The following is a 57,671-nucleotide window of genomic DNA, read 5'->3' as shown; positions in this document are numbered from 1 at the left end:
CTACGGATCAGAAGGTCAGGGGTTCGAGTCGCTGCGGGCGCACAAGATCGTAAAAGGCTTGACCTGCGGAACGCGGATCCGTCCCTTTTGTGTGGTCCGGCCACCTGGGTGCGATGGGGGTGCCGCCGTCTGGGCTTGTCGTCATCACCGCGATCACCTGGTGGATGACGCGGAAGTCGGGTCCCGCACGCACGCCTTCAGCGTGACGGAGTCAGGCGCGCCACGTAGTGATGCCGCTCGAGACCGGTGTCCGACGGCCACCGTCTTCCTTGACAGGAGCGCCCGATCCACCGGTAGGTTCATCACGATGAGTTGGATCATGCGGTCGCTGGTGCAGAATGCCCAACGGTATCCCCAGCGTGCCGCGCTGGTGACGGAGGATGGGACGCTGACCTACAGCGCGCTCGTCCGGCGCGTCGCATCGGCAGCGGGCGAGATGCAACGTTGCGGAGTGCTCGACGGTGACATCACAGCCATCGCACTCCGGCGTGGAACTTCACAGATCGTCACGGCGCTCGCGGCGATGTGGCTCGGGGCACCGTTCGCAGTCATCGATGTTGACGAGGCGTCTGAACGTCGCCGGGCACAGATTCGTGCTTCCCTCGCGACGTGGCTCGTCGTCGAGGCGGACGCGGCGGCGGCCTACGCTGCCGAAGGCGTCCCGACGTTGCAGATCCCGGCGCTCGAGGACGTGACCCCCGGCCCCGGGATGGCCTCGCCCGATGCCGATGATGTCGCGTACATCGTCTTCACCTCAGGGACGACAGGTGCGCCCAAGTCAGTGGCTGTTCCTCATCGCGGCCTCAACAACTACTCGCAGTTCCTCTCCTCGGTGCTTGACCAGGTCAGAGCGGTAGACGCTCCGTTGTCGTGCGCCAGCGTGACCAGTTTCGCGACCGATCTCGGTCACACGGCGATCTTTCCGGCACTGGTCTCGGGCGACACCGTCCACCTTGTCGACAAGCGCACCATGATGGACCCGCTGGCATTCGGAAGCTACATGCGCGCGCACTCGGTCGACGTGCTCAAGTCGACGGCGTCACACATTTCGGTGCACCTTGACCACGGTGCTCGCGACGTCCTCCCTCGGAAGCTCATGATCTTCGGTGGGGAGGCACTGAGCTGGGACCTCGTCGACCAGGTGGCGCAAGATGGCACCTGCAGGGTGCTGAACCACTACGGGCCGTCCGAAACAACGATCGGAGTGCTGACCTACGCTGTCGGTCCACGCCGGGAGGAGCATCGCTCGTGCGCTCACGTGCCGCTCGGCAAACCGATCGACGGGGTGTCGGTCGAAGTCGTGGGCGAGGATCTGCGTGCGGTGCGTCCAGGTGAGACAGGTGAGCTCCTGGTCTGGGGGGAGTGCGTGGCTCTGGGCTACCTCGGGGCACGTGACGCTACCCGGGCCCGTTTCGTTCCGCTCCCCTCGTGGCTCCGACCGTCCAGGGACGGTGCGCCACCCGCGGTCGCATACCGAACCGGTGACACGGTCCGCCGGCTCGCCAGTGGCGACATCGAGTTTCTCGGGCGCAACGATCGTCAGATCAAGATTCACGGTCAGCGAATCGAACTCGGCGAGGTGGAGGCCGCGCTGCGGCGATTCCCGGACGTGCGTAACGCCGTGGTGGTCCACGAAGACGCCACGGGTCTCCGCGCGTTCATCATCCCGGCAGATCCGGCCAACCCGCCGGACGCGAAGTCGTTGCGCAGCCGCCTTCGGGAGGAATTGCCGGTGGCGGCGATACCACGCGGCTTTGCCGTGCTCGAGAGCATCCCGCTGACGCTGAGTGGGAAGCTCGACGCGACCAGGCTCGCGAGTGACCGATCCAATCCGGCGATAACGACCGGGCGCGGCGCGTGAACCAGGGGCGACGTTCGGTGGTTTCCACGGTCGGCCCGGGGTGATGGCAGAGAGGGAAAACATGAACGTGCACGTCGTCGGAGCGTCGATGTTTCTTCCCGGGGGTGTGCGGAGCCGGGCGGATTTCGGCGCGGCATTGTTCGACGACGAATACCACGGCGACCGGGCCACGGTCTTCTCCGACGACGAACTCCGGACCGACTTCACCCGGTTCCGGATCGCTCCACGTCAGGCCCGGGTCATGGATCCGCAGCACCTGCTGATCCTGGACTGCGCCGAGCGCGCCCTGGAGGACGCCGGCATCCGCCCGACGGACCTTGCCGGCAGCCAGACCGGCGTGTTCGTCGGGATGAGCGAATCCGACTTCGTGCACACGCTCGACGTGGACAAGGTCGCCGATAGAAATCGGTCGTATCTCGGCATCGGCAATGTCCGTGGAGCGGCTGCGGGCCGCGTCTCCTACACGTTCGACCTGCGTGGTCCGAGTTGGCAGGTCGACACGACGTGCTCCTCCGGGCTGGTCGCCCTCCGGCACGGCATCATGGCGCTGGTCGGCGGCGATGCCGATCTCGCACTCGTCATCGCGAGTCACCTGGTGCGAAGCGATTTCGGAAAGATGATCCGGGCGGTGACAGGGGCGCTCTCGGAGTCCGACAGGTGTCGGGCGTTCGACGCGAGGGCAGACGGATTCACCATCGGTGAGGGTGTCGTGGCTGTGGTTCTCGCGGCCGATGGGTTCGGGGCGCGTTCGCTCGGGCGGGTGCATTGCGCGGTGAACCACGACGGCCGCACCGCGGGCCTTACCGTCCCCAATCCCAAAGCACAGCGCGACGTGATCGAGCGCGCCCTGCGCATGAGCGGGCTCGACGCCACCGAGATCGACTACGTCGAAGCGCACGGAACGGGGACCCCGCTCGGGGATCCCCTCGAGGTTGCCGCCCTCGCGGCGGCCTATCGCACTGCGGACCGCAAACATCCTCTGCTCATCGGATCCAACAAGCCTCGATTCGGGCACCTTGAGTCGGCATCAGGGTTGCTGTCCCTGATGGTCGCGATCCAGGTCCTGGAGAGTCAGCGTCCACCCGGCAGTACGGGCGCGGGTCAACCCAGCGAGCTGATCCCCTGGGCAGAGCACAACATTCGACCGACGCTCGGCGACTTCGACCGTCCGGACGAGATGAACAACGTGGGCGTCAGCGCGTTCGGCCTTTCCGGAACGAATGCCCACGCGATCGTTTCCCGGCCCGGGTGAGCTCGGCCCGCGCCCCCAGGCGCGGGGGCCTGTCCCGTGCTGACCACTTACCGGGCAGCCCGCGGACGCACTGCTGGGATGAGAGTGCCCGAGCGGCCCGCTGAGAACGGCGTGCCGACTGGTGTTGCGGGCCGGCGGGGGAAGGGGTTGGCCGCGATGTCGCTGTGTCCCCAACTGCCCGAAACGCCGTGGTTGAAAGGGCGGCAGGCGCCCCTGCCGCGCCGAACCGGTGATTGCCGGACGCATGTCCGGCGCACGGATACCCGTCGCCGGCGGGATTGGTCGAGCCGATATTGTCCGGACATGCCCTGGGGTGTTGATTTTGCGCTTCAGCGCATCCACGGGGCGCGCTGCCGAATCCGCTTATCAGATCTCGCCCGTTGCGGTCAATGAGCACCCAGTAGCGGCAGTGGGCCATTGTGTGAGCGCGCTGGCGACTTCCGCCGGTCATTTCCGGCCGGCGACCAGCCCTTCTGCGAGGTAACTCGGGCGGCAGCAGCTGGCGCACCTTCACCGCCTTGCTCGGATAGTTGGACATCATTTCCGTCACCGTGTCCACACTGTACGTCGGGGCGCCTGGGAGGGCGCTGAGGGTTCGCTGACATCAGCGGGCGAAGTGTTCCGCAGTGTGGATGCGGGTGCTACCGTGAGCGCGATTCGCTGCGAGGGTGCACCGGGTGACTCAACAATCTCTGCGTGAGGCGGCCCATTAAGGCGCCTTCGGCGGCTGACGCTTTCGTGCGTAGGCGACTGGAGGGGTTCGATTGCGGACTGAGGATGCCGTGGCTGGTCTTGTGGAGCAGCTGTTGGAGTTCGATCCGGGGTCGGTTGATCGTTCGGTGCCGTTGTTGGATCTGGGTGCTGATTCGTTGGTGTTGGTGGAGTTGTCGCGTGAGGTGAAGTCGCGGTTTGGGGTTGATGTTTCGGTTCAGCAGTTGCTTGAGGATGTGGTGACTGTTCGTGCTGTCGGGCGTTGGGTTTCGGAGTCGGTGGCTCGGGCCGGCGGTGGTGGTGCGGTGGCCCCGGATCCGGGTGCGGTGAGTGGTGGGTCGCTGGCGGCGCCTGTTTCGGGGGGCGGAGCCGGCGACGTCGAGAATGCGGTGGCTGGTCTTGTGGAGCAGCTGTTGGAGTTCGATCCGGGGTCGGTTGATCGTTCGGTGCCGTTGTTGGATCTGGGTGCTGATTCGTTGGTGTTGGTGGAGTTGTCGCGTGAGGTGAAGTCGCGGTTTGGGGTTGATGTTTCGGTTCAGCAGTTGCTTGAGGACGTGGTGACTGTTCGTGCTGTCGGGCGTTGGGTTTCGGAGTCGGTGGCGCGGGCCGGCGGTGGTGCGGTGGCCGCGGAGCCGGAGGCAGTGAGGGGTGGGCCGTCGTCGACGCCTGCGGCCGAGGGCGGCACCGGTGAGGTGCAGGAGGCGGTGGTGACACCGGCGGTGGAACGACCCGGGCACCAGCGGGACCGGGGCGCGACCTATACCGCGGCCACCGTCGCTTCGCGGGCGCTCAGCCAGCGGAGCCAGGGGCATCTGTGCAACAACCGGAAGATCGCCCAGCGTGAGCACGAGGAGCGCGCGGCGTCCTATCCGATCTGGATCGACCGGTCGAGCGGCGCCCACGTGTGGGATGTCGACGGGCGGAAGCTGATCGACCTCACGATGGGGTACGGCGCTCACCTCTTCGGCCACAATCCCGACTTCGTCCGTGAAGCCGTCGAGCGGCAGATCGAGCGCGGGCTTCACATCGGCGCCGAGATCGCGCAGACCGCAGAGGTGGCTGAGCTGCTCTGCGAGCTGACGCAGATGGACCGGGTGAACTTCTGCGTCACCGGAACCGAGGCGGTCTTCACCGCGATTCGCCTCGCCCGCGCCTACACGGGACGGGCGCTCGTCGTTCTCCTGCAGGGCGCCTACCACGGTCATTCCGACTCCACCCTCTTCAGCCCGCGTCCGGGGAAGCGCCGCGAGCACCTGGCGACCCCTTCCTTCCCCGGTGTGTCCCCGAGCGCCGCGGAAGATGTCCGGGTACTGCCCGTGAGCGAGCAGCACCTGGCCGACTTCATGGCCGCCCACGGCGAGGAGGTCGCCGCCGTGGTGATGGAGCCCCGGCTGAACCAGTCACCGGATGCCGACCTGGCGTCGCTGGCGCGATCGGCGCGGAGCCTCACCGAGAAGGCAGGCGCCCTTCTCGTGTTCGACGAGGTCCTCACCGGGTTCCGGTTCCACGTGCGAGGCTTCCAGGGGATCTATGGCGTCCGTGCGGACCTCGCGACCTACGGCAAGACGCTCGCCGCCGGTCTGCCGATGGCCGCCGTGGCAGGCCGGGCCGACATCATGGACCTGATCGACGGGGGGCCCTGGACCGACGAGGTTCGCGCCGACCCGGACCGCCTGTCGTTCACCGGGGGGACCTACGCGAAGCATCCGCTGTCCGTGGCCGCGGCAGGGGCGGTGCTGCGGCAGCTTGCCCGGGAGGGCGCCGGCGTACTCGCCGAACTCAACGCCGCGGGCGACGACCTGCGTGGGGCGATCGCGCGCGTCCTGGAGGACTCCGGCGTCGGCGTCCGCGTGCTGGGCACCGGGTCCTTCTTCCGCTTCGTGCCCGCGACCTCGACGAGCTTCGCGTACGGCGGGAAGGCGTTCCACGAGTTCCGACGAATGATGATCGCCGAAGGCGTACTCGTACCGGAGACGGGCAACTGCTTCCTGTCTCCCGCCCACACGGCCGATGTCCGCCGCGCCGTCCTCGATGCGGTCGCCGGCGCGACGCAACGGCTCGCCCGCGGCGGCGACGCGGAGGTCCGCCCCGGGACCGGCCGGTCCCCGTCGGTGAGCCTCGCGCTGTTCGGCTTCGCGGCCAACGGCGAGAACGACATCTACTCGCGCCTGCTCGACCTGGTCGAGGCTGCCGAGGCCGAGGGCCTGGAGAACGTCTGGCTGCCCGAGCGTCACTTCGACGACTTCGCGGGGTTCTCGCCGAACCCGGCGGTGCTCGGCGCCATGGTCGCGATGCGCACCTCGCGGATCGGCATTCGGGCGGGCAGCAGTGTGCTGCCGCTCCACTCGGCGATCTCCGTGGCGGAGGACTGGGCGATGGTCGACGTCGCCTCCGGCGGGCGGGTCGGGCTCGGTGTGGCGTCCGGCTGGATGAAGCGCGACTTCGTCCTCTCCGAGGGGACCCACGCCGAACGCCGTGCGCTCTTCCGGACCCGCGTCGCGCAGCTGGAGCGTCTCTGGCGCGGCGAAGCGCTCGCCATCGAGGGAGAGTCCGGCGAGCGCACGGAGGTCCGGCTGCACCCGCGCCCGCTGAGCGATCTCCGACTCTGGCAGGCGTGCGTGGGATCGCCCGACTCCTTCTACGAGGCGGGCCGGGCCGGGCGCGGAGTGCTCACCAACCTGATCCAGCAGGACCTGGCGCAGCTCACCGGCAACCTCGAACGCTATCGGCAGGGCCGGCGCGACGGTGGGCTCCCGCCGGACGGCGGAGACGTGACGGTCCTGCTCCACGCCGCGGTCTCCACGGATGAGGCGACAGAGCAGCGGAACCTGGAAGCGCTCGAGCGCTACATGTTCGCCACCTTCCGCAGCACGCACGACAACCCCGAACTCGTCTCGGTGGACACCTGGGCGCCGCGGATGAAGACGGCCGCGAATCGGCTACGCGACGGGCTGTCGCTCGTCGGCCCCGAAGAGGAGTGGGCGAAGCTGACCGTCGAGCTCGCCCGGCTCGGCGTGACCGACATCGCGTGTCTCGTCGACTTCCTGCCGCCGGGACAGGCGTGGAACGACACGATGCGAGCGCTCGGCCGGCTCAGCGAGCGGTTGGCGAGCACCCCCGCTGAAGCGGCGTCATCGGCGGACCGGCCGGCCGAGAAGGCGGACCGGCCGGCCGCACCGGCCGGGAGGATCGACGCGGCGCCGGGCGGGTCCGGCGGTGACCGTACGGACACCCGGCCGGTGCACCAGCCCGATGCCGGGGTGGCCCACCGCGCGGACGAGGTGAAGCCCGTCGGTTCGGCGGCGCAGGATCCCTTTCCCGTCTCGATCAGCCGAGCCGCCCGCGAGATCTGGGCCGCGTGTCAGATCAGCGCGGAGACGCGCGAGGCGTACGTCATCGACCGCACCTTCCTCATCTCCCCGGCAGTCGACCTCGACCGACTGCGGCGGGCCTACCTCGACACCATCGAGGCGCAGCCTGCCTATCGTCTACGCGTCAATACGGATGGCGTTGACGGGTGGGTGGAGCCGTTTGGTGAGGCGCATCGCCGGAGCTGGCAACTGATCGACGGCGTCGCGGAGTCCGTGGGGGAGTTCGCGGCCGCCATCAGGGTGAGGTCGTCCGCTGAACCACTCGACCCGGTCGCGCGCTGCGGCGTCCGGCTGACCTGCCAGCGGTCGACCAACGGGGTGTTCGTCAACCTCCGCGCGTCGCACGTCGTCCTCGACGGGATGCGATTCGCCGAACTGCTCGACTCCGTGGCGGCGCGCTATCAGGGCAGACCCCTCCAGGAGCTGGCGATCCCCCCGGTGGCGGAGTTCGACCGGGACTCCAGGCAACGGGACCGGGCGCACTGGACCCGGTGGGTGGACGCCCTGCCGGACGAGGCGTTCGAGACCGGGTTCGACGCGCGGACCCTCGACCGTCGTGGCTACCGAGTGTCGGGCCGCCTCGCCCAGGGCCTGCGCGCGGGCCTCGCGTCGTACGCCCGCTCCGAGCGGTCGACGTCGTTCGCCGAGGCTCTCCGGGCGGCGGCGGAGATCATCGATGAGACGCTCGGACGTCACCACCTCTACGCGTTCCCCGCCAAGCCGTCGGTGGTGGAGTACGGCAGCTGTGCCGTGCTGGCGCCGTTCTGGCTGGGGCCGGTGACCGGGAACGACCCGCGCCCCTCGGTCAAGGGCGCCGTCATGTCGGGGGTCGAACACGCTTCCCTCACCTTCCGCCAGGTGTTCCACGACGTCACCCGTCGCGTGCAGACGCCCACGGTGACGGTGTCGTGGGATAACCTCGAGGCGTTCGCGCTGGGCGGCCACCAGGTCGACGAGGTGTCGATGCCCACCGACGTGGTCCGGTTCCCGCTCGCCGTGACCTTCACCCAGCGGCCGGGTGGCGACGTCGAACTGTCGATCGACGCGGCGCAGGCGTTCCTCCCGAAGGACCGGGGCGAGCTGCTGCTCGCGCGGTTGGTTCGCGGTCTCGAGGAACGGTTCGTCCCGACGGCCGAAGCGGAAGCCGACCCGGCGGGCGACGCGCGTGCCCACGAGGACGGTGGCGCGGACCGCGCGGACCGGGTCGGGGAGCGGGTTCCGGCGCAGGCGCTCGCCCGGCTCGTCCGTGGCCTTGCCTCGCCGCTGGGGGACCCTGGCGCTGCGGAGGCGCGGCTCGACGGCCGCGTCCGCCCGCTCGACCTCGTCGTGACGAAGGCACGTGCGTCCGCGCGCGTCCTCGCCGAGGAGGAGCCGGGATCTCTCGACGCCGAGGCCGTGGTGATCGACGTCGACACCGCGTTCGACGCCACCGTGGCGCTGCTGGTGACCGGCATGGTGGGTCTCGCGGGCCGGGTCCGTGCGGCGGGCGGGTCCGGTGGGCTCGTCATCGTGGGCACGGGTCGGTCGGGCGGACGGTCCGATGGCGACGGAGCCGTCTTCGCGTTGAGCCGCTGGGCGATGGTGGGCGCGGAGGAGACGCTCGCACTCGGTGCGTCGTCGGCCGAGGAACTCGACGCGGCCCTGTCGCACGTGCTCCGCGCGGTGCGAGCCGACCAGGGGTCCGAGGTCGTGGCGGCGCTCCGCGCGCTGGTCGACGAGTACGTGGGCGAGGCGGATCCGGACCACGACGGTGACGGCCGCCGGCCGGCCGGTGCGGGAATCCACGGCTACGTTCCCGAGCTGGTGCGGGGGATCTGGAAGCGGGTGCTCGACGGGTCCGTCGATTTCGGCGACGAGGACGACTTCTTCGATCTGGGTGGCGATTCGGTCGACGCGATCCGGATCATGGCGATCCTGAACCAGGAGCTGCGCACCGAGCTGGACGTAGCGTTGATCTTCGACAACCCGACGGTCAGCGAGCTGAGCCGGGCGGTAACCGCGCGCATCTGAGACAAGTCAGGTTGCTTCGATCGAAGGGTGAGGGAATGGCTCTGGAAGTCAGGACGACGTTCGGGGAACTCCGCCAGTTCGCTGCGTGGGTGGAGCCAGACGCGCGCACCGCGGCGCAGTACGGTTTCCGGGACACGACGATTCCCGACAGCGCACAGGCGATCGTGGATTCCGATCTCGCCGTGTCCACGACGAACGGCCGCGGTCCCATCGTCGAGGACTCCCGTGCGGACTGGGCGTTGTTCTGCCAGGAACGGTTCGGGCTCCGGTCCTCGCGTTGGCCGTCGTTCCGCCGTCACCCGCTCAGCGACAGCTTTCTCTGGCGGTCGATCGGCAGCGGCAAGCGGGTGCTCAGCGACGCCGAGGCCGAGGCGTACGACCGCGACGGCTACGTCGTCGTCGAAGACGTGCTCAGCAAGGCGTTCCTGGAGGAGGTGGTCGCCGACCTCGACCGCTTCGAAGCGGAACGCGTGACGGCCGCGAACGTCGCCGGCGGCAAGAACAACATCACGCAGGCCGGCAAGGTGTCGTTCAACGTCCAGCTCGCGCGTCATTCGGCCCCGCTGCGCAAGCTCATCGCGTTGCCGCTGCTGCAGCACATGATGTACGACCTGATCGGGCCGAACGTCCGCCTGTACTGGGACCAGTCGGTCTACAAGAGCCCGAACTCCTGCCTGGCGTTCCCGTGGCACCAGGACACCGGCTACACGTACGTCGACCAGCCCGGCAAGATCGTCACCGCGTGGATCGCGCTCACCGACGCGGACGAGGAGTCGGGGTGCATGTGGGTGCTTCCCGGCGGTCACCGGGTGGGACCGCTCGTGCACGAGAAGGGCGAGTTCGGCAACCGGGTGTTCGCCGAGGACCCGTCCGGGATGATCCCGCTGCCGATGCGGGCCGGTTCCATCATGGTCTTCGCCGGCCTGCTGCCGCACATGACCGGCGGGAACTTCCGGAACTGGACGCGCAAGGCACTCGTCGTCGAGTACGCCCCGGACGGCATGAACCGGATCGCGATCGACCCGTGGGGCGACAGGGTCGTCAGCCCGGCGAACAACCCGCACACGCAGTTCGACGTCCTGCGCGACGGTCGTCCGGTGGTCAGTCGGTAAAGATGCAGAACGAGCAGCGCGTCATCGCCCAGCTTTCGGGTCAGCCGCTTTCCACGGTGCGAATCGAGGGGGCGCCGCAGAGCCTTTCGGAGGTCCTCGACCGGGCGGCGGAAGGCACGTCCACCGTCGGCACCATCGACTCCGACGGGACGCAGCGCGAGGAGACCTGGCGAGCCTTCCGGGACCGCGTACGGCTGATCGCCGGCGACGCCCGTCGCGGAGGCCTCGACCGCGGCCACATCGTGGTCGTAGCCGCGACCGAACCGTCGGAGATCCTCGCGCTCTTCTGGAGCAGCGTCGTGGCGGGGGCCGAGCCGTTGCTGGTGCCGGCCGAACTCCTCGACGATCGCGCAGGAGGCAGCGAGTGGTTGGCCGCGCTCGCCGAGCACGCGCCCGTTCGCGCGCTCGTCCACGCCGGGACCGCCCGTTTCCAGGTCGTCGCCGAGGCGCCGAGGTGGGGGATCGACCCGATCCCGCTGGACCTGGACGAGCCGGGCCGGCACGTCGGCGCCGGTCCCGCTGGCGCCGACGACGGTCCCCTGTCGCTGGTCCACTTCATGACCTCGGGCAGCACGGGCGCCCCGAAGGTGGTGCCGCAGCGTCACCGCGGCATCATCGACATGGCGCTCGGCGCCGTGGCCGTGAACGGGCTCGACTCCACGACGGTCGGCTTCAACTGGATGCCGCTGTCGCATGTCGGCGGCATGCTGATGGCCCACGTCCGGGACGCCGTGATCGCGGCCAGGCACCTTTCCGTCGCGACCCAACGCATCCTCACGAATCCCACGGAGTGGTTCCGGCTCGTGACCGAGCACCGCGTCAGCGCGGTGTGGTCGCCCAACTTCGCCTATCGGCTGCTGGCCAACGAGGCCGAGAACGTCCCGGCCGACGGGTCGGTCGACCTCACGAGCATCCGGTTCTGTCTGAACGGGGGCGAGGCCGTCTCCGCCAGGGACTGCGCGCGCTTCGAGGATTCACTGGGCCGCCTGGGCCTGCCCAAGGGCACGATCGCACCGGCCTGGGGCATGGCGGAGACCTGCTCCGGGGTCCTGTACTCCCCGCACTACGACCCACTCTCGGACTCCTCTCCGACGGTTTCCGTCGGCTTCCCGCTTCCCGGGGTCGAGGTCCGGATCGTGGCGACGGACGCCGCGGACGACGGCCTCGGCGTCGGGCACCTGGAAGTTCGTGGTTCACCGGTGCTGGAGCGCTACCTGGTCGGTGGCGACCTCGCCATGGGCGCCGACGGCTGGTTCCGGACCGGCGATCTCGCCCGGATCGACGACAGCGGCGTGCACTTCGTCGGCAGGGACGGCACCAGGATCGTCGCGAACGGCGTGACCTGGAACTCCGCTGATCTCGAGGGCGAGGTCGAGCAGGTCGACGGCGTCGTGCCGGGAACGTGCGCCATCACCTCCTTCCGGGCGCCGAATCTCGAGCGTGACCAGATCGCCGTGTTCTGTGCCGTCGACGGGGACGCGTCGACGGTGCGCGGAGAAGTCAGACGGTGCGTGGAGACGATCATCGGCGTGCCCGTCACGCACGTGATCGACATCCCGCCGGGTGCGATCGAACGGACCAGCATCGGCAAGGTCCGCAAGGGAAGGCTCGTGCAGAGGTTCGTCGACCCCGACCCGCTGCCACTGTGGGAGTTGCAGTGGGTGGCCCGTACCTCGCCTGCGGAGGTCACACCGGCGGGAGCGCGGGGTCAGGTGCGCAAGCCGGTCGTCCTGCGCGGGCGCGGGCTGGTCCACTCGGCCGTGGCCGGCTGGGCGCCGCGGCAACTGCACGAGGCGATCGAGCACTGGCGTGACGTGGCCGAGCCCGACCGGTTGCGGGGGCAGGACGTCGTGATCCTCGTCGAAGCGCGCGAGGGCGATGCCCGGCGGCTACCCCGGTCGCATCCCGTGGCGGCGTTCCTCCGCGCGGTCGCGCACGGGGCGGGTGCACGCTCCGTACGTACGGTCTGGGTGCATCCGCTCGTGCACGAGCAGATACTCGACGACGTCCTGGATCAGGAGCTGACGGGGGAGACGAGCGCGCGCTCGGCCGTCGCGGATCTGTTCCTGGGCCCCCGCGGTGACCTTTGGCGCCGTGTCCTCACGCCGGTTCCCATCGCAAGCGACGCCCCGCCCGCGGCCCATGCCGTGCTCCTCGGTGGGACGGGACGCCTCGGAGAAGCGCTCGGCGCCGAACTGTCCGCCCGTGGCCTGCGCGTCACGCTCGTCGGCCACCGCGCCCGGTCGCGGAGTGTCTCGGCGGACGGGATCGACCGGGTCTTCACCGACATCGGGTCGACCGCGGCGGTCAGCGACCTGCTGGAGAACATCGGGTGGGCTCCCGCGGAGCGGACCCTGGTCGTCCACCTGGCGGGGGAGCCACGGCCCGCCCCGCAGGACGCGCTCGAGCGTCTCCTCGGTCCGAAGACCGACGGGGTCCGCACCGCCGTGGAGCTGGCGCACGCCCTGGATGCCCCGCTCGCGGTCGTCTCCTCCGTCAACGCGCACGTCGCGGGGACGGGTGTCGAGACCTATTCGGCGGCGTGCGCCGCGGCCGAGGCGATCGCGGAGCAGGCGACCCGGATCCCGGTCACCGTCGTGTCGGTGACGTCGGTGCGCGAGGCGCGGCAGACCGACGAGGCGAACGTGGCCGTGGCCCAGGCCATGGGGCTCGACGAGATCAGCGTCCTGGACATCGCCTCCTGCCTACTGGCCCGGCCCTCCCGCTCCGTGCTGCTCGGGGTACGCGAGGACGTCGCGTTCCTCCCGCGGCGGGACGGCGCTGCGCCGCACTCGTCGGCTCCCGGCTCTTCGGGTGCCGGGACGGCGGACGAGACCGGGTGGTCGCCGACCGTCACCGCGCTCGCGCTCGCGCTGCGTCCGCTCGTCGGCGCGGAGACGGTACGCCCGGACGCCAGCTGGTTCGACATGGGGCTGACGTCAGTCGACCTGCCGAACCTCGCTCGCGCTCTCGCGGGCCGCACCGGGAAGAAGATCGGAGTGCTGGAGCTGATGCGGTTCCCGAGTCTCGCGGCACTCGCGGACCATGTGGACGACAGCGGGAAGAGGAATGTCGGGTGAGCGGCGAGATCGCCATCGTCGGGTACGACGCATGTCTGCCCGCCGGACGTGAACGTGTCGAGATCGACTCGTTCCTGAGGTCCGGGACGAGCGCCGTCGCGGATGTCTCCCGTGACGAGATGCTCGCCGCGGGAGTCCCGGAGTCGGACTTCGGCCGCGAAGGCTACGTCGCGCGGTCGGCCAGGGCGGCGTGGACGCCCGACACCGCCCGCCACCTGGCCGGCCTGACCCCACATGAGCTGGCGATCACCGATCCGCAGCACCTGCTCTTCCTCGACTGCTGCATCGGGGCACTCCACGACGCGGGCATGAGTCCCGACAGCGTTCGTGGCCGCGAGATCGGCGTGGTCGGTGGCATCGGCATGGGGCTGTACGCGGGCCAGGCGCTCGACTCGCACTTCACGACCCGGTTGCAGCGGGATCTCGCACTGCGCGACCAGCTCGCCTTCCCGGAGATCCTCATCGGCAACAGCAGTGACCACTGCGTCGGACGGGTCTCCTACCGGCTGGGCCTGATCGGTCCGAGCGTGAACGTCCAGACGGCCTGCTCGACGGCGCTCGCGGCGGTGGAGCACGCGGTGCTCCTGCTCCGCAGCGGTCGGACCGACACCGTCCTCGCGGGCGCCGCGGCGCTGTACTTCCCCGATCGCCGGGGATACCAGTGGGAACGCGGAGGGATCCTGTCGCCGACCGGGGAATGCCGGGCGTTCGATTCCCGGGCCGACGGCACCGTCGGTGGTAGCGGCGGGGGTGTCTTCGTGCTTCGGCGCTACGACGACGCCGTCGCCGACGGCGACACGATCCACGGTGTGATCGAGGGGATCTACTCCGCCAGCGACGGCGCGCAGCGCGCCAGCTATGCCGCACCCGCCTTCGACGGTCAGGTACGGGTCATCCGTCGGGCGATGGACGACGCGTGCGTCGGGCCGGACGACATAGCGTACGTCGAAGGGCACGGCACGGGCACGACGGTGGGCGACATCGTGGAACTGGGCGCTCTCCACGAGGTGTTCGGCACGCGCCGGAACCCCCTTCCCGTGGGGTCGGTGAAGCCGGCGCTGGGTCACCTCGACACGGCTGCGGGCGTCGCGTCCCTCGTGAACGTCCTGCTCGGGCTGAAGCGCGGCTGGATGCCGCCGACGGTGCACTTCGAGGAACTGAACCCGGACGCGCGCGACTGGGTCGCCCAGCCGTCGTTCCGTCCTGTTCCGCTCCGTCCGGACACCGCGCGAGTCGGCATCAGCGGCTTCGGGGCGAGCGGCACGAGCGTGCACATGGTGCTCTCCGGCGGGCGTGTCCGGCCGGACGGGCCCGGGGAAGGGCACGACGTGCCTGGCCGGGAGCGCCTTTCGATCGACGCCGGCGGCGTCGTGGGCCGTGCGTCCGCGCCTGCCCGGCAGCCCGCGGCGGACGAGGTCGAGGCGGTCGCGCGGCCGCAGGACGGGACGGGCTCCCGCCCCGGGCGGGAGGAGATCGTCAGCGGGCTCGTGGAGATGCTCCGGCAGCGTGGCGACTTCGCCCATCTCAGCGACGAGCAACTCCTGGTGGTCGGGCTGCTCGACTTCGGGATCGACTCGGTCGACCTGCTCGCCGTCGTCAACCTCATCGGCAAGCGGTGGGGAGTTGTCCTGGAGGTTCTGGACCTGCTCACGGCGGAGACCGTCGAGTCGATCGCGGACATGGTCGAGCAGGGACTGGACGAATGAGGTCTCCGGGACATCCGACGGTGCGGCAGCCGGCTGGTCGGCGGGCGGGAAGGCCGCCGACGACGGCCATCGCAGGTCACCGTCGAACGAGCAGGTGATGAGGCGACGGGTGTCACCGACACGTCCAGGCGTCGGCAGCAGGGTCGTCCGGCGGCTCCGGTTGAACCTCTTCGCCGTGGGGTGGCGGCTGCTCCCCGGGTTCACGGCGGGCATCGTCCTGCTCCTGCTGGTGACAGCGGCGGTGCCGGCCGCGTCGATCGTGGCGATCGGGTTCGTCGTGGGCGGCGCGGCCGGCGGCTCTTCAGCGGTCGTGCTGGCCGGTGCGGCGTTCGTGGTCCTCTTCGTCGTCGACCAGCTCTGCAACGTGGTGATCGACGTCCTCGCGGACCGCTACGGGGGCCGGATACAGGAAGAGTCGGAGCGCGCCCTGATCCGAGCCCGCCTGTCCGACCCCGGTGCGGGGTCGCGGGCTCTCCGGGAGGCGCTGGATGCCGTCAGCTCCGCGCCGCCGATGCGGCGGCTCGTGGTGTCGACGGTGCGGTACCTGCTGCTGCGTGCGCAGGCGGTGATCCCCGGACTGGTGCTCGTGTTCGTGGAGCCGCGCGCGGGCGTCCCGGTTCTGGTCGCGTTCGTCGTGCTGTCCGCGACGATGGAGAAGGACTACACGGCCGAGCAGTCGGCGGCGTATTCGGCGGACGAGGACAGTGCGCGCGCGGTGTACCTCGCGAGTCTGGCGTTCCACCGCCGCACGGCTCGCGAGGTGATCCTCTTCCGCGCGGCCGACTGGGTGATCGGCAGGTTCCGCGAGGCCGCGCACGGCGCCCGTCCGGCCACGCGCATCGGCCCGCCGCTGCTGGCGGCGTTGGCCCTCGCGGTGGTCGCGATGGCGTTCGCGCTGATCGTGTTGTCGCGGGCCGGCCTGGCGCCCGCCCAGGTGGTGATGGGCGTGTCCTCGCTGGTCGCGTTGATGCTCGTCTTCGGCGTCACCATGGACGTGGTCTACTCGTCGATGGGCGCGGAGGTCTTCGAACGGGTCCGGCTCGCGACGACGACGGCACACCCGCGGCCGGTCGTCACCGGCTGGAGTGCTCCCCGGGCGGGGCCGGGCAGCAGGATCCGGTTCGAGCGGGTCACGTTCCGTTATCCCGGTGCGGCCGAGCCGGTGTTCTCGCAGCTGAGTTTCGAGGTGGAACTCGGGCGCAGCCTGGCGATCGTCGGCGCGAACGGAGCGGGGAAGTCCACCCTGCTGAAGCTGCTCGTCGGGCTGCTCGCGCCCAGCTCGGGACGTATCCTCTGCGACGGGGTCGAGGTGTCCGCCGAGGCGCTCCGTGTCGCCTGGCGCGACTCGTTCGCGTTCCTCGGCCAGCAGTACGTCCGCTACCCGGCCTCGGCGTACGACAACGTGACGCTGGGCCGCGCGCGGAGTTCGGCCGTGCGCGAACCGCGGGTGCGGGCCCTGCTCGACGGTCTCGATCCGCAGCTGTTCGTTGCGGGAGCGCCACGCCTCACGGCGGCGATGGGCGCGGGGAGTGGTCTCTCCGGCGGGCAATGGCAACGCCTCGCGACAGCACGCGCGCTCGCGGGCATGGTGGACGACGACCGGCGCGTGCTGGTCCTGGACGAGCCGACGGCCGCGCTCGACGCGCAGGCCGAGGCACGGTTCTTCGCCGAGCTCGACGAACTCGCAGGCCCCGGCCGAACGACGGTGATGGTGTCGCACCGCTTCGCGGGGGTCCGGCGAGCAGCCGAGATCCTGGTGCTCCACGACGGCACGATCGCCGAACGCGGGACGCACGCGACGCTCATGGCCGACGACGGGACGTACGCGCGGATGTTCCGTTCGCAGGCAGACCGCTACCGGACGCCGAGCGAGGGAGGTGTGACCGGATGACCTTCCGGGCCGCGCTCCGCGAGCTTCTGGGCCTGTCCTTCCGGGCGGATCGGCGTGCCGCCTGGGTCACCGTCGTGGCGTTCACGGTGCGACCCGTCGCCACCGTCGCCGCGTCGGTCGCGATCGCGATCATGGTGGCCCTGTGGGCCGCGGGACAGCCCACCTCGGGGGTGCCGTTCCTGGTCCTGGCCTGTGTGGCCCTGGTGGTGCAGGTGCTGCTCGGCCGCTACTCGCTCGCCGTCTCGGCTGTGCTGATCGACCGGACGAACCGGCTCATCGACGAGGACGTGCAGCGCGCGCTCTACGACGCCAGGTCGACCGAGCACTTCTCGGAGCGGCCTTTCGTCGACGACCTGCAGATCGTGCGCTCCGAGCAGGCACGGCTCACCGAGGGCGCCGACGTCGTCGGTCTCATCCTCGGTACGACCGTCCGGTTGGCCATGACCGTGGTCATCACGGTGCTGGCGACTCCGTGGCTCCTTCTCATGCCGCTCGCGGCCGTGGGTGCGTACCTGTGTGTCCGGCGGCGCGACGCGGCCGTCGGGGCAGCCCAGCGAGCGGCCGCGGAGGACGCGCGGGTCAGCGGCGAACTTGCCAGCATCGGCACGGACGAGAAGCACACCGATGAGCTGATCCTGTCCCGGGGGAGCGAATACCTCCTGGAAGCGCACCGCGCCACGGCCACGGCGGCGGAGGCGACGCGGAGCGCGGGCCTGTGGCGGGGCGCCCTGTGGACGATGCTCGGGGCCGTCCTGACGAGTGCGGCGCTCGCCGTCGGAGTGGCGGGCCTCGTCCACACTCTCGCGGACGGCACCGTGGGCATGGCGACGACTCTCGCCTCGCTGCTGCTGCTCTCGACGACCACGTCGTTGGTCGGCGCCCTGGCGCGCTACCTGGCGTCCTGCGCGGACTCGATCCGCGTGGTCCGGTCCCTCGACCGGGTGCGCGAGCGACTGCGCCGCGACCCGGGCGTGCACCGCCCGGCGGGCGCGATCTCCGCGGTCGAGCTGCACGACGTCTCCTACCGCTATCCCGCAGCCGCCACCGCGGCGATCGAGGGCGTCTCTCTCCGGCTCGTCGGGGGCCGCATCTACGCCCTCGTGGGCGCGAACGGGAGTGGGAAGACGACCCTCGTGAACCTGCTGAGCGGATTGATCGCCCCCTCGTCCGGGGAGATCCGACTGGGCGGTACGGGGGCGGCCGAGCAGGGCCGGACGCGGGGCCGAACCCCCGACACCACCTACATCACCCAGGACTTCGCCGAGCTGGAGTTCGAGCTTCGCGACGCGGTGCGGCTCGGCGACGAACGTTTCACCGACACCGATGTCGAGAACGCGGTGGAGAGCGCGGGTCTGGGGCAACTCGTCAGGGAGAACGGTCTCGCGCTGCCGTTGGGCGCCACCATGACGAACGGGCGCCGCCTGTCGGGCGGACAATGGCAGCGCGTGGCACTGGCCAGAGGATTCCTGCGATCGGATGCCGCTCTGCTGCTCTTCGACGAGCCGACCGCCGCCATCGACCCGATCGCCGAAGAGATGCTGCTCGACCGGCTCATGTCCCGGGCCCGCGCCGTCGCGCGGGACAGGGCCGGAATCGTCGTCGTGGTCACTCATCGGATGTCGCTCGCGTCCGCGTCCGACGAGGTGGTCCTCCTGCACGAGGGCCGGGTGGCGGGCGTCGGCCCGCACGAGCAGTTGCTCGACGTGCCCCTGTACGCGAAGTTGTACGACGCGCAGCGCCAAGGCTACCTGGACGGGGACTAGCGGACGCGCGCCTCGGCGGGCTGGCCGCCGAGGCGCCACCTCTCCGGTCCCGCGCCGGCGCGGAACGGCCGGCGAGGTCGGCGGCTTCGCGTCTATTCCGCCTGAGCGTCGGCGGGGGCGGTCGATCCGTCGTCGGTGAGTTCGCCGACCGCGTCGCGCCACAGGGTCAGCAGTCGGTGGAGATCGTCCGCTCCGAGAACGTCTGCCGCGCCGATCAGCAGCGTGTTCGTGTCCGAGGGGGACTCGGTCATGAAGATGAGCAACTCGATGGACGCCTGCGGATGGTCGATCTCCACCGCCTTCACGTCGACACCGTCGAGCGCCCAGCGCAGGTCCACGTCCTCCCGCGCGTACGCCAGCACGACCTGGTAGAGCGGGCTCCGGCAGGGGCCTTTCCCGCGCTTCTCGGCGGCGTGGGCGATCAGCGACGCGATGGGGTAGTCACGCCGCCGCAGCGAGTCGCGGACCAGCGTCCGGCACTCCTCGAAAGTCCGCCGCAGGCCTGCGGAGCGGGGTGAGCGCGAGCGGAGGAGGATCAGGTTCTGGAAGAAGCCGACGGTGTCGAAGTCCTGTGGCCTCGTCCGGGTGTCCACGGCCGTGACGAGGCTGACGTCGTCGGTCCCGGAGAGCTGCTTCAGCGCCCAGAGGAGTGCGGTGACGTGGATGGTGAAGCGCGTGCAGCCCAACCGTCTCGCCGCTTTGCCCATGCGAACGGAGATCTCCGGGCCGAGCAGGCCCTCGGTCACCACCGGCCGGGTCGCCTCCGCTTCGAGATTGGTGAGGAATCGTGGCGGCAGTGGCGTGAGGAGATCGAGGATCTCCGGCGACTCTTCGATGGTCGGAAATGTGCTCCGGACGGCCGAGGAATCATAGGGGTGCGGCTCGGGAAGATCCTCCGACCGCCCGGCGTACAACTCGGCCAGGTCATGCTGGAGCACCGCCCTCGACCGCTCGTCGATCGTGATGTGGTCGATGACCAGCAGGAGGCTGTGGACGCCTGGCGTGTGTGGGATCAGGATCGCCTGGAGCATCGTGTGGCGATCGGGAGACATGAACCTGTGGTTGGTGCCCTGGAGCACGTCGTTCACGTGCTTGCGGATGTCGTCCTCGTCGGACATGCCGGTGCTCGGTGCGGTCGTGAACACGTCCGGGCCCTCGTCCTCATGGACGATCGCCAACACCTCTCCCGACTCGGAGAACGCGTAGTTGGTGCGGAGGATGGTGTGCCGGCGGACGAGTTCGATCAGGGCGTCGCGCAGCCGGTCGACGTCCAGCCGCCCGCGGATCAGCAGGTGGGTGCCCACGATCTGCGCGGGCACACCCGTCGCGTGGCGCCCCTTGATCAGGCGGCTCTGGGTCAGCGACGCGGGGTAGACGGTCGCGCGCGACGGCACGCTTCGATCGAGGTGGTTCCTCATCCTGCTCCGCCCCTTCTCGCCGCTGGCCCGGCGACTGCCAACCGGCGTCACTGCCGCAGCCGAGTCTGCCGGACGCGACCGCGAGCGTACTAGCCTCGACGCCCGTCCAGTGAGGCTAGTGCTCTGACCACGAACGTTCACGGTGTGGGTTCAGGCTGCCCGGGGCGGCTTGGCCCCACTGACGTACTCGATCCGGGCGAGCTCGACCTCGCGCTGCGGGGCGGTGGACTCTTTCCACGTCTTGGTCCGCTGGAAGGTGATCCGGTGCCGGTGCAGGATCTGCCGCAGCCGTTTCCGGCCGATCCGGACCCGTCGGGTGGAATGCACGCGCAGGTGGTCGACGAGCTTGCGGATGCTCCACGGGTGAATGGCCTCCCCCGCTTCTCGGGGCGGGTGTTGGCCGTCTCGACGATGAACTGCTCGGCATCGCTACTGATCTGGCGGGGACGGCCACCCGCCCGCCGAGGGTCCAAGCTGGCCATCCCCATCTCATTGAACCGTCAGGCACCAGCGGCGGGTCACGGAGAAGTAAAGTGGGCGGTGATCTTCATCAGGAATCGGCGTTTCGGCCTGCTCTGGACCAGTACGCTACTGTCCAACCTGGGCAACTGGCTGATGATCGTCGCGGTGCCGGTCTACGTCTACACGATGACGGGGTCGACACTCAGCAGTGGGTTCGCCTTCGTCGCCCAGACCCTTCCCGCGATCGTCTTTGCGCCCCTGGCCGGGGTGCTGGCCGACCGGTGGGACCGGCGGGCGGTCATGGTCGGAGCGGACCTGCTGCGCATGGTCATCGTGCTGGCGCTGATCGTGGTCGACGATCCGGGAATGCTGTGGCTGCTCTATACGGCGATGTTCTTCGAGAGCGCGATCGGGAATTTCTTCCAGCCCGCGGCCCGGGCGGTGGTGCCCGCCGTCGTCGGTCGGGGCGGTGACCTGGAGGCGGCGAACGCCTGGAACACGGTTGCGGGCGGCATCGTCCGCCTCGCCGGCGCGCCCCTGGGTGGTGCGCTCTACGCCCTCGTGGGTTTCGACGGCCTGGTGCTGATCGACTCCGCGACGTATCTGCTGTCCGCCGTGCTGATCTTCGGAATGGGCCCGCTGCGCGTGGCCGACAATGGGCGCCAGCCGGACACGTCCTCCTGGCTGGCCGCCTTCTGGGAACAGGTCCGGGAGGGCCTGGCCTTCCTCTCCAGGCACTCGGTACTCCGCGCGACGCTCATCGTCTCCAGCCTCTTCCTGTCGGCCAACGCCGCTCTGAACGTGCTTCTGGTGCCGTATGTCATCGACGTCCTCGGCGGCGACGCCAGCGACGTGGGCATTCTGATGGCGGCACTCGGCGGCGGCTTCCTGGCCAGCGCGTACGTCGGCAACGTACTGTCCCGCAGCGGGCTCCTCCGGCTGTCGTTCACCGGTTGCCTGGCGGCGATCACCCTCTGCTTCGCCGGGCTCTTCCTCATCCACCACTTCGTCGCCGCGCTGGTCTTCATCGCCCTGGCCGGTCTGCCCGGTGGCGCGCTGCTGATGCTGGTCCAGGTCCAAGTGCAGCGTCAGACCCCGGACCGCCAACTCGGTCGGGTCGGATCCGCCTTCTCGGCCGCCGAGATGGCCGCCACCGTCGTCGGCGCGTCGGCGGGCAGCGTCGCCGGACAACAGCTGCCCCTCACCACCACGGTCTGGCTCGTGATCGGCGTGTCGGCGGCCAGCGCGGTGCTCGCCGCCGCGCTGCTACCCACCCGACCCGGACCGGCGGCAGCGGGACCGGAGGCTGCAGCGGAACCGGCGATGGCGAAACCGGTGACGATGGCTGAGCGGCATTCATTGCGGGTTCTGCCGCCGCCACAGCCTGAATGCCGCCACAATGCCGGCCTGGCGACCCAGACGGCATGTCGACCAACACCGTGAACGTTCGTGGTCACGGCACTGGTTGGTGGCGTGTCGAGGCGTGTGGGGCGACGGAGCCCGGGCAGGCGGGGTCTCCATTCCCGAGGCGGCGGCGCGGATCGGGTTGGGCGCAGGGTGGCAGGGAACTCGTCGTCGCCGCAGGAAGTCGGAATGCCGCGACCGCACGGACGGTAGCCGCGGGGCTTCTTTCCGTTGGGCGTCATCGACGCGACCTGGAATCCTGCTTGAAGGGGCCAGGTGCGGGCAGGCGCTGTCCCTTGTCGGCTGACGACGGGTCGCGGTCGGCTTCCGCTGGCCCGAATCCCCTGACACGTTTCGAGTTCCAAGCGCCGAAGACGCTCGGTCCGTCCAGGTAGTCGGCCTGTCGGCAGTATCAATGGCCGACGGTCGCCCCGGCCGGGGAAAGGCTCCCACCGCTGTCGGGGGCCCAGGCGGGTGCTTCGGAGCCGGGTGCCGGGATGAGCAAATACGACCGGTATCAGACATAGCGGCGCGAATGCAGTCCCTTGCGTGGCACCAGGTGCGCGGCTACGCTCGCCGCATTGAAGATCGCTATTGTTGAACTGTCGTTTCATGCTCCGTTCTATGCACGGTTGTACTCGCTCCACGGGGAGTTTATTCGATGTGTGTCATCGGCACAGATCGAATTCGTCCAGCGCTTCCGGTCGCGCTATTTTTGCTGTGAATCGTCGCGCCTTCTCAGGTGACTGTCCTTCATTCGAGGCGGTCTGATCCGCAGGTGACGTCACGCGCCGCAAGGCGCGGAGTCGGGTGCGGTTCGGCCGTGCAACTTCCGTAACGGGGGTCTTCAGTTGCAGCTCGCACCCGAGGGCTCCGCCCTGATGTCAGGACGGTTGTCCAGCGCCCCGTCCCGTCAGGTGCACGACGAAATCCTCCGACCGCAGTTTGGCAGGATCGACGAATCCACGCTCAGCGCGGACCCCGCCACCACCATGTCCGATACGTCCATGGCAATCGAGCGATGGGTGCGTGGTCAGCTGACCGAGGCGGTCCCGACCCGGCACGTCGACCGCAGTCGTGACGATTCTCAGGCGACCGTGACGGCGTCCCCCGGCGCCTCAGTGCGACCGCCACGCAACGGATGCGACCGCCTGGGGAACGTCATCGCCACCGGCTCCAGCAGAGCGGAGGTCGTCCGCCGGATCCATACCGCCGTGGACCAGGTCCAGCTGCTGGTCGACGAGGACCGCCCGGACGTCTTCAGTGACGACACGTCCCTGGCCCCGGCCCACTGAGAGACGACCATGACGCACACCTCGCTCATCGCGGCCCTGTCGGCCTGGGCGGACACCCGGGCGGACGACCACGCGCTGACCTTCGTCGACAGTGCCGGGGCGGCGACCAGCACCACGTACGGGCAGCTCGACGAGGGCGCCCGTACGGTGGCCGGCCACCTGCGGTCGGTCGCCGAACCGGGCGACCGGGCGCTGCTGCTCTTCCCACCCGGCCTCGACTACGTCACCGCCTTCCTCGGCTGCCTCTACGCCAACGTGGTCGCGGTGCCGCTCTACCCGCCGGGCCCCAACACGCGCCTCGACCGCGTCACCACCGTGGTGCGCGACTGCGGAGCCACCCACGCGCTGACCACCGCGAAGCTGGTCGAACCGCTGTCGGGGCTGGCAGCCGAGCCGGGCGGACCGGTGGTGCACCCGATCGAGGAGGTACGGGCGCAGGCCGCCCCGGTGGGCCCCCGCCGGCCGGGGCCGGGCGACCTCGCCTTCCTCCAGTACACCTCCGGCTCGACGGGCGATCCCAAGGGGGTCATGGTCGGCCACGGCAACCTCACCGACAACCACCGGGCCATCGCCGCCGGCTTCGGGATCAACGCCGACGACGTGGTGCTCAGCTGGCTGCCGATGTACCACGACATGGGCCTCATCGGCACCACGCTGCTGCCGCTGTTCGTGGGCGTACCGGCGATCCTGCTCGACACGTTCGCGTTCGTCCGGGATCCGCTGCGGTGGCCGGCGGAGGTGTCCCGGTTCAGGGCGACCCTCTCCGGTGGACCCAACTTCGCCTACCAGCTCCTGGCGGACCGCTCCGCCGCCGGGCTGCTCGACGGGGTCGACCTCAGCTCGTGGCGGATCGCCTTCAACGGCGCGGAGCCGGTGGACAGGCGGACGATGGACGCGTTCGCCGCCGCGTACGCGCCGCTGGGGTTCGACCGCCGGGCGTTCTATCCGTGTTACGGCCTGGCGGAGGCGACGCTCTTCGTCAGCGGCCCCGAGGCGTCGACCGGCTACCGCGCCCGCACCTTCGATCGGCACGCTGTCGAGACGGGCCGGCTGACCGAGGCGACCGGAGCGGCAGGGACGGATCCGGTCACGCTGGTCTCCTGCGGCACCCCGCCACCGGGTACGACGGTCGCCGTGCGCCGCCCGGACGGCGAACCCTGCGCCGCGGGTCAGGTCGGCGAGATCTGCGTGAGTTCCGGCGGGGTGGCCGCCGGTTACTGGGGCAGGTCCGACTCCGCCGCGACGTTCGCCGCCACCGTCGGCGGTCGGCAGGGGACGTTCCTGCGTACCGGGGACCTCGGCGCGATGTACGACGGCGAACTCTACGTCGCGGGACGCCAGAAGGATCTGATCATCCGCGCGGGCCGCAACTACCACCCGCACGACATCGAGGCCGTCGCCACCGCGGGCGACGAGCACCTGCGCCGGGGCGGTGCCGCGGCGTTCCAACCGGAGACCGGCGATCAGCGGGTGGCGCTGGTGGTCGAGGCGTCCCGCGGCGGGCTGGCGCGGCTGCGCGCGGACCCCGCGCTGCTCACGTCGCTGACCGGCGGGCTGCGGCGCCGGGTGGCCGCCGAGTGCGGGTTGGACCTCGACGACGTGGTCGTCGTCATGCCCGGCGCGATACCGAAGACCTCCAGCGGGAAGATCCGCCGGCGTGCCACCAGGGAGCTGTTCGTCGGCGGACGGCTCAAGCTCGTCGTGCCGGCGGTTCCGTCCGCGGCACCCGGGCGGGCCGCCGCCGACGCCCACCCCGGCGACCGGGCCGCTGCCGTGGAACATCTCGTCCGGCGGTACGCGAACCTCGGCGGGTCCGAGTGGGACCCGTCGCTGCCGCTGGCGGCGCTGGGACTCGGTTCGCTGCGGCTGATCGAACTCAAGGCGGCGGTCGAACGGCTGGTGGACGGCACCCTGGACGCCGAGCTGTTCTTCGGCGACCGGTCGGTGGCCGAGCTGGTCGCCGCCGCCGCGGCGCCCGGCCCGGCCGCCGTACCGCTGCCGGCGCGGACCGGCGCGGTGGGTCCCGCCTCGGCCGGCCAGGTCGAGCTGCACTTCTACGACGAGGTGTCCCGCGGCAACCGGGCGAACAACCTCGCGATCGCCCTGCGCGTCTCCGGTCGCGTGGAGGAGGAACTGCTGCGCGCCGCGATCGACACGGCCGTCGCCAGGCACCCCGCGCTGCGCACGACGCTCGGACCGCTCGGCTCCGGCGTCCAGACCGTTCACGACCACGGCGCGGTCGACTGGGAGTGCCGGGCCTTCCCGGACGGCCCCGACGAGGCGGTACGGGCCTACCTGCACGAGCGGGCCTACCGCCCCTTCGACCTGGTGAACGGCCCGTTGGTGCGGGTCGGGGTGGCGTACCCGCCGGGCGGCACGGTGCTTCTCGTGGCGTGTCATCACGCGGTGGTCGACCACTGGTCGCTTCAGCTCCTGCTCGCCGAGATCCTGCCCCGGATCACGGGTGGCGACGTCCCGCCGGCCACGGCGGGAGCGAACGCGGCGGACGCCACCGACTGGGCCCGGCTGCAGCAGCGGGCGCGACTCGCCCCCGATTGGCGGGACCGGGTCACGGCCCTGGCGCAGAAGTGGCGGCCTCTGCGTGACCTCGTCCTCTTTCCGGAACGACCTGCTCCGGCCCGGTCGCCGCGACGACGACCGGATCCGGACCGGCACCGGGCCGGCTGGATCGACTTCGAGGTCGACCCGGACGTCGTACGGACCCTCCACCGGCACGCGGCGCGGCGCGGCTTCACCCCCTTCGTCTCCCTGCTGACCGCCTACGCCGAAGCCCTGCACCAGGTGACCGGCGAGCCGCGGATCGTCATCGGCGCGCCGCATCACGGGCGCACCGACCAGCGCTTCGCCGGCACCGTCGGCTACCTGGTCAACATGGTGCCCATCCTCGGTGACCTGACCGACCGGCCAGATCCGTCGGCGCTCGAGGACCGCCTGTGGCGGGAACTGCGGACGGCACTGTCGACCGCGGACGTTCCCTTCAGCGACCTGGTCCGGGCACTCGCTGCGGACCGGCACGGCCAGAATCCGCTCTTCCAGGCGACGTTGACGCTCCAGCAGCCGGTGGACGGCAGCGACGTGGGACTGTCCGTGCCCTGGATCCGCCGGCGGCGACGGATCGGGTCCCACGACGTCGAGACGTACGACCTGCCGCCCGTGGACGCCGCCTTCGCGACGAGCCTCTACGGCGCCCTCGACGCGGACGGGATCGCGTTCCGCCTCGTGCATCAACGCAACCTCGTGCCTGCGGAGGTGGCAGCCGAGGTGTGCCGGCGGTTCTCCGAGAACCTCGCCCGGTTGGTCCGACGGCCGTCCGCACCACTCGCTCACGACACGGTTCGACTCAGCTAAGGCGGAGATGATGACTGCTTCCGATGGTGCCGTCGGTAATCTGGTGGAGTCGTTCGACGAGGTCGTCCGACGTCACCCGGACAGCGTCGCGGTGTGCTGCGGGGACCGGCGGATGTCGTACGCCGAGGTGGCCGCCCGGTCGACGGCGCTCGCCGCGGCGATCAGGGCGCGGGTCGACGACCCGTCGCAGCCGGTGCTGCTGCTCCTGCCGCGTTCGGTGGACATGGTGGTCGCGAGCCTGGCCGTGCTGCGGGTGGGCGCGGCGTACGTGCCGGTCGATCCGTCCACTCCCGCCGCCCGGGTAAGGCTGATCGTGGCGGACGCGGCGCCCTCGGTGGTGCTGACGACACCCGAGCTGGCGGAGCTGCTGTCGCCGGACACCCCGGTGATGGGGCCGCAGGACGTCGCGGAGGACCGCAGCGACGACACCGACGGGCGGTGCCCCGCGGCGTGGGACACCCGCGCCTACGTAATCTACACCTCGGGCACCACCGGGCGGCCGAAGGGCGTGCAGGTCAGCCACGGCAACGTGCTGCGCCTGATCCGGGTCACGCAGCCGCGGTTCGGGTTCGGCGCCGGGGACGTCTGGACGATGTTCCACTCGTTCGCCTTCGACTTCTCCGTCTGGGAGATGTGGGGGGCGCTGCTGTCCGGTGGCCGGCTGGTCGTCGTGGGACAGGACGTCGCACGGGACCCGGTGGCCTTCCGGGCGTTGCTCGCCGAGGAACAGGTGACGATGCTCAGCCAGACGCCCACCGCCTTCAACAGCCTGGTCGCGCACGAGGTCACCCAGCCCGACAGGCTGCCGCTGAAGTGGGTGGTCTTCGGCGGCGAGGCGCTGCGCTTCGGTGACCTCCGGCCCTGGGTGGGCAGGTACGGCGACCAGCAGCCGCAGCTGGTCAACATGTACGGCATCACGGAGACGACGGTCCATTCCTCGTACCGCAGGGTCCTGGCGGCCGACCTGACGGGCACGGCGAGCCTCATCGGCCGTCCGCTGCCGGATCTCGGTTTTCTGCTCTGGGACGAGCAGGGCCGGCCGGTGGCCCCGGGCCGGACCGGTGAGATCGTCGTGACCGGACCAGGGGTGGCCACCGGATACCTGGGCCAGCCCGAGGCGACCGCCGAGCGGTTCCTCGACCTGACCGTCGACGGCAGGCCCGTGCGCGGATACCGCTCCGGTGACCTCGCGCGCCTGACTCCCGCCGGGGAGTACGAGTACCTGGGGCGGGCCGACGACCAGGTCAAGATCCGCGGGCACCGGGTCGAGCTCGGGGAGATCCACGCGGCGCTGACCGCGGTGCCCGGCGTCGGGCAGGTCGCGGTGACCGTCCGCCGGGCGCGGCCGCAGCGCAATCCGGTGGTGAAACAGCAGGCGGTGTCCGGGGGGATCTCCTCGGTCCGCAGTCTCGTGCGCACCGGGCAGCCGGCGGCGTCGGGCACCGGCAACAACCGGGCGCAGATCGTCGCGTACGTGACCCACGACCCCGGCTGCGAGCTGGGGGAGATTCCGGAACTGCTGCGGGCGAGCCTGCCGTCGTACATGCTTCCGGCGTTCGTCGTCCCGGTGCCGGAGATTCCCGTCAACGCCAACGGGAAGGTCGACTTCACGCTCCTGCCCGCGCCGACCGCGGCCAACCAGCTCCGGGCGCCGATGGCCACGGAGGCGGTCGCCGACGCCTCGTCGGCGGCCGTGGAGCGGGCGATCTGCGCGCTGTTCGAGGAGGTGCTCGGCGTCGAGGGGGTGGGACCCGACGACTCCTTCTTCGGCGTCGGCGGGGACTCCATCATCGCGGTGCAGCTGCGTGCGGCCGCGGCGAACCGCGGGATGGCGCTGGACCTGGCCGACATCTACGAGCTGAAGACGCCGCGCGCCCTGGCCGCGTACGCGGTCGGCACGGACGAGTCGGTCGACCCGCCGGTCGAGCCGTTCAGTCTCGTCGACCCGGCGGACCGGGCGCTCCTGCCGGCCGGCACGGTGGACGCCTACCCGGTGGCGACCCTCCAGGCCGGCGTGCTGTTCCACAGCGCGTACGCCGAAGGCGTCAACATGTACTGCGACATCTTCATGTTCCGGCTGCGCGTCGGGTTCGACCAGGACGCCATGAGTCGCGCGCTGGCGCGGGTGACCGAGCGCCACGAGATCCTGCGGACGTCGTTCCACCTGTCCGGCTTCTCGCAACCGCTGCAGGTCGTCCACGCGCAGGCCCGGACGCCGCTGAACGTGGCGGACCTGAGCGGGTTCGACGAGGACCGGCAGCTGGCCGAGTTCGAGGCCTGGCGACGCCGGGAGATGAGCAACCCGTACGACTGGGCGCGGCCGCCGCTGGTCCGGTTCACGGTGCACCTGCTCGGCCCGGACGAGTTCATGTTCTCCATGAGCTTCCACGACACGATGTTCGACGGGTGGAGCGAGACGTCGCTGCTCGCGGAGATCCTCGTCGACTACTGGCAGGACCTGCAGGGCATCGCGTCGCACGACCGGGCCCTGCCCGTGCGCCGGTACGCCGACTTCATCGCCAAGGAACAGGCCGTGCTCCGCGACGAGGCGGTCCGGGAGTTCTGGCGACAGGAACTGGTCGACGTCGAGCCGAGCCTGCTGCCCCGCCTGGCCCGGGGCTCCGGCGACGTCCACGAGGGGCGGATGGGCTTCCTCAGCGTGGACCTCCCGGCGGAACTCTCCGACCGCCTGCACCAGCTCGCCGCCGCCTGCGGGGTGTCGGTCAAGCACGTGGTGATGGCCGTGCAGGCGCGGGTGGTGATGGCGCTGACGGGACGCGACGACGTCGTGCTCGGCGTCGCCGCCAACGGGCGGGTCGAGGAGGAGGGCGGCACCGAGGTCATCGGCCTGCACCTCAACCTCGTACCCTTCCGGCTCCGGCCGCGGGGCCGCACCTGGCGCGACCTCATCGCGGCGACCAGCGACAAGGAGCGGGAGCTGCTGCCGGTGCGGCGCTTCCCGCACGCCGAGATGCTCCGCCTCGCCGGCGTGTCCGAGCTGACCGACATCATGTTCAACTACACCCACTTCCACGGCTACGAACGGCTCGCCCATGCCACGGGCATCGAGGTGGTGGACGGCTTCGGCTACATCCAGACGAACTTCACCCTGCGGGCCGAGTTCAACAAGGATCCGTTCAGTCGACTGCTCACGCTCGACCTCGAAGCGAACATGGAGCGCATCTCCGAGGACCAGCTCCACGAGCTGGCGGACATCTTCCTGCGGGCGCTGACGAACGTCGTCGACCAGCCGGACGACGAGCCGACGCAGGTCGCCCTGCTCGGTGAGCAGCGGTACGGGGCGTTGCTGGCGATCTCACGCGGGCCGGTCGAGCCGGCGACGGCGACGGGTTTCCTCGAACGGATGGACCGTTCGGTGCGGACGTTCCCCGACGAGGTGGCCGCCGCCTGCCGCGGCCGCGAGATCACCTACCGGGAGCTCGCCGCACAGGTCGAGCGGGTGGCCGGATGGCTGCGTGCGCGGCAGGTCGGGCACGGCACCGTGGTCGGCCTGGCCAGCGGCCGGAACATCGACTACCTCGTCGTCACCCTCGCCATCCTCCGCCTCGGCGCGGTGTACCTGCCGCTGCCGCAGGGTCCGGCCGCGCGCGTCGCCCGCATGGTTGATCGGGCGGAGGCGAGGCTGGTGGTGTGCGACGCGACGCACCGCGAGGCGCTGGCCGCGATCGGTGAGGTCGAGCTGGTCGATCTGGCGGACGTCCTCGACGCCGCTGCCGGCGCCCCGGTCGCGCCCGGTCCCGCCCCGGGGGGTCGGGACAGCGCGTACATCCTCTTCACCTCCGGATCCACGGGCGACCCGAAGGGCGCCCTGATCCGGCACGACGGCATGCTCAACCACATCGAGGCCAAGATCCAGCAACTCGACCTACGGCCCGGCGACCGGCTGGCCCAGGACGCCGCCGCCACCTTCGACATCTCCGTCTGGCAGTTCCTCGCGCCGCTCGCCGTCGGTGCCACGACCGTGATCTACCCGGACGAGATCGGTCAGGACGCGGCGTCGCTGCTGCGGGCCGTCGCCGAGGACGGGGTCACCGTGCTGGAGGTGACGCCCTCCGTGCTCAACATCATGTGCGCCGAACTCGCGTTCTACGGCGTCGACGCGTTCCCTCCGTTCCGTCTGCGCTGGGTCGCCTCGCAGGCGGAGACGCTGACCCCGCAGTCCGCCAACACGTTCCGCCGGCTGCTGCCCGGGGTGGGGCTGCTGAACATGTGGGGGACGACCGAGACGTCCGACGACGTCCTGCACCACCTCGTCGCGGCGGACGTCGACGAGCGGGACGCCTCCGTCCCCATCGGACGGCCCGTGCGCAACACCGCCCTGTACGTGTTGGACGGCGGCCGGGAGCCGGTGCCCACCGGCACGCCGGGGGAGCTGTACGCCGGCGGCATCTGCGTCGGCGGCGGCTACGTCAACGACCCCGACCGCACCGCCGCGGTCTTCGTCGGCGACCCGTTCGCCGTCGACGGGGACGGCGTCATGTACCGCACCGGGGACCGCGGTCGCCGGCTGGCCGACGGCTCGCTGGAGTTCCTCGGCCGGATCGACAACCAGCTCAAGATCAGAGGGAACCGGGTCGAACTCGACGAGGTCAGTCGCGCCCTCGCCGGCGTCGAGGGCGTCCAGGAGAGCGTGGTGACCGTCCGGCGGTCCGACGACGGCGGCAAGCAACTCGTCGGATTCTTCGTACCGGAGGTGGTCTCCGGCGGCGCCGGCGGCTCGACCGAGGGTTCCCTGGTCCGCCGGGACCTGCGGCCCGAGGAGGTCCGCTCCGGGCTCAGCCAGGTCCTGCCGCGCAACGCCATCCCGGACTTCCTCGTCCGGCTCGACGAGTTGCCGCGCACGAGCCACGGCAAGGTCGACACCCGGTCGCTGGCGGCGACAGTGGTGTCCCCGGTCGACAGACCGACCGAGGATAGCCGCGCGCCGATGACCTCGATGGAGGAGGCCGTCGCCGAGATCTGGGCCTCCGTGCTGTCCGGTCGCCGGCCCGGGTCCCAGGTCAGCTTCTTCGACCTGGGGGGCCACTCCCTGCACGCGACGCAGGTGCTCGCCCGGCTGGGGGACCGTTTCGGGGTCCGCCTGCCGATCCGGGAGCTGTTCGAGAACCCGACGCTACGGGGCTTCGCCGCCCGGGTCGAGGCGGCGCTGACGGGGGACCGGGAGTCGGACGTGCCGATCCCGGCGAGGCCCGCCGGCCTGCGGGAGTTCCCGCTGTCCATGGCGCAGTCGAGCCTGTGGTACCTCGACCAGCTCGACTCCGACGGCGCCTACACCGACGGCTACCTCCTGCACCTCCATGGCGATCTCGACGTGACGGCGCTGCGGGCGGCCGTCGACCGGCTCGTCGCGCGGCACGAGGTGTTGTCCAGCCGGGTCGTCGAGCGCGACGGCGTGCCGCTGCTGGTCGTGGATCCCGAAGCGGCGCCGCGCCTGCGGGTACGGCAGGCCACCGACGCGGTGGTCGCGGCGGGGGACGCCGAGGCGATGCTGGAGTACGTCCGGCAGCGGGCGACGCGGCGCATCGAACTCGGTGGCGTGCTGACCGAGGCCACCCTGTACCGCTTCTCCGACCGGGACCACGTGCTCGAGTGGACGAGCCACCACGTCGTCACCGACGGCTGGTCCAACGAGGTGATCCTGCGGGAGATCGCGGAGTCGTACGCGGCCCACCGGGCGGGACGGGAGGCAAACCTGGCCCCCCTCCCGATCCAGTACGGCGACTACTCCCGCTGGCAGCGGGACTACCTCGAATCGACGCCGGCCCGACGCGATGGTGACTTCTGGCGGTCCTACCTGAAGGGGTACGACGGGGAACTCGCCCTCGCGACCGACCTGGAGCGGACCGAGGACCGTGCGCGGGCCGCGGGCCGGCACCGCCGGGAGTGGGACGAGACCTTCTCCGCCGAGGTGCGGTCGTTCGCGCAGCACCACAACGTGACCCTCTTCATGGTCGTGCACGCCGTCAGCGCGGTGCTGATGGCCAAGCTCGCCCAGCAGTCGGACGTGGTGATCGGCGCGGCCGTCGCCGGTCGGCACCCGGCGGAGACGAAGGACCTCGTCGGCTTCTTCGCCAACACCGTGCCGTTCCGCTACCAGGTCGACCCGGAGCACAGCGCACGGACCGTCGTCGCAGCGGTCCGGGACAGCGCCCTGAACGCCCTGGATCACCAGAGCCTGCCGTTGCAGAAGATCGTGGACCTCGTGGGGGCACCCCGTCGACCCGGAGTCAGCCCCCTGGTCCAGGTCGTGGTCTCCGTCGCCCGGTCGATGCGCGGCGCCGCCGCGCTGCCGGGCCTGGACACGAGCGTGACCCAGCTGGGCGCGCAGACGAGCCGATTCGACCTGTTGCTGCACTTCACCGACGAGGACCGGATCGGGCTGACCATCGAGTACGACCGGTCGCTGTTCACCCCGGCGGCCATCGACCGGCTGGCCGGGGCGGCCGACCGGCTGCTGAGGTTCTTCCTGGCCGGCCCGGACCGGCCGGTGGAGGAGGCGACGCTCGTCGACGACGAGGACCGCGGGGCGCTCGGGGAGATCTGGCGGGAGGTGAGCGGCCAGTGTGTGGAGATCGACCACCGCGCGACGGCGACGCTCATCGACTCCCCGCACTGGGGCGCGTACGTGTCGCGGGTCGAGGCGGCAGGGCTGGTCGTCCCGCTGGTGCTCGCCCTGTGAGAACCGGCGATCCGAGACCTGGGGAGAAGCGCGCATGACGTCGACCGACCGCGCGCTACGGCTGCGTCGGCGGCTCGCCGGACGCCGTGACGCGCCCACACCGGCGCTCGGCCGGACCGACACCGCGACGGTCACCGCCGGCAACCTGGTCGCCGCGTTCGACGAGGTCGCCGGTCGGCACCCCGACCGGGTCGCCGTCCGCTGCGCCCGGCAGGCCCTGACGTACCGGGAGCTGGCCACCGCCTCCCGCGCCCTGGCCGGCCGGATCGCGGCGGTCGCGCCGCCCGGGCAGCCGGTCGGCGTGCTGCTGCCGCGCTCGGCGCGGATGATCGTGGCGGCGCTGGCGGTGCTCCGGACGGGTGCCGCGTACCTGCCGCTCGACCCGGAGGCGCCCGCCGTCCGTACCGGCACGATCGTCGGTGACGCGGCGCCGTCCCTGGTGATCACCACGGGTACGCTGGCCGGCTCCCTGCCCGCGACGGTCGCGGCCGTCCTGCTCGACGCGCCGGACGGCGGCGGGGAGCAGCCGGACCCGCCCGCCGCACCGGTCCGCCCGATCGCGCCCACCGACCGGGCGTACGTCATCCACACCTCGGGCACGACCGGCCGCCCCAAGGGGATCGAGGTCTCGCACGCCAACGTCCTGCGCCTGATCGGCACCACGCAGCCCCTCTTCGGGTTCGGGCCGGAGGACGTGTGGACCATGGCGCACTCGTTCGCCTTCGACTTCTCGGTGTGGGAGATGTGGGGGGCGCTGCTCACCGGCGGGTGTGTCGTCGTCGTCGAGGCCGAGGTCATGCGGGACCCGGTCGCCCTGCGGCGTCTGCTGCGGGCGGAGCGGGTCACGATGCTCAGCCAGACGCCCACCGCCTTCGGTTCGCTGGCGGCCCAGGAGGACGAGTACGCCGACCGGCTGCCGCTGAGGTGGGTGGTCTTCGGCGGTGAGGCGCTCCGGTTCGCAGACCTGCGGCCCTGGGTCGCCAAGTACGGCGACGCCGCGCCCGAACTGGTCAACATGTACGGGATCACCGAGACCACCGTCCACGCCTCGTACCGCCGGATCCTCGCCTCCGACGTCGCCGGCACGACCAGCCTGATCGGCACCCCACTTCCCGACCTCGACTTCCTGTTGTGGGACGAGGACGACCAGCCGGTCGCCGACGGTGGGATCGGGCAGATCGTCGTCACGGGTGCGGGCGTGGCCCTCGGCTACCTGGGGCAGCCGGAACTCACCGCGCAGCGGTTCGTCACCGTCACCGACGCGCGGGGCCGGCCGGTACGCGGCTACCGCTCCGGGGACCTCGCCCGGCGGACGCCGTCCGGCGAGTACGAGTACCACGGGCGCGACGACGACCAGGTCAAGATCCGCGGCTACCGCCTGGAGCTGGGGGAGGTGCACGCCGCACTGGTCGCCCGCCCCGGTGTGCGGCAGGCCGCGGTGGTGCCGCACACCGCACCTGGCACGGGAACGCGGCTGGTGGCGTACGTCGTCGGTGACGGGGGCGACGGTCCGGCGCAGCTGCGCTCCTGGCTGGAGGAACGGCTTCCGGCGTACGCCGTCCCGTCCGCGTTCATCCTCGTCGACGCGCTGCCGCGCACCGCCAACGGCAAGCTCGACCGGGAGGCGTTGCCCGACCCGGACCCCGTCCTGACGCCACACGTGCCCGCAGGCGTCGACGACGTCACGCGGTCCCTGCTGGCGATCCTGGCCGAGCTGCTGCCCGGCACCGAGGTCGAACCGGACACCGACTTCTTCCGGCAGGGCGGGAACTCCCTGCTGGCGACCCGCCTGCTGGCCGCCGTACGCCGACAGTTCGGTGTCGTCGTCCCGCTGCGCGACTTCCTCAAGGCGCCGACCATACGAGCGGTGGCGGGCGCGGTCCGTCGGGCCCGGCCGGCCGGACAGGGTGCGGCGGCCCGCCGCCCGGTCGACCTGTTGCCGCTGGGGGACTCCACCACGGGCCGGGCGCCCGTGGTGGCGCTGCCCGGCGTCTTCGGGATCGGCGCCTCGATGGCGCGGCTGTCGACGCACGTGCGGGGCCGCCCGTTCCACGCCCTGCACACCCGCGACATCCTCCGGGCGCGGGACGGCACGCCGTCCGCCGCCGTCGCCGCGCGGGCCTGCCTGGCCGAGCTGCTGCCCGTCGGCGGTCCCGGGGTCCACCTCGTCGGACATTCCCTGGGTGGGGCGATGGCGCTGCACCTGGCCCACGCGATGCGGGCGGTCGGCCGCCAGGTGCGCAGCATCACCCTGCTCGACGCGCCGAGCCCACGATGTCTGCACCAGCGCCTCTCCGAGGATGACCGGACCCGGCTGGTCGCCTTCCTATCCGACGTCGCCCTCGCGTTTCCCGAGCACACCCGCCGGTGGCGCGAGCTCTCCCCGCAGTCCGCGGCCGGGATGGCCGACACGGAGCTCCTGCGCTGGGCCGCCTCCACCGCGGCGCCCGCGCTGGCTGCCACGATCGGCGAGCTCACCGATGCCTTCGCGGACTACCGGACGATGGGACGGATCATGGCGGAACCCGCGCCGGCCCTGGCCGTGCCCGCACTGCTGCTGGTGGCGGGCCTGGAAAGGTCCCACGACGACGACGGGCACACCGAGGGCTGGCACCTGGTGCTGCCGAACCTGACCGAGACGGTGGTGGCCACCAGCCACGAGGGCATGCTGCGTGACCCCGGGGCGGCAACCGTCGCCGAGGCAATGATCGAATTCCAGAGCCAGCAGGACGAGACGGAAGGAAACCCGAGTTGACCCGGGAACCGGCTGCGAGCGCAGCGTTCCGCCCACCGCGACTGGCCAGGATCCTCGTCGGCGGTTCCGGCGTGATGAGCCTGGCCAACGGCGTGACGATTCCCTTCCTCGCCATCTACCTCCGCAACGAACTCGGCCTGTCCGTCTCGACGGTCGGCCTGGTCATCGGCTCCTCCGTGCTCTTCGGCATCTCCGGCGGGTTCCTCGGCGGCGCCCTCTCCGACATCGTGGGACGCCGCCGGGTCCTGCTCTCCTGCCTGCTGGTGGTGATCGGCAGCTTCGTCGGGTTCTTCTTCGCGCGCGACGCCGTGACGGCATTCGTCTTCAACGCGTCCATGGCGTTCGCCACCAGTGCCTTCAGCCCGGTCGCGAAGGTCCTCATCAGCGACCTGCTCCCCGTGTCGTTGCGGGTGAAGTGGTTCTCCTACCAGTACCTCGCGATCAACGCCGGCTACGCCGTCGGTCCGCTGATCGGCGTGGCCCTCGGGTTCACCGGCGCCCGGATCTCCTTCCCCGCCGCCGCCGCCGTGTACCTGGTCTACCTCGCCGTCCTCTGGACGGCCACGCGGCAACTGCCACGACCGTCCACTGCGAACGGCGGGCTGGCGACGCTCGGCCGCAGCACGGGCGCCATCGCCCGCGGACTGGGCGAGTCGGCCCGGGCGGTGATGTCGGACCGCCGCCTGCTTCTCCTGCTCATCGGCGCGATCCTGTTGGAGACGGTGCACAGTAGGATCTCGGTGCTGCTCGCCCAGAACTTCGTCATCGACTTCGCCGACAGCGCCCGGGTGCTCGCCGCGGTCATGACCACCAACGCGGTGGCGGTGATCATCCTCCAGCTCTTCGCCGCCGGCTACGTGCAGCGCTACAACCCGCTGAACGCCATCACCCTCGGCGGGATCCTCACCTTCGTCGGGATGGCCGGCTTCGCGATCTCCGAGCAGATGTGGCACTACATCGTGGCGATGGTGGTGTTCACCGTCGCCGAGACCCTGATCGTGCCGTCGGAGTTCGCGCTCGTCGACCGCATCGCGCCCGAGGACCGGCGCGGAGCCTACTTCGGCGCACAGACCTTCGCGCAGGTCGGCGGGTTCACCGGACCGTTCCTCGGCAGCCTCGTCCTCGCGTCCTTCGGCGGGCCGGCCATGTTCCTCGCCATCGGTTCCCTGGCGTTGGTGAGCGTCGCGATCTACCTGCTGGTCGGCCGGCGCATCCCTGACCTGAGTCGCCACGACCCGCTCCCGGAGACCGAAAAGGCGTCATGAGGGCCGCGGCGGGCCTCCTGCGCCTGGCCGCCTGGCCGAGCAGTCGGGCGCTCCGGCGAACCCGGGTACTTTCCGTCGCGGGCCTGCACGGGACCGTCGACATCGACCGCGACGAACGCGGCATCCCGTGGATCCGTGCGGGCGACGAGCGTGACCTCTACGTGGGCGTCGGGGTCGCGATGGCGTACGACCGGCTGTGGCAGATGGACGTCCTGCGCCGGCGGGCGACCGGACGACTGGCGGAGGTGTTCGGCGAACGCGCCGCCGGTTCGGACGTCCTCGCCCGTACCCTCGCCTTCGAGCGGGCCGCCCGCCGGAGCGAGGCCCTGCTCTCGCCGCCCGCCCGCGCCAACCTCGCGGCCTTCGCCCACGGCGTCGACACCGCGGTACGCCGGATGCGGCGCCGCGGGCAGCTGCCGCCCGATTTCCACCTGGTGAGGTACCGGCCGGACCCGTGGTCGGTCGGCGACTCGCTGGCCATCGTCAAGCAGCTCGGTTTCCAGCTGGGCCGCAACCTGCAGCAGGAGGTCTTCCGTGGCCGGCTGCTGGCGGAGCGACCGGACCTCGTCCGCAGCTTCCTCGCGCCGAAGTACCCGCCCGGGGGCAGCGTCACCATCGCCGCCGACGCCTCGGCAGGGCCGGCGACACGGCGCGGCGACACCGCGCTGCTGTCCGCGGCCGGCGCCGCCCACCTCGGTGATCTCTTCGGGGGCCGGCAGGGGAGCGGCTCGAACGCGTGGGCGGTGTCCGCGGCCAGGTCCGCCACCGGCTTCGCCGCGCTGGCCAACGACCCGCACATCCTGTTCACCCGGCCGAGCCTCTGGTACCAGCTGGGACTGGACCTCGACGGCGAACGCGCGTACGGGGTGACGGTGCCGGGCGTGCCCGGACTGGTCATCGGCGCCAACCCGGATCTCGCGTGGGGGGTGACGAACTCCACCATCGACACCCAGGACCTGGCCGTGGGGGAGCGGACCGGCCCGACGGGAGAGCCACGGTGGTCGCAGACCAGCGTCGTCCGGGTGCGTGGCGGGAACGAGATCTCCGTGACCGCCGCGGGCGGGACGGGATACGTCGACCTGCCGGGCCCACGCGGTGCGGAAACGGACCCGGTGGCCCTCTACTGGAGCGGTCTGCACCCGTCCACCGAGGCCGAGAGCTGCCAGCGGATGTGGCGGGCACGCGACTACCCGGCGTTCCGCGAGACCCTGCGGGGTTTCGGTGTGCCCGTGCTCAACCTCGTCGTCGCGACCCGGGACGGTGTGGTCGCGCTGCGGACGGCCGGAATAGTGCCCCGGCGTGACCGTCAGGAGGGCCTCGCCCCGGCCGGCGCGGCCGAGGTGGCCGCTCGCTGGAGCACCCCGCTCGCGTTCGACGAGCTACCGGAGGTCGTCGATCCGCCCGCGGGCTTCGTGGTCAGCGCCAACCACCAGATCCTGCCCGACGGGGTCGCCCCGCACCTGGGCAGCGACTGGGGCGGACCGTACCGGGCCGACCGGATCGAGGAGCTGTTGACGGCGATGCCGACGGCCCGTCCGGACGACTTCGGCGCGTGGCAGATGGACCTGCGCAACGGCCGGGCACAGCGCATCCTGCCCACCCTGCTGAAGGCGCTCGACGAGAATCCACCGGAGTCGCCGCTGGCCCGGTCCTGCCATCGGTCGTTGACCACCTGGGACGGCAGGGACGACGTCGACCAGGTCGCACCTCTGGTCTTCGCGGCGCTGGCCCGGGTGCTGACCGAGCGCTGGATCACCAGCCGGCTCGGCGCGGCCGTCGCCGACGCCATGACCGACGTCACCCTCCAGGTGGATCACCTGGTGATGGACGGGGACGCCCGCCGGTGCCTCGGCGAGGCGGAGGAACTTCCGGTCGTCGTCGCCGCCGCCCTCACCGAGGCGGCGCGCCGACTCGCCGACAGGTTCGGCGACGACCCCACCGGCTGGCGCTACGGCAGGTCGAACCGGATCGCGGACCAGCATCCCCTGGCCGCGGTGTCGGACCCGCTGCGTTCGCTGTACGGGTCGCCCCCCACTCCGGTGGGCGGTGGCGGGCAGAGTGTCTGTCTGATGTATCCCGACCGCGACGGCCAGGTGGTCGAGGGCGCGCCATGGCGCTTCGTCGTCGAGTTCGGCCCCGCCGGCGGCACCCGCATCCGCGACGTGCTCCGCCACGGCAGCTCGGGCCATCCCCTCTCGCCGCACTACGGGGACCAGACGCCGGCGCACGCCGAGGGGCGGCTGTACGAGGTGCGCCTCGACGGCCCGCCGCAGGTGAGCAGACGCCTGACCCTGGCGCCCCGGACGGTCGGATGATCGGATCGCGCGTCGACGGTGATGTCGCTTCTTGACACCAGTGGAGCTCGATACCCTAATATCCAAGATCCCAGATGGACGCGGGCTCGCTGGTTCGCCGCCGAAGGGTTGGTCAGCCCGTCCAGAACCAGCGACCGCCTGAACCGAGCGGAAGCCACAATCGGTGTTCTCCTCGGTGACGGATCGTCTCCGGTCGTCATTCACCGTGCAGCAAGGAACCGAGTGCAGACATTCGACGAAACATCGCCGATGGATCGGGCGGCGTCACGTGGCATCGACCGTCGCCATCTGCTCGGCCTGGTCACCGCCACGCTGGCGGCCGGCATCATTCCGGAGGCGTGGCTCGCGGAAGCCGCGTACGGCGCGACGCCGAGATGGAACCGGCCCTTCGACAAGTGGGTTCCGGTCACGTCCTCGTACGGGATGCGGACAGATCCGATCACTGGCGTGTCCAGGATGCACAACGGCACGGACTACAGCTATTCGGGGATTCTCGGCTATCCGGTCCGTTCGATCGCGGCGGGCACCGTGACCAGCGTCTCCTACAGCGCGAGCGGCCTCGGCCACAACGCCACCATCACGCACGCCGACGGTTGGCGGAGTGTCTACGGGCACATGCGGGAGGCTCCCACAGTCGGGACGGGCGTGCAGGTCGCCGCCGGTCAGCACATCGGCAACGTGGGCTCCACCGGCCGCTCCACCGGCGCGCACCTGCATCTTGAGATCTTCCAGCCGAACGGTCAGCGAGTTGACCCCGAGTCGGTTCTCACGGGTGCCCCGTACGCCGGGGCGCCCGGATCTCCCCCTGAGATTGTCACTAAGGATGGACTGATGTACCTCATCTGGAGCACCGGCGGCACCGGCTACCTGGTCACCCCCAACCGCGTCATCGGGCTGCGGTCGATGGCGCACTACAACCTGTTCAAGCGGATCATCAACTCGAACCAGGCCGCCGCCCAGCCCGAGGTCTTCAACGCGCTGGAGATCGACCAGATCAACGCGTACCTCAACGGGACGGTGCCTGCCTGATCCACTCCGGGGTCGCCTCGGGGACACCGGCCGGCTCGCTGCATCGGCAGCGGGCCGGCTTCCGGCATCTCACGATCGACCGCGAGCCCGGCCAGGGTCTCCTGCGAGGTGTTCCCGGCCGCGGAGCCGGGGACACCTCGCTCCACGGTCGTCGGGCGGGTCAGCCGCCGGTGATCGACAAGGTGGAGCGGGGTTCCTTCACGATGTCGCCGCTGTTGTTCGACTTGTCGATCTTCACGTTGGTGATCACGACGTTCGGCATGCTGCCTCCGCGCTGCACCTGACCCTGATGCTGTTCAGGCCGACCGACCTCTGTCAGGGGTGTTGGGCATAATCGGCTGGCTCACAAGGCACCCGATGGAGAGGAAACGTATGAAGCGCAACGTCGCACGCGTGCTGGCGGTCATGGCCGTCGTCGCGGCCGGATCGGCGGTGGCGTCCACGCCGGCCGCCGCCAGCGATGGCCCTGGAGACATCTGCGTGACCAACCAGGCCACCTGGCTGCGCGACCAGCCCTGGGGCGGCGTCCTACGCACCTTGAGCCCGGGGCGGGGCTTCCGTGTGCACTCGATCTACGGCGGCAGTGACATTCAGACCTGGTACTACGGCCACGGGGCCGAGGCGCCGGGGCAGGACGGCTGGATCCCGGCCGCCAACTGCCACTGGTAGAACGTACCGCCGGTTGCTGACCAACCGATCGACGGCGCTCCCGGGGTGAACGGGGCGATGGCCGGGCCTGTCCGGCCCGGCCATCGTCCACATCCTTCGGTACCGTGAGAGGCAGTTGCCGAACACGGTCTCGACCAGGGCGTCGCGCTGTACGCCCCTTCTCGCGTACGTGCCTCAGGCGGTACGGCGGCTGCCCGCCGACCCGACGGCGGGCGAGTCGCGGTACGGCGGGCCGGGCTCAGCCGGTCGTGCAGGCCAGCCCGTCGAGGGTGAAGTCGGCCGGGCGGCCGTTGCCCGTGGACCAACTGGCGAGGAAGCCGAACTCGACCGTCCCGCCGGCGGGCAGAGCGGAGTTCCAGGACGTGGGGGTGACCGTCACGTCCGGGCCGTCCTGGCGGATCGTGCCGTTCCAGAGCTGGCTGATCCGCTGCCCGTCCGGGAACCGCCAGCGCACCGCCCAGTCCTGGCGCGCTCGCAGCCCGGTGTTGGTGATCCTGAGGCTGGCCTGGAAGCCGCCCGGCCACTGGTTGGTGACGGTGTACGCCGCCCGGCAGGCCTCCGGCCCCGCGGTCGGCGTGGGCGTCGGGGAGGAGGTCGGGCCGACCGTGGGGGAGACGGTCGGCGTCGGCGTCGGGTCGATGCGGGTCGGGTCGACGATCGCCCAGTACGCCGACTTGGCCTGCAGTTCCGTGTCGAACAGCAGCGGCGCGTCCTTGCGGGCCACGGGGAAGGTGTCCAGCCAGGTGTCGTCGTCCGCCAGCCCCCACAGGGTCACCGAGGTCAGCTCGTCGGCGTAGCGGCGGTAGAGGGCGAACAGGTCCCGGTACCGGTACGCCTGGGTCAGCAGCCGCTCGGCCGGCGGGGCGGGGAAGGACTCGCGGTCGTTCACGTAGATGCTGACGTCCATCTCGGTCACCTGTTGTTCGACGCCGAGCGGGATGAACGCCTGCAGCATCGCCTCCGTCTCGGCGACCGACGGCCACTGGACGTTGACGTGCATCTGGTGCCCCACGCCGTCGATCGGCACCCCCTCGGCGCGCAGTCGGCTCACCAGGTCGCGCAGCCTGTCGCGCTTGGCCGGCACGTTGGTGTTGTAGTCGTTGACGTAGAGCTTGGCCGTCGGCGCGACCTCCCGAGCCACCCGGAACGCGGTCCGCAGGTAGTCCAGTCCGCTGATCTCGTACCAGCGGCTGCGCCGCAGCCCGTCGGACTGGTTCTCGTCGATCACCTCGTTGGCGACGTCCCAGACCCCGATGGCGTCGCCGTACCGGCCGACGACCGCGCGGATGTGCGCCTCCAGCCGGGACAGCAGCAGGGCCTTGTCGGCCGGGTCCGAGGTCAGCGGGGTGCCGTCGGTGTCGATGAAGACCCAGGCCGGGGTCTGCTGGTGCCAGACGAGGGTGTGTCCGCGTACCGCCAGGCCGTTGTCGGTGGCGAAACCGACCTGCGTGTCGGCGTCGGCCCACCGGAAGGTGCCCTCGGCCGGCTGGGTGGCGTCCCACTTGAGCGCGTTGCCGGGCGTCACCGTGTCGAAGTGCCGGCGCAGCAGGACCGCCTGGTCGCCGACGATCTGCCGGTTGCCGATCGCCGCCCCGATCGGGAAGTCGCCGGCCAGCACCTCACGCAGGGCCGGGATGTCGGTCTGCACCGGCTTGGTCGGCTGGTACGCCATGGCGAAGTCGTCGACGTGCAGGTCGGCGGTGCCGTCGGCGGTCTCCACGTACGCCGACAGCCCGTCGACGGCGTGGGCGAGCACGTAGGTGCCGCTGAGCCGGACCCAGGCGTCGGCGGTGACCGCGGTGTCACCCACCACCTGGTCGTAGGCGGAGGTGCCGCCGGAGTCGCGTTGCACACTGAGCCGGACCTGGCCGGGCGACTGGCCGGCGGCGAGCCGGACCCACACCGTCAGTGTGTAGCGGGTCCCCTCGACCATGTCGTCGAGCAGGTCCAGGGCCGGGCCCTGCCAGCTCGCGGTGCGACCGGAGGCGAGCAGGCTGCGGGTGCCGCCGTGGGCGACGGCGGTGCTGACCGCGACGGTCTCACCGCCTCGCGGCCGGAAGCCCTGCGTGGTGCCGTCCTCGAAGGTGGCGTCGAGCACCACGACGGGGTCGGCGGCGCGGGCGGGTGGGGTGGACAGGGGGACGGCGGCGGCCACGGCGACGGTGGCGAGGCAGGCCAGGGCCGACAGCCCCGGCAGAAGACGGCGACGGCGCGTCCAGGGAGCGCGCATGGGAGTGTCCTTCCGGTACGGGTGGCTGCGCGCGGACCGCCGGGCGAGGTGTTCGCGGGGGCGGTCGCACGCCGGTCGACCGGCATGAGCCCGCATGCCGGTGGTCGGTGGTCCCGCTCCGCTCGCGGCACCTGTTGCCGGGCGCCGCGTCGAGCACTGATGGTACGGATCACGCACGCGAGGCTCCAGCGTCCGTGGTGGGCGGGCGCCCCGCAGGTGCCCGTGATGCCACCGCGGAGCAGTCGTCCGCGTGCCCGCGGCGTCAGCGCGGGCCGGGACTGTCACCACCCGGTGACGACGATCGAGCTTGTCAGATATTTACAAGTCCGGATATCGTGCCGGTGCTGAGTTTCGGATCCGGACGAAGGGCGCTCGCATGGCAGTCAGAGGCGCACCGGTGACGCATCGCGCGATCGACCAGGGCCGGTTCCTGCTCGATGGTTCGCTCGACCTCAGTGCGCCGTTCACCTCCGTGGCCGACGTGACGATCGGTGGCCGACTGCACGAGTTCACGGCCGGCTCGATCGGGCTCGCCGACGACGTGGCCCGGACGCTCGGCGTCGAGACGTTCGACGAGGAACTCACCTACCAGGGCGGAACGCTGCTGACCGCGCGCATCCGGTCCTACGACCCACAGATCCAGTTGGCCGAGGAACGGCTCGTGGCGGTCTGGCGGGGGCGGCGACACTGCTTCTTCACCGAGATGTACGGCGCGACGACCACCGGTCTGCTCGGGGCGTTGCGGACACTGCGCGTCGAGGAGCACGACGACGGGCTGGCCCTGCGCCCGGCCTCGAAGACCGGGGCGGAGTTCGCCGAACCGGCCACCGTGCTCAAGGAGATTCCCGGGCTCGGCCTGCTGGAGATCGCACCGCTGACCAAGCAGCGGGCCGGGCAACTGCCCACCTGGCGTGGCCTGCGGACGCAGGCGGGCGAGCTCTTCCGCGACGTCCTGCCCGACGGGCAGCCCTACTTCGTCCTGGCCGCGGCGGACACCTGGCTCAGCCTGGTGCCGTTCGCCGACACCGACATGGAGCAGGTGCCCACCCTGGTCGACCGGCTCCGCGTCCAGAGGGCCAGGTAGGTCGCGATGCCCGCACTGCTGGCCAGCGTGGCCGCGTACACCGTCGTGCTCACCCTGCTCGTCAGCACCGCCGAGCACCTGTCACGGCCGGCGGCGCTCGCCCGGGCCCTGGCCGCGCACCGGGTGCTTCCGGCCCCGGTCGCGCTCGCCGCGGTCGCCATCGCCGGCGAGGGACTGCTCGCCGGCGCCGGGATCGTGGCGCTGCTGCACCCCGCCGGCGAGGGCCTGCTCGTCGCCGTCCTCGTCGGCAGTGCCGCGCTCCTCGCCCTGTACGCCGGCTACGGCCTGCACGTCAGGGCGACCGGGCGCGCGGGGTCCTGCGGATGCTCCCGGGTGGAACTGCCGATGACCGGCTGGGTGGTGGCGCGGGCGTCGGTCCTCGCCGGGCTGGCACTGGTCGCGCTGCTCCTGTCCGGCTCGACCATCGCGGCGGATCGCGCCGACGCCTCGCTCGCCGTCGTGCTGCTGGCCTCCGCCACGTTCACCGCGCTGCTGTGGCACCTGCCCGCCGCGATGTACGAGCCGGCGACAGCGACAGCCGGGCGGCCCACGGCCGGCCGGTCCATCGGTACGACAGAGGGAGGCCTGCCCGGATGAGCTTCCAGACCAGCGCACTGATCCTGAGCTGGATCGCGATACTTCTGCTGGCCTTCACGGTCTCCGGCCTGGTACGCCAGGTGCACGCGCTGTCGAGCGGTGCGGTCGGGCGCCGTGCCGAGTCGGTCGGCTTACGGCCGGGCGCGCCGGCCCCCGGATTCGCCCGGTTGGCGCCGGCGGCGCCGGCGGTTCCGCTGGTGCTGCTCTTCCTGGAGCCCGACTGCGGGACGTGCACCGAGGTGCTGGCCGAGGCGAACGACCACCACGACCGCCCCGGCCTGGAGTTCCGGGTCCTCTACCGGGAGGACCCTCCGGCGCGGGCGGCGGAGCTGCCGATCACCGTGCTCGGCGGGCAGGCGGAACTGTTCGAGCGCTACGACGCCCTCGCCACCCCGTTCGCCACCGTCGTCGACCGGGCCGGGCGGGTGCTGCGCGCCGAGCCGCTCGGCTCCCGCGCGGCACTGCACCGCCTGCTCGACGAGGTCGACAGCTCACCCGGCGGCTCCGCACCGGCGGCCGCCACGAATCAGGGAGGTCGGGCATGACCGGTCTCGACACCGTGCCCTGGCTGCGCGGAGACGACCCGGGGACCGGGCCCGCTGCCCGACGGGTGCCCGCGCAGCCGGGCGGCCGGAGCCGCGCGGCGTGGGCGCTGTCGCGACGCACCCTGCTGCGGGTGGGTACCGCAGCGGGCATGGCCGCCCTCAGCGTGTTCCCGGCCGCCCGCCGCGCGTACGCCGACGGCTACACGATCTATGCCGGGTGCCCCACGTACGCCAGCGACCACAACTGCTCACCGGGATGCGGCCCGAGCACGATCTTCGCCGACTCCTGCAACACCAGCGGGACGTACACGGGATTCCACAAGAACGACGGCGTCACCTGGATCCTGCGGCCGAACCAGTGCTACGGCGGCACCTACGACGGCTGGCTGTGGGCCTACAACGGGGCGTGCGGCGCCTGTGCCTGCTCGGTCGAACGCCGGTGCCACGACGGGTACAAGAAGACCAGCTCGGGCTGGGTGAAGTCGATCTGCCGCTGGAACACCAGGTGCGGGTGCCTGGGCACGGCCAGTTGGCCCACCACCCAGCGGAGCAACACCGGGGTGAACGTCTACACCGTGCAGCACCTGCTGACCGCCCGCGGGCACGCGACCGGGATCGACGGGATCTTCGGCAGCGACACCGAGGCGAAGGTGAAGAAGTTCCAGGCGGCGGCCGGCCTCGGGACCACCGGTGTCGTCGACGCGACAACCTGGCCGGCGCTCGTGAGCACGGTCCGCTCCGGAGCGAACGGCCACCCTGTCAGCGCCGCGCAACGCCAGCTGAACAGGCGCGGCTACGCGCTGGTGGTCGACGGGGCCTTCGGCCCGGCGACGGACGGCGCGGTGCGCGACTTCCAGCGGCAGAACGGGCTCACCGTCGACGGGGTGATCGGGGTCGACTCCTGGCGGACGCTGACCGGCGCCGCCGTATGACCCGGACGCTGCCGGGGCACGCCCGGGCGGCACTGCGCCGGGCCGGCGATCCCCTCGTACCCCTGGTGCTGCTCGCCGTCGGTGCGCTGGCCGCCGCCGCGTACGGACACGTCCTCACCTGGGCGGTGATCGGCGGGCTCGCGGGCTACACGCTCTCCGGCTCCGTTTGAACGCACAACAGCGCGCACGCGCTGGCCTCGCCCGGGTGGCGGGATCGAGATCGGCAGGGCGTCGTCCTCGCCCTGTTCGTCACGGGGTTGGTCGCCGGTGGCCTGCTCAGTGGACTGGTGCTGGGACTGCTCTCCGGCCTGTCCGCACCCCTGCCCGTCCGGTGGCGGTACGCGCTCATCGTGGCGGTGGCGGTGCTGGGACTGCTGCGCGAGGTGGGCCTGGTGCCGATCCGGCTGCCGCAGAACGCCCGGCAGGTGCCGCAGGACGTGCTTCAGCGCAGCCTGCGGCGCGGGGCGCTGCAGTTCGGCTTCGAGATGGGCACCGGGGTGCGCACCTACGTCTCGGCGAGCGCTCCGTACGTGCTGGCGGTCGCCCTGCTGCTCGGTGGTCAGCGGCTGCACGTCGCGATGCTCGCCGGGATCGGGTTCGGCCTCGGACGGGCGTCGACCCCGCTGGCCCGCCGTGCCGCCGGCACCGGCGACAGGTGGGACGCCGACCTGCGGGTACGGATCCGGACGATCACCGTCACGGCCGGCGTGGTGATCGTGGCCGCCCTCGGCCTGCTGGCCGCGCGGCAGCTCTGACCGCGCCGCGCCGCTCCAGGTCGGAAGAGCCGACCGTGCCCGGCTGGACGATCGTCACCCGAGGCCTGGAACCCGCACAGCGCGTCGCTCGTCGACCCGGTTCCGGTCGCGGTGTCCTCAGGCCAGGAGACGCTCGCGCATCGTCGCGCCCAGATTGATCACACCAACCGCCCGGGGGCCGCTCGGGTCGTGCACGTCGAGGGTGTTGTTGCGGCGCATCAGCTCACGGACCGCAGGGGGTAGCCGGGGCGGGTCGTCCATGGCCGCGAGGACCTGCGCGGCGGTGGAGATGAGCCGATCGGCCAGGGCGGCGCCGTCGGTGTCGATCCGCACCCGGCCGTACTCCCAGCCGGCCGTGGTGAGGTCGAGCACCTCGAACACGTGGGTCACCAGCGGGTTCGGGTCGGTCACCCGGTCCAGCCGGGCCGCCTGGCCGCCGACCACCGCGACGGCGGCGGCCACCTGCGCGTACGGGTGCAGGCCGCTCGGCAACGCGAACAGTGGCCACCGCAGGGCGTGGCCGGCCTCCGCCCACAGCGGCCGGTAGTTCCGGCGGTTCACCAGGAGCCGCCGGCCGGTCCGTCGGTGTACGTCGTGGGCCTGGGCCTGCAGGTCCGCGTGGGCCTCGTCGGCGACCTGGCTCACGATCCGGGCCGCCACCACCAGGCCGTCGTCGCCGTTCAGCATTCCGCCGACCGCCTCGACCTGCGCGGAGAACGGGATCCGCGCGTGGGCGCCGTACCGGTGCTGCACGTCCCGTAGCAGCGCCTCCTGCCGTCCCGCGTCGAGCTGGACCCGCTCGCCGCCCAGTAACTGCCGGAGCCAACGCATGTCGCCTCGTTTCAGCAGAGTCGTCCCGGACCGCGGCAATGCTAGTGCGTCAGACCCCCCTCGTACGGATGGGGTGGTTGGTCGGCGCGGCACCTCGCGGGTTCCTCCCGGGGGACCGTGCCGTCCTGGCAGGTCGGCCGGGCGACCTCGCCGACGAGCGGCCTGGAAACAGGGGCACGGTCGCGCAGGGGACCGGGCGGCCGGCGCTGGCCCTCGATCGCGCCAGGACCTGGCTGCGCCCGGACGGTTCCCGCCGGCGACCGTCCACGGCCGCGGCGGTGTCGGGGACGCGGCCCGGATCGTCGGTGGGCCGACGACTTGACGGGCGCCATGTTATCGCTCACAGTCGATGGCTAAGGGCGATGACGTGAGGGTCACCGGGCAGGCCTCGTGCGTCGATCCCGGATCAGGCGTGCGCCGGGGGCCCAGACGGTGTCAGCGCTCACTTCTGTGCCCTTCGCCCGCCCTGCTTGGTGACGCGCCCGCCGTCCGGCGGCCCGTTGGCTCTTGTCATCTAGGGAGGATCATGTCCGTCTTTGGTAGATTCACATCGATCGCACCGCCCGCGCGGCGGCGCGGGTGGCCGCTGCGGGTCGTCGCCGCAGGCCTGGCCGTGTTGGTGGGTGGCGCCGTCGCGGCGGTGGTGTCGTCGGCGCCCGCCACCGCCGCGACGGTCGACACGAGCGCGTGGTACGTGTTGGTCAACCGCAACAGCGGCAAGGCCCTGGACGTGTACAACCTGGCCACGAACGACGGCGCGCGCATCGTGCAGTGGGCGCGCAACGACGGCAGCCAGCAGCAGTGGCAGTTCGTGGACTCCGGCGGCGGCTACTACCGGTTGCGGTCGCGGCTGTCCGGCAAGGTGCTGGACGTCTACAACTTCTCGACGGCCAACGGTGGCGGCATCGTGCAGTGGGCCGACAACAACTCCACCAATCAGCAGTTCCGGTTGGCCGACTCCGCCGGTGGCTACGTCCGCCTGATCAACCGGAACAGCAACAAGGTGGTGGAGGTGCAGGGCGCCTCGACCGCCGACGGCGCAAGCGTCGTGCAGTACGACGACTGGAACGGCAACAACCAGCAGTGGCAGCTCGTCCGCGTCGACGGCGGGGGCGACCCCACCACGCCGCCGCCCGGCACCTGCGCTCTGCCGTCGACGTACCGCTGGACGTCCACCGGCTCCTTGGCGAACCCGAAGTCGGGGTGGGTGTCGCTGAAGGACTTCACCCACGCCCCCTACAACGGCCGGCACCTCGTCTACGCCACCACGCACGACACCGGGACGAGATGGGGTTCGATGAACTTCGGCCTCTTCGCGAACTGGTCCGACATGGCCTCGGCCAGCCAGAACACGATGTCCTTCTCCGCCGTCGCGCCGTCACTGTTCTACTTCGCCCCCCGCAACATCTGGGTCCTCGCCTACCAGTGGGGTTCCACCGCTTTCTCCTACCGGACGTCGAACGACCCCACCAATCCCAACGGCTGGTCGTCGGAGCAGGTGCTCTTCTCGGGAAGCATCTCCGGCTCCGGTACGGGACCCATCGACCAGGCGGTCATCGGCGACAGCACGAACATGTACCTGTTCTTCGCCGGGGACAACGGCAAGATCTACCGGGCCAGCATGCCCATCGGCAACTTCCCGGGCAGTTTCGGATCGACCTCGACGGTGATCATGAGCGACACGACGAACAACCTGTTCGAGGCCGTCCAGGTCTACAAGCTCCAGGGCGAGAACCGGTACCTGATGCTCGTCGAGGCCATCGGCGCGCAGGGTCGCTACTTCCGCTCGTTCACGGCCACCAGCCTGGGCGGTACGTGGACACCTCAGGCCGCGACCGAGAGCAACCCCTTCGCCGGCAAGGCCAACAGCGGCGCCACCTGGACCAACGACATCAGCCACGGCGAGTTGATCCGCAGCAGCGCCGATCAGACCATGACCGTCGATCCCTGCAACCTGCAGTTGCTCTACCAGGGGCGTTCCCCCAACTCCGGTGGCGACTACGGTCTGCTGCCGTACCGGCCGGGTCTGCTGACACTGCGACGCTGACCGGGTGACACCGGGTCCGGCACGAGGGATCTGACGTTCGCCAGCGACGCCGCGTGCCGGCGGCGGGCGACGGCACGGTCCGCGATCCGGATCGGGTGGGGCTGACGGGGTGGGCCCGGCGTCGAGGCCGGACCCACCCCGGGCGGCGCGGTGGTCGTCGCCTACCCGCGGCTCAATCGCTGGTTGGCGTCGCCGTGGCAGGACCAGACGATCACGCGGGTTCCGCTCATCTCCCCTTGCGGAGCCGATGCCGATGGACATCTTGACGTACATGTATGTGAGCGTTAACACTATGCCGGTCGTCGATGGGAGGCGGGCATGGCCGGTGTGGACGGTGCGGACGAGCGGTACGTGGTCGGAGTCGACTACGGCACCCTCTCCGGGCGGGCCCTGGTGGTACGGGTGCGCGATGGTGCCGAGGTCGGGACAGCGGTGCACGCGTACCGCCATGGCGTGATCGAGACCCTGCTCCCCGACGGCGGCCCGGCGCTGCCCCCCGACTGGGCACTGCAGGACCCGGAGGACTACCGCGACGTCCTGCGGCGCGCCGTCCCCGCCGCTCTGGCCGACGCCGGTGTGGATCCGTCGCGGGTGATCGGCATCGGCACCGACTTCACCGCCTGCACGGTGCTGCCGACGCTCGCCGACGGCACCCCCCTGTGCGAGGTCCCGGAACTGCGCCCCCGCCCGCACGCCTGGGTGAAGCTGTGGAAGCACCACGCGGCCCAGCCGCACGCCGACCGCATCAACGCGTTGGCCCACGAGCGGGGCGAGCCGTGGATCGGCCGCTACGGCGGAAAGATCTCCGCCGAGTGGCAGTTCGCCAAGGGCCTGCAGATCCTCGAGGAGGATCCGGAGATCTACCACCGCGCCGAGCGCTTCGTCGAGGCCGCCGACTGGATCGTGTGGCAGTTGTGCGACGAGGAGACCCGCAACGTCTGCACCGCCGGATACAAGGGCATCCGACAGGACGGTCGGTACCCGTCGACCGACTACCTGAGCGCCCTCCACCCGGCTTTCGCCGACTTTGTGTCCAAGCTGGACGGTCGACTGCTGCCGCTGGGTGACCGGGCCGGCAGCCTCAGCGCCCGAGCCGCCGCCTGGACCGGGCTGCCGGTGGGCATCGCGGTCGCGGTCGGCAACGTCGACGCGCACGTCACCGTGGCCGCCGCGCGGGCCCTGGACCCCGGTCGGCTGGTGGCCATCATGGGCACCTCCACCTGCCACGTGGTCAACGGCGCCCATCCCGCCGAGGTGCCCGGGATGTGCGGTGTCGTCGACGGTGGCATCAGCGCGGGAGCGTGGGGTTACGAGGCCGGGCAGAGCGCAGTCGGGGACATCTTCGGGTGGTTCGTCGAGCACGCCGCCCCGGCCGGGACCGCGTCGCACGAGCGCCTCACCGAGCTGGCCGCCAGCCAACCGGTCGGCGCACACGGCCTGATCGCGCTGGACTGGTGGAACGGCAACCGGTCGCTGCTGGTCAACCACGACCTCAGCGGGGTGATCGTCGGGCTGACCCTGGCCACCCGGCCGCAGGACGTCTACCGGGCGCTGCTCGAGTCCACGGCGTTCGGCACCCGGATGATCATCGAGGCGTTCGTCGGGGCCGGGGTGCCGGTGCGGGACCTGGTCGTCGCCGGTGGTCTCACCTCCAACCGGCTGCTCATGCAGATCTACGCCGACGTCACCAACCGCCCGCTGGGCATCATCGGCTCCGCCCAGGGGCCGGCGCTCGGCTCGGCGATCCACGCGGCGGTCGCCGCCGGGGCGTACCCGGACGTCCACCGGGCCTCGGCGGTGATGGGCCGGGTGGACGAGGGCGCGTACCGCCCGGACCCCGACAACGTGCGGGCGTACGACGCCCTGTACGCCGAGTACCGGACGCTGCACGACCACTTCGGCCGCGGGGGAGACGACGTCCTGCTCCGCCTGCGGGCGATCCGGAACGCCGCCGCCGCGGCGCCGGGTGAAGCGGTCCTGGAGGTGGTGGGATGAACACCGACGCGGCGCGGCAGGTGGGTGTCCTGCGGGAGACGGTGGCCCGCCTGCACGGCGAGTTGACCCGGTACGCGCTGGTGGCCTGGACCTCCGGCAACGTCTCGGCGCGGGTCCCCGGGCAGGACCTCATGGTGATCAAGCCCAGCGGTGTCGACTACGACGCCCTGACGGCGCAGACCATGGTCGTCTGCGATCTGGACGGGACGGTGGTCGACGGGGACGGGGAGCCGTCCAGCGACACCGCCGCGCACGCATACGTCTACCGGGCCATGCCGCACGTCGGTGGCGTCGTGCACACGCACAGCGGCTACGCCACCGCCTGGGCGGCCCGGGGCGAGTCGATCCCGTGCTGGTTGACCGCGCAGGCCGACGAGTTCGGCGGGGAGATCCCGGTGGGCCCGTTCGCGCTGATCGGCGGGGACGACATCGGCAAGGGGATCGTCAGCACCCTGTCCGGGCACCGCTCGCCCGCGGTGCTCATGCGCAACCACGGGGTCTTCACGATCGGCAGGGACGCCCGCGCGGCGGTCAAGGCCGCGGTGATGTGCGAGGACGTCGCCCGCACCGCGCACCTGGCCCGGGCACTCGGGCAGCCGCTGCCCATGGCGCCGGCGGACATCACCTCGCTCCACGACCGATACCAGAACGTCTACGGCCAACGCCCGGGCACCGGGTCACCGGGAGCGCCACGACGCCCCTGACCGGCATCACCGACCGGCACGTTCCCTTCCCACACCTTCCCCGCCACCACGTCGGGGCGCACGCCCGCAGGCCAGCGTCCCGATCACCGCACCCCGAGGAGAACCGATGAGGACCAGGAGAACGGTACGCACCCTTGTCACAGTCGTCGCCACCGTGCTGCTCACGGGCGGCGTGGCGGCCTGCGGCAACAGCGACACCGGCGGCTCCGCCGACGACGGCAAGATCACGCTGGGCTTCTCGCAGGTCGGCGCGGAGAGCGGCTGGCGGACGGCGAACACCACCTCGATCAAGGAGGCCGCGACGCGGGCGGGGATCGAGCTGAAGTTCGACGACGCCCAGCAGAAGCAGGAGAACCAGATCAAGGCGATCCGCAACTTCATCCAGCAGAAGGTGGACGTCATCGCCTTCTCGCCGGTGGTGGAGTCCGGCTGGGACACCGTGCTCAAGGAGGCCAAGGACGCCGGCATCCCGGTGATCCTCACCGACCGCTCCGTCGACTCGGCCGACAAGTCCCTCTACAAGACCTTCCTCGGCTCGGACTTCGTCAAGGAGGGCCGCCTCGCCGGCGAATGGCTGGTGGAGCAGACCAGGGGCGCCAGCGGCCCGGTGCACATCGTCGAGCTGCAGGGGACGACCGGATCGGCGCCGGCCAACGACCGCAAGGAGGGCTTCGCCCAGGCGATCGCCACCAACCCGAACCTGAAGATCGTCGCCTCGCAGTCGGGGGACTTCAAGCGGGCCGACGGCAAGCAGGTCATGGAGCAGTTCCTCAAGGCCAACCCGAAGATCGACGTGCTCTTCGCGCACAACGACGACATGGGTCTGGGCGCGCTGGAGGCGATCACCGCGGCCGGCAAGGTGCCCGGCAGGGACATCACCATCATCACCATCGACGCGGTGAAGGACGGCATGCAGGCCCTCGCGGAGGGCAGGTTCAACTTCATCGCCGAGTGCAGCCCGCTGCTGGGGCCCCAGCTGATGGACCTGGCTAAGAAGGTCCACGCCGGCGAGGAGGTGCCCGCCCGGATCGAGACCGAGGAGACCACCTTCACCCAGGAGCAGGCCAAGGAGGCACTGCCCAACCGCAGGTACTGACCGACGCCGGGGTCGCCGTCCGCTGACGGCGACCCCGCCTCGTCGCTGGCTCCTTCGTGCCGGCACTATCCAGAAGAGGTCCGATCAGATGACGGGTAGCCGTCCGGTCCTGACCATGACCGGGATCAGCAAGACCTTCCCCGGCGTACGCGCGCTCCACGACGTCGACTTCAGGCTGTTCCCGGGCGAGGTCCACGCCCTGATGGGCGAGAACGGTGCCGGCAAGTCGACCCTGATCAAGGTGATGACCGGCGTCCATCCCATCGACGAGGGCGCCGTCGTCCTCGACGGTGAGCAGGTCAGCTTCAGCGGCCCGATGCAGGCGTCCGCCGCCGGTGTGAGCACCGTCTACCAGGAGGTCAACCTCTGCGCCAACCTGTCGGTGGCGGAGAACGTCTTCATCGGTCGGGAGCCTCGCCGTCTCGGCGCGATCCGCTGGGGCGAGATGCGCCGGCGGGCGCGGGAACTGCTCGCCCGGCTGGACCTCGACGTCGACGTCACCGCGCAGCTCGGGGCGTACTCCCTGGCGGTGCAGCAGATGGTCGCCATCGCCCGCGCGATCGGCGTGCGCGCCCGGGTGCTGATCCTGGACGAGCCGACCTCCAGCCTGGACGCCGGTGAGGTCGCGCAACTGTTCCGGATCATGCGGCAGCTGCGTGACGAGGGCATCGCCATCCTGTTCGTCACCCACTTCCTCGACCAGGTCTACGGCATCGCCGACCGCATCACCGTGCTGCGCAACGGCGCCCTGGTGGGGGAGTACGTGACCGGGGAACTGCCACAGTTGAGCCTCGTCGAGAAGATGATCGGCAAGGAGCTCGACGTCCTGGAGCGCCTCGACGAGCAGCAGAAGCGGGCCCCTGCCGTCCGGTCCGACGCGGCCCCGCTGGTGGACGCGTCGGCGCTGGGCCGCAAGGGCGCGGTCGCCCCCTTCAGCCTGCGGATCCACGCCGGTGAGGTGGTCGGGCTCGCCGGCCTGCTCGGCAGCGGTCGCACCGAGGTGGCGCGCCTGCTGTTCGGTGCCGACCGCGCCGACCACGGCAGGGTCGTCATCGACGGCGGCGGGACGCAGTTGCGCCACCCGGGCCAGGCCATCGACCGCGGCGTCGGGTTCTGCTCCGAGAACCGCCGCGCGGAGGGCGTCATCCCCGAGCTGTCGGTGCGGGAGAACATGATCCTCGCGATGCAGGCGGCCCGCGGTTGGCTGCGGCCGATTCCCCGCCGCAGGCAGGACGAGCTGGTCGAGAGGTACGTCCAAGCGCTCAGCATCCGGCCGGCGAACCCGGACCTGCCGGTGCGCAACCTCTCCGGCGGCAACCAGCAGAAGGTGCTCCTGGCCCGCTGGCTCATCACCGAGCCGCGGCTGCTGATCCTCGACGAGCCCACCCGTGGGATCGACATCGGTGCGAAGGCCGAGATCCAGAAGCTGGTGGTGCGGCTCTCCGACGACGGCATGGCGGTGCTGTTCATCTCCGCCGAGCTGGAGGAGGTGCTGCGGCTGAGCCACCGCGTCGCCGTGATGCGTGACCGGACGATGGTCGCCCAACTCGACAACGACGACACGCTCGACGCCGACCGCGTCATGCGGACCATCGCCCGTGGCGCCGGCAGCACGGAGGCGATCCGATGAACGCCGTCGCCGAGCGCCTCCGTCCGCTGACCGGCCACCGCCTGTTCTGGCCGGTACTCGTGCTGGTGGTCATGATCCTGGCCAACACGGTCCACCGGCCCGGCTTCCTCTCCGTCGAGGTCAAGGACGGGCACCTCTACGGCACCCTGGTCGACATCCTCCGGCTGAGCGCACCGCTGATGCTGGTCGCGCTGGGCATGACCCTCGTCATCGCCACCGGAGGCATCGACCTGTCCGTCGGATCGGTCTGTGCCATCAGTGGTGCCATCGCCTGCCTGCACATCAGCCAGGCACCCGACCAGAACAGCCCGTCGACCGTGTTCACGGCGCTCGCGCTGGCCTTCGGTGCCGCGCTCGTGCTCGGCGCCTGGAACGGGGTGCTGGTCGCCGTCGTCGGGATCCAGCCCATCATCGCCACGCTGATCCTCATGGTGGCCGGCCGGGGGCTCGCGCAACTGGTCACCGAGGGGCAGATCATCACGATCAATTCCGGTGCGTACCGGGCGATCGGGCTCGGACACCTCCTGACCCTGCCACTGGCCGTCTTCGTCGCACTCGCGGCGGCCCTGCTCATCGCCGCCTTCACCCGCCGTACCGCGCTCGGCCTGATCGTCGAGTCCGTCGGCGGCAACGCCGAGGCGAGCCGGCTGGCCGGCATCCGCTCCGGCCGCGTCATCTTCCTCGTGTACGTGCTCAGCGCCGCCTGCGCCGCGGTCGCCGGATTCATGATGACCGCCAACGTCTCCAGCGCCGACGGCAACGCCGCCGGCCTCTGGGTGGAGCTCGACGCGATCCTCGCGGTGGTCATCGGCGGGACGTCCCTCGCCGGTGGCCGGTTCTCCCTCGGCGGCACCGTCCTCGGCGCGTTGATCATCCAGACCCTCACCACCTCGGTCTACGCCATGAACATCTCGCCGCAGACGGCCCTGCTGTTCAAGGCGGTCGTCGTCGTCGCCGTCTGCCTCATCCAGTCGCCGGCGTTCCGGGCCAGGTTCAGCCGCCGCCGTGGCGGAACCACGCCCGGGCCGGCGGCGCCGCGGCGGGAGAAGGAGCAGGTGGCGGCATGAGCAGCACGTCCCTGACCACCGGCCGCGCCTGGCGGCCCCGGGTGCCCCGGCGGCACGTGCCGGTCCTGGCCACCCTCGCCCTGCTGCTGGTCATGTACGGCGTCGGCGTGTCCCAGTACCGGGCGTTCTCCAACGTGCAGGTCGTCTTCAACGTCTTCATCGACAACGGGTTCCTGCTGGTCGTCGCGGTCGGCATGACCTTCGTGATCCTCACCGGCGGCATCGACCTGTCGGTCGGCTCCGTCGTCGCGATGACCGCGATGGTGTCGGCGTCGCTGCTCCAGGACGGGCTGCCCGCGGCCCTGGTGCTGGTCGTCGCGCTGCTGATCGGCCCGACCCTCGGCTTCCTGATGGGCTGCGCGATCCACTTCTTCGAGATCCAGCCGTTCATCGCCACCCTCGCCGGGATGTTCTTCGCCCGGGGCATGTGCACGTTCATCAGTGACGCGTCGATCCCCATCACCGACGGGTTCTTCACGGCCGTGTCGCAGGAGCGCATCGGCGATCCCGGCGGGAACTTCGTGTCGATCAGCGTGCTGATCGCGTTCGCGGTGGTGCTCGTCGCCGCCTACGTGCTGACGTACACCCGCTTCGGCCGCAACGTGTACGCGATCGGCGGCAACCCGCAGTCGGCGCTGCTGATGGGCCTTCCGGTGGGCCGCACCCGGATCGCCGTCTACACGGTCAGCGGGTTGTGCTCTGCCATCGGCGGCATCCTGC

The 57,671-nt window shown here is 71.1% G+C and carries 34 protein-coding genes (1 of these 34 only partly in view); 30 read left to right on the top strand and 4 right to left on the bottom strand.

Translation table 11 applies throughout. The annotated features are described in order from the left end of the window. Positions 1-307: 307 nt before the first annotated feature. The 8 genes from V6U77_RS10280 to V6U77_RS10245 all read left to right on the top strand — a co-directional run bounded on the left by V6U77_RS10280 (position 308) and on the right by V6U77_RS10245 (position 18,757). A complete protein-coding gene (locus tag V6U77_RS10280) occupies positions 308-1,861 on the top strand; it encodes an amino acid adenylation domain-containing protein (RefSeq protein WP_334606027.1) in 1,554 nt (517 codons plus the stop codon). A gap of 61 nt (positions 1,862-1,922) precedes the next feature. Further along, positions 1,923-3,113 (top strand): beta-ketoacyl [acyl carrier protein] synthase domain-containing protein, encoded by a 1,191-nt coding sequence (locus V6U77_RS10275; protein WP_334606026.1) that lies wholly within the window; start codon positions 1,923-1,925, stop codon positions 3,111-3,113. Positions 3,114-3,895: 782 nt separating this feature from the next. After that, positions 3,896-9,205: a MupA/Atu3671 family FMN-dependent luciferase-like monooxygenase gene (locus tag V6U77_RS10270; RefSeq protein WP_334606025.1), complete on the top strand. Its 5,310-nt coding sequence runs from the start codon at positions 3,896-3,898 to the stop codon at positions 9,203-9,205. 182 nt (positions 9,206-9,387) lie between these two features. Beyond that, positions 9,388-10,317 carry a phytanoyl-CoA dioxygenase family protein gene (locus V6U77_RS10265; protein ID WP_334606024.1) on the top strand — a complete coding sequence of 310 codons (930 nt, stop codon included), beginning with the start codon at positions 9,388-9,390 and terminating at the stop codon, positions 10,315-10,317. Between the two features lie 2 nt (positions 10,318-10,319). After that, positions 10,320-13,397: an AMP-binding protein gene (locus V6U77_RS10260; protein WP_334606023.1), complete on the top strand. Its 3,078-nt coding sequence runs from the start codon at positions 10,320-10,322 to the stop codon at positions 13,395-13,397. Continuing rightward, complete coding sequence (locus V6U77_RS10255; protein WP_334606022.1) at positions 13,394-15,103, top strand: beta-ketoacyl synthase N-terminal-like domain-containing protein; 1,710 nt, start codon at positions 13,394-13,396, stop codon at positions 15,101-15,103. Before V6U77_RS10260 ends, V6U77_RS10255 begins: the two co-directional genes overlap by 4 nt. A gap of 160 nt (positions 15,104-15,263) precedes the next feature. Continuing rightward, the gene (locus tag V6U77_RS10250) at positions 15,264-16,994 is read left to right on the top strand and encodes an ABC transporter ATP-binding protein (RefSeq protein WP_334606021.1); all 1,731 of its coding nucleotides are present in this window, start codon (positions 15,264-15,266) and stop codon (positions 16,992-16,994) included. Then, complete coding sequence (locus V6U77_RS10245; protein WP_334606020.1) at positions 16,991-18,757, top strand: ABC transporter ATP-binding protein; 1,767 nt, start codon at positions 16,991-16,993, stop codon at positions 18,755-18,757. The genes V6U77_RS10250 and V6U77_RS10245 overlap by 4 nt, the downstream gene beginning before the upstream one ends. A gap of 92 nt (positions 18,758-18,849) precedes the next feature. Here the strand turns inward: V6U77_RS10245 and V6U77_RS10240 are convergent, their stop codons facing one another. Both V6U77_RS10240 and V6U77_RS10235 read right to left on the bottom strand, forming a co-directional pair. Beyond that, positions 18,850-20,151, bottom strand: a complete 1,302-nt coding sequence (locus V6U77_RS10240; protein ID WP_334606019.1) for a condensation domain-containing protein — start codon at positions 20,149-20,151, stop codon at positions 18,850-18,852. Positions 20,152-20,325: 174 nt separating this feature from the next. After that, complete coding sequence (locus V6U77_RS10235) at positions 20,326-20,502, bottom strand: hypothetical protein (RefSeq protein ID WP_334606018.1); 177 nt, start codon at positions 20,500-20,502, stop codon at positions 20,326-20,328. Positions 20,503-20,715: 213 nt separating this feature from the next. Between V6U77_RS10235 and V6U77_RS10230 the strand changes: the two genes are divergently transcribed. The 9 genes from V6U77_RS10230 to V6U77_RS10190 all read left to right on the top strand — a co-directional run bounded on the left by V6U77_RS10230 (position 20,716) and on the right by V6U77_RS10190 (position 41,438). Next, the gene (locus tag V6U77_RS10230) at positions 20,716-22,080 is read left to right on the top strand and encodes an MFS transporter (RefSeq protein ID WP_334606017.1); all 1,365 of its coding nucleotides are present in this window, start codon (positions 20,716-20,718) and stop codon (positions 22,078-22,080) included. A gap of 812 nt (positions 22,081-22,892) precedes the next feature. Then, positions 22,893-23,336, top strand: coding sequence for a hypothetical protein (locus tag V6U77_RS10225; protein WP_334606016.1), 444 nt, complete (start codon positions 22,893-22,895; stop codon positions 23,334-23,336). Between the two features lie 9 nt (positions 23,337-23,345). After that, positions 23,346-26,705: a fatty acyl-AMP ligase gene (locus V6U77_RS10220; RefSeq protein ID WP_334606015.1), complete on the top strand. Its 3,360-nt coding sequence runs from the start codon at positions 23,346-23,348 to the stop codon at positions 26,703-26,705. Positions 26,706-26,715: 10 nt separating this feature from the next. Further along, complete coding sequence (locus V6U77_RS10215; RefSeq protein WP_334606014.1) at positions 26,716-33,405, top strand: amino acid adenylation domain-containing protein; 6,690 nt, start codon at positions 26,716-26,718, stop codon at positions 33,403-33,405. 34 nt (positions 33,406-33,439) lie between these two features. Beyond that, the gene (locus V6U77_RS10210) at positions 33,440-36,160 is read left to right on the top strand and encodes an amino acid adenylation domain-containing protein (protein WP_334606013.1); all 2,721 of its coding nucleotides are present in this window, start codon (positions 33,440-33,442) and stop codon (positions 36,158-36,160) included. Continuing rightward, entirely contained in the window at positions 36,157-37,425 is a 1,269-nt protein-coding gene (locus V6U77_RS10205; protein ID WP_334606012.1) for an MFS transporter, read from the top strand. The genes V6U77_RS10210 and V6U77_RS10205 overlap by 4 nt, the downstream gene beginning before the upstream one ends. Further along, positions 37,422-39,740 (top strand): penicillin acylase family protein, encoded by a 2,319-nt coding sequence (locus V6U77_RS10200; RefSeq protein ID WP_334606011.1) that lies wholly within the window; start codon positions 37,422-37,424, stop codon positions 39,738-39,740. The genes V6U77_RS10205 and V6U77_RS10200 overlap by 4 nt, the downstream gene beginning before the upstream one ends. 222 nt (positions 39,741-39,962) lie before the next feature. Then, positions 39,963-40,769 (top strand): M23 family metallopeptidase, encoded by an 807-nt coding sequence (locus V6U77_RS10195; RefSeq protein ID WP_334606010.1) that lies wholly within the window; start codon positions 39,963-39,965, stop codon positions 40,767-40,769. Between the two features lie 372 nt (positions 40,770-41,141). Beyond that, the gene (locus tag V6U77_RS10190) at positions 41,142-41,438 is read left to right on the top strand and encodes a hypothetical protein (RefSeq protein ID WP_334606009.1); all 297 of its coding nucleotides are present in this window, start codon (positions 41,142-41,144) and stop codon (positions 41,436-41,438) included. A 238-nt stretch (positions 41,439-41,676) separates the two neighbouring features. Here V6U77_RS10190 and V6U77_RS10185 read toward each other — a convergent pair whose 3' ends face one another. Then, positions 41,677-43,668: an endo-1,4-beta-xylanase gene (locus V6U77_RS10185; RefSeq protein ID WP_334606008.1), complete on the bottom strand. Its 1,992-nt coding sequence runs from the start codon at positions 43,666-43,668 to the stop codon at positions 41,677-41,679. 397 nt (positions 43,669-44,065) lie between these two features. Here V6U77_RS10185 and V6U77_RS10180 point away from each other — a divergent pair, with 397 nt between their 5' ends. From V6U77_RS10180 to V6U77_RS10155, 6 genes are all read left to right on the top strand, one after another. Further along, the gene (locus V6U77_RS10180; RefSeq protein WP_334606007.1) at positions 44,066-44,752 is read left to right on the top strand and encodes a hypothetical protein; all 687 of its coding nucleotides are present in this window, start codon (positions 44,066-44,068) and stop codon (positions 44,750-44,752) included. A 6-nt stretch (positions 44,753-44,758) separates the two neighbouring features. Continuing rightward, a complete protein-coding gene (locus V6U77_RS10175) occupies positions 44,759-45,349 on the top strand; it encodes a MauE/DoxX family redox-associated membrane protein (RefSeq protein WP_334606006.1) in 591 nt (196 codons plus the stop codon). Continuing rightward, positions 45,346-45,894 (top strand): hypothetical protein, encoded by a 549-nt coding sequence (locus V6U77_RS10170; protein WP_334606005.1) that lies wholly within the window; start codon positions 45,346-45,348, stop codon positions 45,892-45,894. The genes V6U77_RS10175 and V6U77_RS10170 overlap by 4 nt, the downstream gene beginning before the upstream one ends. Then, entirely contained in the window at positions 45,891-46,826 is a 936-nt protein-coding gene (locus V6U77_RS10165; RefSeq protein ID WP_334606004.1) for a peptidoglycan-binding domain-containing protein, read from the top strand. The genes V6U77_RS10170 and V6U77_RS10165 overlap by 4 nt, the downstream gene beginning before the upstream one ends. Further along, positions 46,823-46,996, top strand: a complete 174-nt coding sequence (locus tag V6U77_RS10160; protein ID WP_334606003.1) for a hypothetical protein — start codon at positions 46,823-46,825, stop codon at positions 46,994-46,996. Before V6U77_RS10165 ends, V6U77_RS10160 begins: the two co-directional genes overlap by 4 nt. Positions 46,997-47,083: 87 nt before the next feature. Then, positions 47,084-47,581 carry a hypothetical protein gene (locus V6U77_RS10155; protein ID WP_334606002.1) on the top strand — a complete coding sequence of 166 codons (498 nt, stop codon included), beginning with the start codon at positions 47,084-47,086 and terminating at the stop codon, positions 47,579-47,581. A gap of 117 nt (positions 47,582-47,698) precedes the next feature. On the opposite strand, the gene V6U77_RS10150 is transcribed toward V6U77_RS10155, so the two are convergent. Continuing rightward, positions 47,699-48,412, bottom strand: coding sequence for a hypothetical protein (locus V6U77_RS10150; RefSeq protein WP_334606001.1), 714 nt, complete (start codon positions 48,410-48,412; stop codon positions 47,699-47,701). 526 nt (positions 48,413-48,938) lie between these two features. Here V6U77_RS10150 and V6U77_RS10145 point away from each other — a divergent pair. The 7 genes from V6U77_RS10145 to yjfF form a co-directional block, all read left to right on the top strand. Continuing rightward, on the top strand, positions 48,939-50,459 hold the full coding sequence (locus V6U77_RS10145; RefSeq protein WP_334606000.1) for a non-reducing end alpha-L-arabinofuranosidase family hydrolase: 1,521 nt from the start codon (positions 48,939-48,941) through the stop codon (positions 50,457-50,459). Between the two features lie 318 nt (positions 50,460-50,777). Next, positions 50,778-52,454, top strand: a complete 1,677-nt coding sequence (araB, locus tag V6U77_RS10140; RefSeq protein ID WP_334605999.1) for a ribulokinase — start codon at positions 50,778-50,780, stop codon at positions 52,452-52,454. Then, complete coding sequence (locus tag V6U77_RS10135) at positions 52,451-53,158, top strand: L-ribulose-5-phosphate 4-epimerase (RefSeq protein ID WP_334605998.1); 708 nt, start codon at positions 52,451-52,453, stop codon at positions 53,156-53,158. The genes araB and V6U77_RS10135 overlap by 4 nt, the downstream gene beginning before the upstream one ends. Positions 53,159-53,264: 106 nt before the next feature. Then, entirely contained in the window at positions 53,265-54,254 is a 990-nt protein-coding gene (locus V6U77_RS10130; protein WP_334605997.1) for an ABC transporter substrate-binding protein, read from the top strand. 88 nt (positions 54,255-54,342) lie between these two features. Then, the gene (locus V6U77_RS10125) at positions 54,343-55,884 is read left to right on the top strand and encodes a sugar ABC transporter ATP-binding protein (RefSeq protein WP_334605996.1); all 1,542 of its coding nucleotides are present in this window, start codon (positions 54,343-54,345) and stop codon (positions 55,882-55,884) included. Then, entirely contained in the window at positions 55,881-56,951 is a 1,071-nt protein-coding gene (locus V6U77_RS10120; protein ID WP_334605995.1) for an ABC transporter permease, read from the top strand. Before V6U77_RS10125 ends, V6U77_RS10120 begins: the two co-directional genes overlap by 4 nt. Further along, on the top strand, positions 56,948-57,671 hold the 5' portion of the coding sequence (yjfF, locus tag V6U77_RS10115) for a galactofuranose ABC transporter, permease protein YjfF (protein WP_334605994.1). 269 nt of this gene lie beyond the right edge of the window; the window shows 724 of its 993 coding nt (coding positions 1-724); it begins with the start codon at positions 56,948-56,950; its stop codon lies off the right edge, out of view. The genes V6U77_RS10120 and yjfF overlap by 4 nt, the downstream gene beginning before the upstream one ends.

The sequence above is a fragment of the Micromonospora sp. CPCC 205546 genome (genome assembly GCF_036902715.1).
Classification (GTDB): Bacteria; Actinomycetota; Actinomycetes; order Mycobacteriales; family Micromonosporaceae; genus Micromonospora.
Note: the sequence above shows the minus strand (reverse complement) of the source record. Positions and strands in the feature narration are given on the sequence as shown.

Bases quoted from the DNA above. Each gene is read 5' to 3' on its own strand.
- V6U77_RS10145 (WP_334606000.1), top strand. From the start codon at position 48,939: ATGTCCGTCTTTGGTAGATTCACATCGATCGCACCGCCCGCGCGGCGG.
- V6U77_RS10215 (WP_334606014.1), top strand. From the start codon at position 26,716: ATGACTGCTTCCGATGGTGCCGTCGGTAATCTGGTGGAGTCGTTCGAC.
- V6U77_RS10275 (WP_334606026.1), top strand. From the start codon at position 1,923: ATGAACGTGCACGTCGTCGGAGCGTCGATGTTTCTTCCCGGGGGTGTG.
- araB (WP_334605999.1), top strand. From the start codon at position 50,778: ATGGCCGGTGTGGACGGTGCGGACGAGCGGTACGTGGTCGGAGTCGAC.
- V6U77_RS10220 (WP_334606015.1), top strand. From the start codon at position 23,346: ATGACGCACACCTCGCTCATCGCGGCCCTGTCGGCCTGGGCGGACACC.
- V6U77_RS10245 (WP_334606020.1), top strand. From the start codon at position 16,991: ATGACCTTCCGGGCCGCGCTCCGCGAGCTTCTGGGCCTGTCCTTCCGG.
- V6U77_RS10150 (WP_334606001.1), bottom strand. From the start codon at position 48,412: ATGCGTTGGCTCCGGCAGTTACTGGGCGGCGAGCGGGTCCAGCTCGAC.
- V6U77_RS10125 (WP_334605996.1), top strand. From the start codon at position 54,343: ATGACGGGTAGCCGTCCGGTCCTGACCATGACCGGGATCAGCAAGACC.
- V6U77_RS10190 (WP_334606009.1), top strand. From the start codon at position 41,142: ATGAAGCGCAACGTCGCACGCGTGCTGGCGGTCATGGCCGTCGTCGCG.
- V6U77_RS10260 (WP_334606023.1), top strand. From the start codon at position 10,320: ATGCAGAACGAGCAGCGCGTCATCGCCCAGCTTTCGGGTCAGCCGCTT.
- V6U77_RS10120 (WP_334605995.1), top strand. From the start codon at position 55,881: ATGAACGCCGTCGCCGAGCGCCTCCGTCCGCTGACCGGCCACCGCCTG.
- V6U77_RS10200 (WP_334606011.1), top strand. From the start codon at position 37,422: ATGAGGGCCGCGGCGGGCCTCCTGCGCCTGGCCGCCTGGCCGAGCAGT.
- V6U77_RS10280 (WP_334606027.1), top strand. From the start codon at position 308: ATGAGTTGGATCATGCGGTCGCTGGTGCAGAATGCCCAACGGTATCCC.
- V6U77_RS10165 (WP_334606004.1), top strand. From the start codon at position 45,891: ATGACCGGTCTCGACACCGTGCCCTGGCTGCGCGGAGACGACCCGGGG.
- V6U77_RS10170 (WP_334606005.1), top strand. From the start codon at position 45,346: ATGAGCTTCCAGACCAGCGCACTGATCCTGAGCTGGATCGCGATACTT.
- V6U77_RS10210 (WP_334606013.1), top strand. From the start codon at position 33,440: ATGACGTCGACCGACCGCGCGCTACGGCTGCGTCGGCGGCTCGCCGGA.
- V6U77_RS10175 (WP_334606006.1), top strand. From the start codon at position 44,759: ATGCCCGCACTGCTGGCCAGCGTGGCCGCGTACACCGTCGTGCTCACC.
- V6U77_RS10160 (WP_334606003.1), top strand. From the start codon at position 46,823: ATGACCCGGACGCTGCCGGGGCACGCCCGGGCGGCACTGCGCCGGGCC.
- V6U77_RS10130 (WP_334605997.1), top strand. From the start codon at position 53,265: ATGAGGACCAGGAGAACGGTACGCACCCTTGTCACAGTCGTCGCCACC.
- V6U77_RS10185 (WP_334606008.1), bottom strand. From the start codon at position 43,668: ATGCGCGCTCCCTGGACGCGCCGTCGCCGTCTTCTGCCGGGGCTGTCG.
- V6U77_RS10135 (WP_334605998.1), top strand. From the start codon at position 52,451: ATGAACACCGACGCGGCGCGGCAGGTGGGTGTCCTGCGGGAGACGGTG.